At 63.0% G+C, this 56,810-nt stretch carries 50 protein-coding genes (1 of these 50 cut by a window edge); 32 read left to right on the top strand and 18 right to left on the bottom strand.

Going from position 1 to position 56,810, the window contains the following annotated elements; all coding sequences use genetic code 11:
- The first annotated feature begins 491 nt into the window (after positions 1–491).
- Together PPN31114_RS08050 and PPN31114_RS08045 are read left to right on the top strand one after the other, a co-directional pair.
- Positions 492–1,775 (top strand): efflux RND transporter periplasmic adaptor subunit, encoded by a 1,284-nt coding sequence (locus PPN31114_RS08050; protein ID WP_150678872.1) that lies wholly within the window; start codon positions 492–494, stop codon positions 1,773–1,775.
- A 3-nt stretch (positions 1,776–1,778) separates the two neighbouring features.
- On the top strand, positions 1,779–4,913 hold the full coding sequence (locus PPN31114_RS08045; protein ID WP_150678871.1) for an efflux RND transporter permease subunit: 3,135 nt from the start codon (positions 1,779–1,781) through the stop codon (positions 4,911–4,913).
- A gap of 118 nt (positions 4,914–5,031) precedes the next feature.
- On the opposite strand, the gene ald is transcribed toward PPN31114_RS08045, so the two are convergent.
- Positions 5,032–6,165 (bottom strand): alanine dehydrogenase, encoded by a 1,134-nt coding sequence (gene ald / locus PPN31114_RS08040; RefSeq protein ID WP_150678870.1) that lies wholly within the window; start codon positions 6,163–6,165, stop codon positions 5,032–5,034.
- 163 nt (positions 6,166–6,328) lie between these two features.
- On the bottom strand, positions 6,329–7,615 hold the full coding sequence (locus tag PPN31114_RS08035; protein WP_150678869.1) for a D-amino acid dehydrogenase: 1,287 nt from the start codon (positions 7,613–7,615) through the stop codon (positions 6,329–6,331).
- 104 nt (positions 7,616–7,719) lie between these two features.
- On the opposite strand from PPN31114_RS08035, the gene PPN31114_RS08030 reads away from it, so the two are divergent.
- Positions 7,720–8,208 (top strand): Lrp/AsnC ligand binding domain-containing protein, encoded by a 489-nt coding sequence (locus PPN31114_RS08030; RefSeq protein WP_150678868.1) that lies wholly within the window; start codon positions 7,720–7,722, stop codon positions 8,206–8,208.
- 19 nt (positions 8,209–8,227) lie between these two features.
- Here the strand turns inward: PPN31114_RS08030 and PPN31114_RS08025 are convergent, their stop codons facing one another.
- The 5 genes from PPN31114_RS08025 to PPN31114_RS08005 all read right to left on the bottom strand — a co-directional run bounded on the left by PPN31114_RS08025 (position 8,228) and on the right by PPN31114_RS08005 (position 13,269).
- Positions 8,228–9,409 carry a PA0069 family radical SAM protein gene (locus PPN31114_RS08025; protein WP_246182430.1) on the bottom strand — a complete coding sequence of 394 codons (1,182 nt, stop codon included), beginning with the start codon at positions 9,407–9,409 and terminating at the stop codon, positions 8,228–8,230.
- Positions 9,410–9,627: 218 nt separating this feature from the next.
- Positions 9,628–10,569 (bottom strand): Rossmann-like and DUF2520 domain-containing protein, encoded by a 942-nt coding sequence (locus PPN31114_RS08020; protein ID WP_150678867.1) that lies wholly within the window; start codon positions 10,567–10,569, stop codon positions 9,628–9,630.
- A 27-nt stretch (positions 10,570–10,596) separates the two neighbouring features.
- The gene (locus PPN31114_RS08015; protein ID WP_150678866.1) at positions 10,597–11,046 is read right to left on the bottom strand and encodes a TM2 domain-containing protein; all 450 of its coding nucleotides are present in this window, start codon (positions 11,044–11,046) and stop codon (positions 10,597–10,599) included.
- A gap of 9 nt (positions 11,047–11,055) precedes the next feature.
- Positions 11,056–11,868, bottom strand: a complete 813-nt coding sequence (locus PPN31114_RS08010; protein WP_150678865.1) for an META and DUF4377 domain-containing protein — start codon at positions 11,866–11,868, stop codon at positions 11,056–11,058.
- A 195-nt stretch (positions 11,869–12,063) separates the two neighbouring features.
- Complete coding sequence (locus PPN31114_RS08005; RefSeq protein ID WP_150679215.1) at positions 12,064–13,269, bottom strand: PQQ-dependent sugar dehydrogenase; 1,206 nt, start codon at positions 13,267–13,269, stop codon at positions 12,064–12,066.
- Between the two features lie 198 nt (positions 13,270–13,467).
- On the opposite strand from PPN31114_RS08005, the gene rpsP reads away from it, so the two are divergent.
- The 6 genes from rpsP to PPN31114_RS07975 all read left to right on the top strand — a co-directional run bounded on the left by rpsP (position 13,468) and on the right by PPN31114_RS07975 (position 17,789).
- Entirely contained in the window at positions 13,468–13,719 is a 252-nt protein-coding gene (gene rpsP, locus PPN31114_RS08000) for a 30S ribosomal protein S16 (RefSeq protein ID WP_058379480.1), read from the top strand.
- Between the two features lie 127 nt (positions 13,720–13,846).
- Positions 13,847–14,497, top strand: a complete 651-nt coding sequence (gene rimM, locus PPN31114_RS07995) for a ribosome maturation factor RimM (RefSeq protein WP_150678864.1) — start codon at positions 13,847–13,849, stop codon at positions 14,495–14,497.
- 61 nt (positions 14,498–14,558) lie between these two features.
- A complete protein-coding gene (trmD, locus tag PPN31114_RS07990) occupies positions 14,559–15,329 on the top strand; it encodes a tRNA (guanosine(37)-N1)-methyltransferase TrmD (protein ID WP_150678863.1) in 771 nt (256 codons plus the stop codon).
- A gap of 101 nt (positions 15,330–15,430) precedes the next feature.
- The gene (gene rplS / locus PPN31114_RS07985) at positions 15,431–15,817 is read left to right on the top strand and encodes a 50S ribosomal protein L19 (RefSeq protein ID WP_150678862.1); all 387 of its coding nucleotides are present in this window, start codon (positions 15,431–15,433) and stop codon (positions 15,815–15,817) included.
- A gap of 281 nt (positions 15,818–16,098) precedes the next feature.
- Complete coding sequence (locus PPN31114_RS07980) at positions 16,099–16,716, top strand: CoA pyrophosphatase (RefSeq protein ID WP_150679214.1); 618 nt, start codon at positions 16,099–16,101, stop codon at positions 16,714–16,716.
- A 134-nt stretch (positions 16,717–16,850) separates the two neighbouring features.
- Positions 16,851–17,789 (top strand): CobD/CbiB family protein, encoded by a 939-nt coding sequence (locus PPN31114_RS07975; RefSeq protein ID WP_150679213.1) that lies wholly within the window; start codon positions 16,851–16,853, stop codon positions 17,787–17,789.
- A gap of 76 nt (positions 17,790–17,865) precedes the next feature.
- Here the strand turns inward: PPN31114_RS07975 and rsgA are convergent, their stop codons facing one another.
- Together rsgA and PPN31114_RS07965 are read right to left on the bottom strand one after the other, a co-directional pair.
- Positions 17,866–18,807 carry a ribosome small subunit-dependent GTPase A gene (gene rsgA / locus PPN31114_RS07970; protein WP_150678861.1) on the bottom strand — a complete coding sequence of 314 codons (942 nt, stop codon included), beginning with the start codon at positions 18,805–18,807 and terminating at the stop codon, positions 17,866–17,868.
- On the bottom strand, positions 18,804–20,051 hold the full coding sequence (locus PPN31114_RS07965) for a M48 family metallopeptidase (protein WP_150678860.1): 1,248 nt from the start codon (positions 20,049–20,051) through the stop codon (positions 18,804–18,806). The genes rsgA and PPN31114_RS07965 overlap by 4 nt, the downstream gene beginning before the upstream one ends.
- 102 nt (positions 20,052–20,153) lie before the next feature.
- Between PPN31114_RS07965 and orn the strand changes: the two genes are divergently transcribed.
- Positions 20,154–20,777 carry an oligoribonuclease gene (orn, locus tag PPN31114_RS07960; RefSeq protein WP_150678859.1) on the top strand — a complete coding sequence of 208 codons (624 nt, stop codon included), beginning with the start codon at positions 20,154–20,156 and terminating at the stop codon, positions 20,775–20,777.
- A 132-nt stretch (positions 20,778–20,909) separates the two neighbouring features.
- On the opposite strand, the gene mog is transcribed toward orn, so the two are convergent.
- Both mog and yjgA read right to left on the bottom strand, forming a co-directional pair.
- Positions 20,910–21,530: a molybdopterin adenylyltransferase gene (mog, locus tag PPN31114_RS07955; protein WP_150678858.1), complete on the bottom strand. Its 621-nt coding sequence runs from the start codon at positions 21,528–21,530 to the stop codon at positions 20,910–20,912.
- Positions 21,527–22,132: a ribosome biogenesis factor YjgA gene (gene yjgA / locus PPN31114_RS07950; protein WP_150678857.1), complete on the bottom strand. Its 606-nt coding sequence runs from the start codon at positions 22,130–22,132 to the stop codon at positions 21,527–21,529. Before yjgA ends, mog begins: the two co-directional genes overlap by 4 nt.
- A gap of 115 nt (positions 22,133–22,247) precedes the next feature.
- On the opposite strand from yjgA, the gene pmbA reads away from it, so the two are divergent.
- From pmbA to PPN31114_RS07915, 7 genes are all read left to right on the top strand, one after another.
- Complete coding sequence (pmbA, locus tag PPN31114_RS07945) at positions 22,248–23,606, top strand: metalloprotease PmbA (RefSeq protein WP_150678856.1); 1,359 nt, start codon at positions 22,248–22,250, stop codon at positions 23,604–23,606.
- A gap of 218 nt (positions 23,607–23,824) precedes the next feature.
- Positions 23,825–24,976, top strand: a complete 1,152-nt coding sequence (locus PPN31114_RS07940; protein WP_150678855.1) for an ABC transporter substrate-binding protein — start codon at positions 23,825–23,827, stop codon at positions 24,974–24,976.
- A 130-nt stretch (positions 24,977–25,106) separates the two neighbouring features.
- Positions 25,107–25,988 carry a branched-chain amino acid ABC transporter permease gene (locus tag PPN31114_RS07935; RefSeq protein ID WP_150678854.1) on the top strand — a complete coding sequence of 294 codons (882 nt, stop codon included), beginning with the start codon at positions 25,107–25,109 and terminating at the stop codon, positions 25,986–25,988.
- 13 nt (positions 25,989–26,001) lie between these two features.
- On the top strand, positions 26,002–26,877 hold the full coding sequence (locus PPN31114_RS07930) for a branched-chain amino acid ABC transporter permease (RefSeq protein ID WP_150678853.1): 876 nt from the start codon (positions 26,002–26,004) through the stop codon (positions 26,875–26,877).
- Between the two features lie 18 nt (positions 26,878–26,895).
- A complete protein-coding gene (locus tag PPN31114_RS07925) occupies positions 26,896–27,696 on the top strand; it encodes an ABC transporter ATP-binding protein (RefSeq protein WP_150678852.1) in 801 nt (266 codons plus the stop codon).
- Positions 27,693–28,406, top strand: coding sequence for an ABC transporter ATP-binding protein (locus tag PPN31114_RS07920; protein WP_150678851.1), 714 nt, complete (start codon positions 27,693–27,695; stop codon positions 28,404–28,406). Before PPN31114_RS07925 ends, PPN31114_RS07920 begins: the two co-directional genes overlap by 4 nt.
- A gap of 330 nt (positions 28,407–28,736) precedes the next feature.
- Positions 28,737–30,182 (top strand): sensor domain-containing diguanylate cyclase, encoded by a 1,446-nt coding sequence (locus PPN31114_RS07915; RefSeq protein ID WP_150678850.1) that lies wholly within the window; start codon positions 28,737–28,739, stop codon positions 30,180–30,182.
- 27 nt (positions 30,183–30,209) lie between these two features.
- Here the strand turns inward: PPN31114_RS07915 and PPN31114_RS07910 are convergent, their stop codons facing one another.
- Genes PPN31114_RS07910 through PPN31114_RS07900 form a run of 3 tightly spaced genes read right to left on the bottom strand, consistent with a single transcriptional unit; the run spans position 30,210 to position 32,721 of the window.
- Positions 30,210–30,698, bottom strand: coding sequence for a dihydrofolate reductase (locus PPN31114_RS07910; protein WP_150678849.1), 489 nt, complete (start codon positions 30,696–30,698; stop codon positions 30,210–30,212).
- Entirely contained in the window at positions 30,695–31,489 is a 795-nt protein-coding gene (locus PPN31114_RS07905; RefSeq protein WP_150678848.1) for a thymidylate synthase, read from the bottom strand. The genes PPN31114_RS07910 and PPN31114_RS07905 overlap by 4 nt, the downstream gene beginning before the upstream one ends.
- A gap of 23 nt (positions 31,490–31,512) precedes the next feature.
- A complete protein-coding gene (locus PPN31114_RS07900; protein WP_150678847.1) occupies positions 31,513–32,721 on the bottom strand; it encodes an ABC transporter ATP-binding protein in 1,209 nt (402 codons plus the stop codon).
- Between the two features lie 245 nt (positions 32,722–32,966).
- Here PPN31114_RS07900 and PPN31114_RS07895 point away from each other — a divergent pair, with 245 nt between their 5' ends.
- The 9 genes from PPN31114_RS07895 to PPN31114_RS07855 all read left to right on the top strand — a co-directional run bounded on the left by PPN31114_RS07895 (position 32,967) and on the right by PPN31114_RS07855 (position 44,759).
- Positions 32,967–34,679, top strand: a complete 1,713-nt coding sequence (locus PPN31114_RS07895) for an ABC transporter permease (RefSeq protein WP_150678846.1) — start codon at positions 32,967–32,969, stop codon at positions 34,677–34,679.
- A 513-nt stretch (positions 34,680–35,192) separates the two neighbouring features.
- Positions 35,193–36,113 (top strand): LysR family transcriptional regulator, encoded by a 921-nt coding sequence (locus tag PPN31114_RS07890; RefSeq protein WP_150678845.1) that lies wholly within the window; start codon positions 35,193–35,195, stop codon positions 36,111–36,113.
- 133 nt (positions 36,114–36,246) lie between these two features.
- Complete coding sequence (locus PPN31114_RS07885) at positions 36,247–37,323, top strand: ABC transporter substrate-binding protein (RefSeq protein ID WP_150678844.1); 1,077 nt, start codon at positions 36,247–36,249, stop codon at positions 37,321–37,323.
- 139 nt (positions 37,324–37,462) lie between these two features.
- Positions 37,463–39,520, top strand: coding sequence for an aconitase family protein (locus tag PPN31114_RS07880; RefSeq protein ID WP_150678843.1), 2,058 nt, complete (start codon positions 37,463–37,465; stop codon positions 39,518–39,520).
- 53 nt (positions 39,521–39,573) lie between these two features.
- The gene (locus tag PPN31114_RS07875) at positions 39,574–40,914 is read left to right on the top strand and encodes a CaiB/BaiF CoA transferase family protein (RefSeq protein ID WP_150678842.1); all 1,341 of its coding nucleotides are present in this window, start codon (positions 39,574–39,576) and stop codon (positions 40,912–40,914) included.
- 83 nt (positions 40,915–40,997) lie between these two features.
- Complete coding sequence (locus PPN31114_RS07870; protein WP_150678841.1) at positions 40,998–42,035, top strand: CaiB/BaiF CoA transferase family protein; 1,038 nt, start codon at positions 40,998–41,000, stop codon at positions 42,033–42,035.
- A 211-nt stretch (positions 42,036–42,246) separates the two neighbouring features.
- Complete coding sequence (locus PPN31114_RS07865; RefSeq protein WP_150678840.1) at positions 42,247–42,945, top strand: hypothetical protein; 699 nt, start codon at positions 42,247–42,249, stop codon at positions 42,943–42,945.
- Between the two features lie 147 nt (positions 42,946–43,092).
- Entirely contained in the window at positions 43,093–44,190 is a 1,098-nt protein-coding gene (gene dinB, locus PPN31114_RS07860; protein ID WP_150678839.1) for a DNA polymerase IV, read from the top strand.
- Positions 44,191–44,249: 59 nt separating this feature from the next.
- Positions 44,250–44,759, top strand: a complete 510-nt coding sequence (locus PPN31114_RS07855; RefSeq protein ID WP_150678838.1) for an MgtC/SapB family protein — start codon at positions 44,250–44,252, stop codon at positions 44,757–44,759.
- Between the two features lie 257 nt (positions 44,760–45,016).
- Here the strand turns inward: PPN31114_RS07855 and PPN31114_RS07850 are convergent, their stop codons facing one another.
- Complete coding sequence (locus PPN31114_RS07850) at positions 45,017–45,508, bottom strand: hypothetical protein (protein WP_150678837.1); 492 nt, start codon at positions 45,506–45,508, stop codon at positions 45,017–45,019.
- Between the two features lie 101 nt (positions 45,509–45,609).
- Between PPN31114_RS07850 and PPN31114_RS07845 the strand changes: the two genes are divergently transcribed.
- Positions 45,610–47,100 carry a cryptochrome/photolyase family protein gene (locus PPN31114_RS07845; RefSeq protein WP_150678836.1) on the top strand — a complete coding sequence of 497 codons (1,491 nt, stop codon included), beginning with the start codon at positions 45,610–45,612 and terminating at the stop codon, positions 47,098–47,100.
- A gap of 372 nt (positions 47,101–47,472) precedes the next feature.
- Here PPN31114_RS07845 and PPN31114_RS07840 read toward each other — a convergent pair whose 3' ends face one another.
- The 3 genes from PPN31114_RS07840 to PPN31114_RS07830 all read right to left on the bottom strand — a co-directional run bounded on the left by PPN31114_RS07840 (position 47,473) and on the right by PPN31114_RS07830 (position 50,782).
- Positions 47,473–48,378, bottom strand: a complete 906-nt coding sequence (locus PPN31114_RS07840; RefSeq protein WP_174987776.1) for an urea transporter — start codon at positions 48,376–48,378, stop codon at positions 47,473–47,475.
- Positions 48,379–48,696: 318 nt separating this feature from the next.
- On the bottom strand, positions 48,697–50,415 hold the full coding sequence (locus tag PPN31114_RS07835; protein WP_150678834.1) for a glutamine--tRNA ligase/YqeY domain fusion protein: 1,719 nt from the start codon (positions 50,413–50,415) through the stop codon (positions 48,697–48,699).
- Positions 50,416–50,602: 187 nt separating this feature from the next.
- A complete protein-coding gene (locus PPN31114_RS07830) occupies positions 50,603–50,782 on the bottom strand; it encodes a hypothetical protein (protein WP_150678833.1) in 180 nt (59 codons plus the stop codon).
- 136 nt (positions 50,783–50,918) lie between these two features.
- On the opposite strand from PPN31114_RS07830, the gene PPN31114_RS07825 reads away from it, so the two are divergent.
- The 5 genes from PPN31114_RS07825 to PPN31114_RS07805 all read left to right on the top strand — a co-directional run.
- A complete protein-coding gene (locus tag PPN31114_RS07825; protein ID WP_150678832.1) occupies positions 50,919–51,434 on the top strand; it encodes a hypothetical protein in 516 nt (171 codons plus the stop codon).
- A gap of 495 nt (positions 51,435–51,929) precedes the next feature.
- Positions 51,930–52,163 carry a hypothetical protein gene (locus PPN31114_RS07820; protein WP_150678831.1) on the top strand — a complete coding sequence of 78 codons (234 nt, stop codon included), beginning with the start codon at positions 51,930–51,932 and terminating at the stop codon, positions 52,161–52,163.
- A gap of 91 nt (positions 52,164–52,254) precedes the next feature.
- The gene (locus PPN31114_RS07815; protein WP_150678830.1) at positions 52,255–52,725 is read left to right on the top strand and encodes a GNAT family N-acetyltransferase; all 471 of its coding nucleotides are present in this window, start codon (positions 52,255–52,257) and stop codon (positions 52,723–52,725) included.
- Between the two features lie 93 nt (positions 52,726–52,818).
- Entirely contained in the window at positions 52,819–54,750 is a 1,932-nt protein-coding gene (locus PPN31114_RS07810; protein ID WP_150678829.1) for an ATP-binding cassette domain-containing protein, read from the top strand.
- A 252-nt stretch (positions 54,751–55,002) separates the two neighbouring features.
- Positions 55,003–56,810: the 5' portion of a DNA topoisomerase IV subunit B gene (locus PPN31114_RS07805; protein ID WP_150678828.1), read on the top strand. Its footprint extends 172 nt past the window's final position; only the first 1,808 of its 1,980 coding nucleotides appear in the window; it begins with the start codon at positions 55,003–55,005; its stop codon lies off the right edge, out of view.

Here is a 56,810-nt window from a genome sequence, read left to right as displayed (position 1 = left end):
GATGCCGGGCGGCGGCGCGTGCCCATCGACCGGGCAGGGGCCGGCGGGTGCCGTCGAGATGGGGCAAGTATAACGAAGTGAGTGCGCCCATGTCCAAAGCGCCAAGCGTGGCGCGACTTTGCAGCGCACCAATGGCCGATCGGCAGGCAGGGGACGCTGGGCTGGGTCGGCAGGCCGTCGATACCCTTTGAATCCGGTCCCGAGTGGTGTGAAACGGGCGTTTTGACGCATTGCCGCTCGCCGTCGGCCTTGGATGACGGCACCATGGCGCGATGCTGTCCGTGAGGTGGCGGCTATCTGGCAAGCCGGTCCGGGCAGGGAAAACGCCGACTGCGAGCCCCCGGCAGATACGCCACACTCGGGGGCACGTCTCTCCGTGTACCCGGTGGGACGATTCGTGTTTGCCGTCTAGGCTGTGGGGCCGGCAAGGCGCCCGGCCCAATGACGGCAGACGCCCGGCCGTTTTGGATCGGACTCCGCACGGAGGCGCCATGACGCACACCACGGCGCAAGACAGCGCCGCTGCCGCTCCGCCCCCCGGACCGCACCGGCGGTCTCGCCATTGGCGCTGGCTGGTGCTGGTGCTGCTGGCGATCGTCGCGCTCCTCGTCTGGCGATGGATCGCCAATCGCAAGCCACCCCCTGCGCCCCCACCGCCGCCTGTCGCTGTGATTACGGCCATTGCGTCGGCGCGCGATCTGCCGCGCTACGTATTAGGTATCGGTACGGTGCAGGCCACCACTTCGGTGACCGTACGGGTGCGGGTCGATGGCCAGATCGAGCGCATCGCTTTCCAGGAAGGGCAGGACGTGAAGGCTGGCGATTTGCTCGTGCAAATCGATCCGCGACCCTACCGCGCCCAACTGGAGCAAGCACGCGCGACCAAGGCCCGCGACCAGGCCCAACTGGTCAACGCACGCGTCGATCTCAAGCGCTACCAAACATTGGCCGCCCAAGGCGCGTCGCCACAGCAGCAGGCGGATACACAGGCCGCACTCGTCAAGCAGTTGGAAGCGGCGGTGATGACCGACCAAGCGCAGATCGACTATGCCGCCGTGCAACTCGACTACACGACGATTCGCTCGCCAGTGACAGGACGCACCGGCGTGCGGCTGGTCGACGTCGGGAACATCGTGCACGCCGCCGACGCCAACGGCATCGTTATCGTCAATCAGATCGATCCGATTACCGTCTTATTCACGCTGCCGGAAGAAGCCGTCGGGCGCGTGAATGCCGCCATGCAGGCCGCCGGGAGTCAGGGGCTGGCAGTCGATGTCTTCCCGCGCACGGGCACTGAGCAATTGGCCTCGGGGAAACTCACGCTGATCAATAACCAGATCGACAACACCAGCGGCACGGTGCAATTGAAAGCGACCTTCGCCAATGCCGATCACCGCCTCTGGCCGGGGCAGTATGTCAATGCGCGGCTCACGCTGGGCGTGATGGCGCAGGCGATAGCGCTCGATAACTCGGTCATTCAAAGCGGGCCGAACGGGACTTATGTGTATGTGGTGGGCAGCGATGGCCGCGCGGCCGTGCAGCCGGTGAAGGTGGGCATCACACAGGGCAATCGCACCATCATCGAAAGCGGTTTGGCACCGGGCGCCCGTGTAGTCGTGGAAGGGCAGCTCAAGCTGCGGCCCGGTGTGGCCGTGGTGGAGGCGCGCGGGGCCGCTGGCGGTGCGACTGGCGGTGCGGGCAGCGGAGCGAGTGCAAGCGCAGCAACGTCAGCCGCCCCGGCCACGCCTGCCAGCGGGACACCGGCGGCCAAATAGCCCATGTCCATTTCCGCCGCCTTTATCAAACGACCGATCGGCACCTCGCTGCTGGCGGCGGCGCTCTTTCTCGTGGGCGTGGCCGCGTGGCCGCTTCTGCCGGTCGCGCCGCTGCCCCAGGTCGATTTCCCGACCATTCAGGTCTCCGTCACATTGCCAGGGGCCGACCCATCGACCATGGCGTCGAATGTGGCGACTCCGCTGGAGCGGCAGTTCTCGCTGATTGCGGGACTCACGCAGATGACCTCGACGAGCGCCCTCGGCGCCACATCGATCACGCTGCAATTCGATCTGAACCGTAATATCGACGCCGCCGCAGTCGACGTGCAGGCGGCCATCAATGCGGCCGGTGGCCAGTTGCCGAGCAATTTGCCCAGCCCGCCGACCTACCGCAAGGTGAATCCGGCCGACTCGCCGATCATGCTGATGTCGGTCAAGTCGGATACCTTGCCGCTCACGGTCGTGAACGACTACGCCGACAACATCCTCGCGCAGCAAATTTCGCAAATTGACGGCGTTGGGCTGGTGAACATCGGCGGTACGCAAAAACCGGCAATCCGGGTGCAGCTCGATCCCGACAAGGTGGCGGCGCTCGGGCTGGATCTCGAAACCGTGCGCGCCGCGCTGGGCAGCGCAACGGTCAACACACCGAAAGGCAGTTTCGACGGCCCTCGGCAGAGCGTGACGGTCTACGACAACGGCCAGTTGCTCGATCCGGTGCGTTGGAACGATGTGATCGTCGCGTATCGAAATGGCGCTCCGGTTCGCGTGCGCGATTTAGGACAGGCGGTGGCCGGACCGGAAAATGCCCGCTTCGCTGGCTGGGCCTATCGCGGCGCGGCTATGCCGGAGAGCGAGCCGCTCAAGAGCGGGCGCTCGGTGTTTCTCGCGGTGACCAAGCAGCCGGGCGCGAACGTGATCGCGACCGTCGAGCGCATCAAGGCGGCACTGCCGCGTTTGCAGGCATCGATTCCCCCCGCAGTCGAGGTCAACGTGCTGACCGACCGCACGCAAACCATCCGGGCGTCGGTCGAGGACGTGGAGTTCACGCTGGTGCTCACCGGTGTGCTCGTGGTGCTGGTGATCTTCCTCTTCCTGCGGAATTTGCCCGCCACACTCATTCCGGCCGTGACGGTGCCGCTCGCGATGATGGGGACCGCCGCCGTGATGTACGGCATCGGCTTCAGCCTCGATAACCTGTCGCTAATGGCGCTCACGATCTCGGTCGGGTTCGTCGTGGACGATGCCATCGTGATGCTCGAGAACATCTATCGCCACGTCGAAGACGGCATGGCACCGATGGAAGCGGCATATCGCGGGGCGGCCGAAATTGGGTTCACCATCGTGTCGATTTCGGTGTCGCTGGTCGCCGTGTTCATCCCGTTGCTGCTGATGGGCGGCATTGTGGGGCGGCTGTTCCGGGAGTTCGCCATTACGGTGACGCTGACCATTGCGATTTCGGTCATCGTCTCGCTCACGCTCACGCCGATGCTGTGTTCGCGGTTCTTGCGCGACGCGTCGAAAGTGCAGCACGGCCGTCTGTATCGATGGTTCGAGACCGGTTTCACGCATATGCAGGAGAGCTATCGGCGCGGGCTGCACGTCGTGCTCGAGCACCAGTTCATCACGCTGCTCGTGTTCATCGCCACGGTTGCGCTGACCGCGTTGTTGTACGTGGTGATTCCGAAGGGCTTCTTCCCGCAGCAGGACACGGGGTTTGTGTTCGGCTTCGCGGAGTCGTCGCAGGACACCTCGTTCCAACTGATGAGCCAGCGCGTGGTGCGCGTGGCCGATGTGGTGCGTCAAGACCCGGACGTGCTGAGCTTCGTGGCCAACACCGGGAACAACACGGCGAACACGGCAAATTTCTACATCAACCTCAAACCGAAATCGGCCGGACGCACGCTTTCCGCCGACCAGGTGATCGCGCGCCTGCGGCCTAAACTCGCGCAACTCGAAGGGATCAATTTGTTCCTGCAAGCGGGGCAGGACATCAATGTCGGCGGGCGTTTGGCGCGCACGCAGTATCAATACACGCTGACCGACGCCGATATCAACGAACTGAATATCTACGCGCCGAGGCTGTTGGAGCGTTTGCGCAAGCTGCCGCAACTCACTGATCTCGCGACCGATCAGCAAAGCAATGCGCCCACGGCGACGCTGACCATCGATCGGGATCGCGCGTCGAGCTTCGGTATCTCGCCTGCGGTCATCGAAGCGACGCTTTACGACGCGATCGGACAGCGGCAGATCGCGCAGTACTTCACGCAGATCAACAGCTATCACGTCATCATGGAAGTCACGCCCGCGTTGCAGGCTGACCCGTCGCTACTCGATAAGCTTTATCTCAACTCACCGATCACCGGGCAACGTGTGCCGCTCTCGACGTTCGTCTACGTGGATCGCAGCAAGACCAATTACCTGTTGATCAGCCACCAGAGCCAGTTTCCGGCGGTGACGCTGTCGTTCAATCTGGCACCGGGCGTCTCGCTCGGTGAGGCCGTCGACGCGATTCGGCGCACGCAGGCCGAAATGAATTTGCCCCTCTCGCTCAATGGCACGTTTCAAGGCACGGCGCAGGCGTTCCGGGATTCGCTGGCGACGCAGCCGTATTTGATTCTGGCGGCGCTGATTGCGGTCTATATCGTGCTCGGGCTGCTATACGAGAGTTACATTCATCCGCTTACGATCTTGTCCACGCTGCCGTCCGCTGGCGTAGGCGCGTTGCTGATTCTGATGATCGGCGGGCACGATCTGAGCGTGATTGCGCTGATCGGCATCATTTTGCTGATCGGGATCGTCAAGAAGAACGGGATCATGATGGTCGACTTCGCGTTGACTGCGGAGCGCGAGAAGGGGCTCTCGCCGGAGGAGTCGATTTATCAGGCGTGTCTGCTGCGCTTTCGTCCGATCATGATGACCACGATGTGTGCGTTGCTTGCGGGCTTGCCGTTGATGCTGGGTACGGGGGCGGGGTCGGAGTTGCGGCGTCCGCTGGGGTACGCGATGGTCGGCGGCTTGCTGCTCTCGCAAGCGCTCACGTTGTTTACGACGCCAGTGGTGTATCTGTATCTCGACCGGGCAAGTCAGTGGTATCGGCGGCGCAAGGAGGCGAAAGGTGAGGGCGGTGCGCCGTGAGGCGGGAGGGGGAGGTGGGTCCGGATGGTGATATCCGGACCCTTGGTGTTGGCCTATGGGGCTTGGCCGGTTGGTGACGGCTGATTAGTCGGTCTACTAGTGCCGGACTTTTGGTGCTTTAGGCCGCGGCCGGAAGGTTGGCCAATACGGCGTGCGGGTCGTGATAGGGCAGGCCGAGTGCTTCGGCGACGCCGCGATTCGTCACCATGCCGCGTGCCACGTTCAGCCCCGCGAGGAGATGCGCGTCGGCCCGCATCGCGGCTACCGGACCGTGTTCAGCCAATTGCAGGATGAACGGCAGCGTGACGTTGTTGAGCGCGAAGGTCGACGTTCGCGGCACGCCACCCGGCATGTTCGCGACGCAGTAATGCACGACGCCATCGACGACGTAGACGGGGTCGGCATGCGTCGTCGGACGCGATGTCTCGCAACAGCCGCCCTGATCGATCGCCACGTCCACAATGACGGCGCCTTTGCGCATGATGCCGAGCATCTCGCGGGTGATCAGCTTCGGTGCAGCCGCCCCAGGAATCAGCACGCCGCCGATGACGAGATCGGCCTCGCGCAGATGTTGCTCGATGGCGTGCTGTGTTGAGTACACGGTCTGCACGCGGCCGCCAAACTGCGCGCTCAGGCGGCGCAGGGCATCGACCGATTTGTCGATGATCGTCACCTGTGCACCGATGCCGACAGCGACCGTTGCCGCGTTGGTCCCGACGACCCCGCCGCCGAGAATCAAGACCTTACCGGCTTCTACGCCGGGCACCCCAGAGAGCAGCAAGCCAAGCCCGCCATGCGCCTTTTCAAGCGCCGTTGCACCGGCCTGAATCGACATCCGCCCGGCGACTTCGGACATCGGGGCGAGCAGCGGCAGTCCGCCAGTGGCAGACGTTACGGTTTCATAGGCGATGCAGGTGGCACCGCTCTTGAGGAGATCGCGCGTTTGTTCAGGATCGGGCGCGAGGTGCAGATAAGTGAAGAGTGTGTGATGCGCGCGCAGACGGGCGCGTTCGACCGCCTGGGGCTCTTTGACCTTGACGATCAGCTCGGCACGGTCGAAGACTTCGGCGGCACTGGCGGCGATACGTGCTCCGGCAGCGGTGTAGACCGTATCGTCCATGCCGATGCCCGCACCTGCCTGCGTTTCGATCCATACCTCGTGCCCGCGTGCCACCACTTCGCGTACGGCTGCGGGCGTCATGCCTACGCGGTATTCGTGGTTCTTGATCTCCTTCGGTACGCCGATTTTCATGATGTGTCTCCTGTTGTGATGTGACGGCAAATAAACGCTATCGAACCAGTCATCAGGCGGGGCGGGCGCGGCATTCGTGTGTCGCGTCTCATCGTTGTTCACACCGTGCTTGTCGATGTGAATCCCCAAACAAAAACGGCACCCGAAGGTGCCGTTCGATGCATCAGGCGAAGGCCGGTTGGGCCTGCGCGTCAGGGGCGCCACTGTAGCGCGCCACCGACAGATCGTCGGACAGAATGGCGGGCCGGCGGCCCGACATCAGGTCGGCCAGCAACTGGCCGGAGCCGCAGGACATCGTCCAGCCCAGTGTGCCGTGGCCCGTATTCAGGAAGAGATTGCGCAAGGCCGTGGCACCGACGATCGGCGTGCCGTCCGGCGTCATCGGGCGCAGGCCCGTCCAGAACGACGCTTCGGCCGTATTGCCCGCACCGGGGTACAGGTCGTTGACGACCATTTCGAGCGTGGCGCGGCGTGCCGGGTTGAGAGTCTTGTTGTAGCCGACGACTTCCGCCATGCCGCCAACGCGGATACGGTCGTCGAAACGCGTGACGGCAATCTTGTACGTTTCGTCGAGCACGGTCGAGACCGGGGCGCGTTCGGCGTCGACGATCGGTACTGTGATCGAGTAACCCTTGAGCGGGTAGACCGGGATGTCGACGATGCCGCGCAGGAACGGCGTCGAGAAGGAGCCGAGGGCCACCACATAGGCGTCGGCGCGCTGCATCATGCCAGCGCAGACCACGCCTTCAATCTTGTCACCGACCACTTGCAGGCCGTCGATCGGCATGTCGTAGCGGAACTTCACGCCCAGCGCTTCGGCCATCGCAGCCAAACGCGTCGTGAAGAGCTGGCAGTCGCCAGTCTCGTCGTTCGGCAGGCGCAGGCCGCCCGTGAGCTTATGCGCAACAGCCGCCAGGGCCGGTTCAGCGCTGGCGAGCGCAGTGCGGTCCAGCAGTTCGAACGGCACGCCCGCTTCTTCGAGCACGGCGATGTCACGTGCTGCGTTGGCCAGTTGCTCTTCGGTACGGAACAGTTGCAGCGTGCCGGCCTGACGGCCCTCATAGGCGATGCCCGTCTCGGCGCGCAGGGCTCGGAAGCAATCGCGGCTGTATTCCGCAATGCGCACCATACGTTCCTTGTTGACGGTGTAGCGCTCCGGCGTGCAGTTGCGCAGCATTTGATAGAGCCACTTGAGCTGCGTGAGCGAGCCGTCCGGACGAATGGCGAGCGGCGCATGCTTCTGGAACAGCCACTTGATGGCCTTGGTCGGAATGCCCGGCGCGGCCCACGGCGACGCGTAGCCCGGCGAAATCTGGCCGGCGTTGCCGAAGCTGGTCTCAAGCGCCGGACCTGCCTGGCGGTCGAGCACCGTGACGTCGTGCCCGGCCTTTGCCAGGTAGTAGGCGCTAGTAACGCCGATGACGCCGCTGCCGAGAACGATGACCTTCATTGCGTGGACTCCTGTAAATCCGTAGTTATGCAGTATTTATTCGCATGCTATTCTCGGATTGCTAGGTTTAGTTAATGAATATCAGTCGAATTCAGGAAAAAATCATGAGAGTGCAGCAGCAATCGATTCGGACGCTCGATCGGCTCGACCGGCGCATCCTCACGTTGCTTCAGCAAGACGGTCGAATGTCGATGAAAGACCTGTCGGAGCAGGTGGGGTTGTCGATCACGCCGTGCATCGAGCGCGTGAAACGCATGGAACGCGACGGCGTGATCATGGGTTACTTCGCGCGCGTAAATCCGGCGGCATTGGGGGCGGCGCTGCTCGTGTTTGTCGAGATCACGCTCGATCACAAGTCGGGGAACATGTTCGATCAGTTCCGTCGCGAAGTGCTGCGAATTCCCGAGGTGATGGAGTGCCATCTCATCTCGGGCGACTTCGACTACCTAATCAAGGCGCGTATTCGCGAGATGTCGGAATACCGGAAGCTGTTGGGCGACATCTTGTTGCAGCTGCCGGGCGCCGTGCAGTCCAAGAGTTACGTCGTGATGGAAGAGATCAAAGAGACGCTGACGGTCTACGTCGAAGAGTGAGTTTGAGGGTGTTGTTTGCTTAAAAAAGTGGCATCTGCGGATCGACTTTGCCATTTATGGTGTCGGCTGCGTCTGCCCCGGTCTGCCGTGCGCGGTTTTGTTGGTGCGAGCCGCCGGGGGAGCCCTGCGGCGTTTCCGGGCGATCGGGCACCCTGAAATGGTCGTTGCGAAGCGGTGGGCGAGCCTGATTCAACCCCAGCTTGCGGGCCGCTAGCAAAAAGCGCTGCCGGATGAGTTCGGCATGCAGCCCCGTCCCGCGCATTCTCGTGCCGAACTCGGCGCTGTTGTGTTTGCCGTCGCGAACCTGTTCGATCAGGCTCATGACGTGACGCGCACGCATTGGGTAATGCGTTTCCAGCCATTCGACGAATACGTCGTGCACCTCGCGCGGCAAACGCAGCATCGTATAGGACGCATACGTTGCACCGGCCTGGGCTGCGGTCGTCAATACCCGTTCGATATCGAAATCGGTCAGCGCCGGCACGATCGGCGCGACGATAACGCCCGTCGGAATGCCCGCCTGTGTGAGTTTGTGAATGGCTTCGATGCGCTTTGGCGGCGTGTTGGCGCGGGGTTCCATCTTGCGGGCAATTTCCGCGTCGAGCGTTCCCACTGAAATGAATACGCGCGCGAGGCCGCGTTGCGCCATGCGCGACAGGATGTCGATGTCGCGCGTCACCAGCGCCGATTTTGTCGTGATCCCCACGGGGTGACCGAACCGTTCAAGCACCTCAAGCACGCTGCGCGTAATGCCGTACTCACGCTCGATCGGCTGATAGGGATCGGTGTTCGCGCCTAAGGCCAGCAACGCGGGCTGATACCCCCGTTTGCGTAGCTCGGCATCGAGTCGCTCGGCGGCGTTGGTCTTGGCATACAGACGCGTTTCGAAGTCGAGCCCCGGCGAAAGCCCAAGATAAGCATGCGTGGGGCGCGCGAAACAATACGTACAGCCATGCTCGCAGCCGCGATACGGGTTGATGGAGCGGTCGAAAGGAATGTCGGACGATGTGTTCCGCGAAATGATCGTGCGCGCCGTTTCCAACGCCACCTGCGTAACGAATTTGACCTCGGTTTCGTGGGCCATGTCCGATTCATGGCGGGTCTCGTCGACTTCGCGGCGAAACTCGGAAAAGCGTGATTCTAGGTTGGCAACAGCGCCTCGGCCACGGCGGGACGGGGGCGGCGCGAATGACGAAGCCATAGCCAGTCTCCTTGCTTGCAGTCCGGACGCCTGCCGAAGGGCATCCACGGGGAATGCTTGTCATTATACTGTGTTTTTATACAGTATTTGAGCGAGAGGCAAAGATGACTGGCAGCGGATACGGCGGGGCGCTATCTAGTGCTTGGCGCGCTTGGGCGGCTTGGAATGCTTGGGCTGACGTGTGGGGCAATTGGCTCACCCGTTGCCCGGGTGCATGGCTACGGCGCGTCTTTAGGCGCGACCGGCGGCACGTAGGGGGCGATGGCGCGGGCGATGGCATCGAGTGCCGCATCGTCCGCATTGGGGCGTTGCCGGGCGAGGCGAATCGCGCGCAGCGTCAGCAACGCGTACAGCGTGGCGTGATTCCCCCCCATGTTGGCAAGGGCTTCGGTGTGACGGGTGACGATACCGGCGTCGCCGCGCGACACGGGACCTGCCAATGCGCCCGAGAGCCCACGCTCGCGTGCAGCAGTGAGCGTGCCCATCACGAGCGGCCACATGGCGGCTTGGGCATCGTCCTCGGGCATGCCGATGGCGCGCCAAAGTTCAGTGGCTTCTTCCAGCGCGCAGAGCAGAAAGCTCGCGGCGTAATTGGCGCCGGCGTGATATCGCATGCGCTCTCCTGCCGGAATCTCGAGCGGTCGGCAGCCAATGTCGTCGGCCAGCGTGCGAAGGGTCAGTGCGAGCGAAGGCTCGGCTTCTATCGTGATGGCGCTGCCTGCCATGCGGGTAGCGTCATCGGCGAGTCCGGCAAACAAGAAGAGCGGATGGAAGCCGCCAATCTGCGCGCCGCGTTTTGCCGCGGGACGAAGCAACTCGACTTCGGAAGCGCCGCTGCAATGCACCAGCGCCTGCGAGGCCGACGGCGAGAGATTGTCCGCGCACATCGCGAGGGCGTCGTCGGGCACCGTCAAGAAGACCAGGTCGGCGTGGTCGAAAACGGCGTTCGCATCGCCTGCTCCTGCGACCGCAATCGTGTGGCACTGCGGGAGTTGGGCGGCGAGGGCTTTGGCAGTGTTTGCGCTTCGGCTGGCGACCGCTGTGACGTTGTATCCGGCACGCGTGGCCGCGAGCGACAGGGCTGTGGCAACGCGCCCAGCGCCGATAAAGCCCAGTGTCGGGCGTTGATCGTTCTGGGCCTTGGTGTTTACTGGGTTCACAGCGGTATCGTGCCGATGGGGATGGGCTTACTGCGACAAGCGATTCGGCGTGTCGTGCGTCTCGAAGTACGTCTGAAACGCGACGGCGAAACCGACCATCATGAGCATGGCGCCGACGAAGAGCGACACGCTCACGATGATCACCGCGGTCCAACCCGAGCGCGAGCGGCCCGTCGCGCCGGGGTTGAACTGCTGGTCCCAACGCTCATCAGGGCGAAGGCCATAGACGATGGCTGCGAGAAACGCCGAGAACAGCGAAATCGCACCCAGAATCGTGAGCACCCAGCCCGCGGTGGAACTGAGGTCGCTCGTCACCAACAACCCCCAACCGGCGACGCCGCAGGCCGAGCCTACGATGTGCGCCCAACCGAACGGGTCGCGCAAGCCGTAGAGATAGAAGCGATGCAGGCCGAGCGTGCCGAACAACATCGCCAGGCCGGCGGTCAGGGTCTTGGATTTGTGGGTGAGAGCGCTCATCAGGAACGGTTATCGGGTGGGCGTTTGACGAATGACTTCGACCAGCGTCCACCGCATGCTCGAAGCGTCGGCGGGCGGGTTGTCGACAGGCTCGCCGTGAATTTTCACGCGGTATTCTACGCCGGGCTTCCAGTCGAAGCCATCGATGTGCGCGTACCAGAGTTCCCACGGGGCTTTGCCCGAATCGTCGGCGTTACGTACGCGCAGACACTTACGCGGACCCACGCCCACGCAGTCGGCCATTTGCGAGTCGACATCCAGCACGCGATCTTCCGTTTTGCTCGTACCGACAGCGCCACTGGTGCCAGCGATCGGTCGATTGAGCAGCGTTTGCGACGCATACGTGAGCGTCTCGCCGCCCGGGGCACTCAGAATCAGTTGCGTGTCGCGACGCTCGAAGCGCGAGACGCGCGGCAGTGTCTTGAGATAGCGATCTTCGAACGCCATCGAGTCGGGGCAGGCCATGCGTGTCGAGGCAGGCGCTTGCAGCGTGACTTGCCCGTTCGCCGGGCCGACCGTGTACTGACCAAAAATGCGGTTGCATCCGCCGGTGCCCGAGAAGGCGCCCTTGTCGTTGAAGGTCAGATTGATCACGCGTCCTTCGGGCAGGCTCGGAATATCGCCGGCGCCTTCCCAGCGGACCAACTGCCAGGTGCCGATAATGTCGGCGGGCGCAGTCGCCGCGGCGGGTGCGTTGCTATCGGTGGTCGCCGAAGGGTTGGCACCGCCTCCGGACGGTGCAGCACAACCGGCAAGCAGGGCGGCGGGCACGAGCAACATCGCGAGATACGAGGCAAACGAGGAGGGTAGACGTTGGGTCATGATCTTGTGTCAGCGGAGTGAGGGAGAGGGCAGGGACGGCGCAAATGTCACGCGGGGCAGGTGGTGATACGCCCGGGCGTAGCCGTGAATACCGTGGGATGTTGACCGATAGGAGGTCAAGTCAGTTCCTTTCTTGACGCTGCGGCGCACGCTGAATGGGGGCGCCAGTGGTTGTCGAGTCGGCATCGCAGGCCCCTACGGTTTGCGGTATGTGATGCGGTAGATGGCACCGGCGTAATCGTCGCTGATGAGTAGCGAGCCATCGGGCAGTGTCAGGAGATCGACGGGGCGGCCCCAGACCGATTCGTCGGCGCCGAGCCAGCCCTGTGCGAAGACGTCTTGCTTGACCACGTTGTTTTTGGCATCGAGTACGACGCGCACGACGCGATATCCGACTTTGCGGGATCGGTTCCAGGAGCCGTGTTCTGCAATGAAAATGTTGCCGCGATACTCCTCGGGGAATTGCTTGCCTGTATAGAAGCGCATGCCGAGGGCGGCAACGTGAGCGCCAAGCTTCGCCATCGGTGGTGTGAATGAAGTGCAGGATTTTTCGCGGCCGAAGTCGGGGTCGGGAACGTCGCCTGCATGGCAATAAGGGAAGCCGAAGTGCTCACCGGCGCGTGTGAGACGGTTAAGTTTGTCGTCCGGGACGTCGTCACCCATCATGTCGCGGCCGTTGTCGGTAAACCACAACGTATTGGTGCCCGGCTGCCAGTCGAAACCGACGGTGTTGCGCACTCCGCGGGCTACGACGCGCCAGTCACTGCCGTCCGGTTTCATGCTGCCGATCATGGCGTAGCGGTTTTCATCGCGTTTGCATACGTTGCACGGCGCGCCGACACCGACGTACAAGCGCTGATCGGGGCCGAATGCGATGTAACGCCAGCCATGGTGGGTTTCCGCCGGGAGTTTGGCGTAGACGACCGTGGGCTGGCCTGGGTTGTCCAGCCGGTCTTCGATGTTGTCGAGCCGCAGGATGCGCGAGACCGCTGATATATATAGGGCGCCATCGCGCATGGCGACACCGACCGGCATATTCAGGCCCGATGCGATAGTTCGCACTTTCGCTGCATAGGCGCGCGACGGGTCGAGTGTGATCGCATAGACGTTACCTTCGCCGCGACTGCCGACAAACAGTGTCCCCTTAGGGCCAAGGACCATGCCGCGTGCGCCGGGAAGCTGATCGGAGAGGACTTCGACGTAGAAGCCCGGGGGGAGTACGAGCCGCTCGATAGGGAGCGCGTCGCGCGCCCGGGCCAAGGTGGGGGCGAGTGCCAGGAGGCCGGTGAGCAGGTAGAGCAAGCGCCGTGCGAGCGGGCTGAATCGGGAGAGCGCCTGGGCGGGCCTTGTTGGCCGGTATCGCCAGGGCGCGTACTGCCATCCATCGGAAAATCGTCGCATGCCGGACTCGCTTCTCGCACAGGATGCGAGCATTGTAGACCAGCGGCGAGGTGCGTCGGCGGTGTCGTGCGCCCGGCGCAATGGGGGCGGGGCACGGCGCGATCTCGACGGCTTCACGGGATGTGTTTGTTTTGACGAGGTTTTTGCGCTATAATCACGCGTTTTCTGTCCGAACACTTCTGGATTCAAGGATTTATTATGGTCGTTATCCGCCTGGCTCGCGGCGGCGCGAAGAAGCGCCCGTTCTACAACATCGTTGCTACCGATTCGCGTAATCGCCGCGATGGCCGCTTTATCGAGCGTATTGGCTTCTACAACCCGGTCGCCGCTGAAGGCACGGAAGGTCTGCGCATCGCTCAAGACCGTCTGACCTACTGGCAAGGCGTTGGCGCACAACTGTCGCCGACCGTGGCTCGCCTGATCAAGCAAGCTCCGAAGGCTGCTGCCTAAGCTTTTGCTGATCAAGCAGTACGCATTGCTGTCGGGTTTCCGATGGCATAAGAATTGAACGGCGCTGCCTGTTCCGGAGTGATCTGGAGCAGGCAGCGCCGTGTGTTCGTCTCAACGTTGGATTGGCATGGTTCGTAACGCTCGACCCGCACGTGCGCGGGTACCGCTGAAAATCGGTGCTGACGCGCGAGGTGCCGCTGGCACGAGCGCGGCGCAGGTGCTCGCACCTGTCACCGAAGTGCCCGACGATCTCGTCGAACTTGGCTATATCGGTGACGCGTACGGCATTCGCGGCTGGATCAAGGTGCAGCCGCACGGGGGCGACGGCGGAGGTTTGCTGTCTGCCGATAGCTGGTATCTCCAGCGTCCCGGCGACTCGACTTATACCAAGGCGAAAGTGCTGCAAAGCCGGGGACACTCCGGCACCGTCGTCGCGCAATTGCGCGGCAGCGACAGCCGCACGGCCGCCGAAGCGCTCAAAGGGTTGCAAGTTTGGGTGCCGCGCAGTGCGTTTCCAACGGCTGACGAAGACGAGTTTTACTGGGTCGACCTCATCGGCGCTCAGGTAACGAATCTCCAGGACGAATCGCTCGGTACGGTCGTCGGTTTGCTCGACAACGGGGTGCATACCGTGTTGCGAGTGGCCTATGAGGTACCGGCGGCTGATGGCAAACCGGCGAAGACCGCCGAGCGCCTGATTCCCTTCGTTGGCCAGTATGTGCAGACCGTCGATACCGAGGCGGGGCGCATTGTGGCTGATTGGGGTCTCGATTACTGAGATGACCGAATGACCGCCCCGGACAAATTTGGCCTGGGCACCTCTGGACGGAACCGGCCTGATGCAGTTTGACGTCGTCACGCTATTTCCCGAGATGTTTCGGGCACTGACCGACTGGGGCGTTACCAGCCGGGCACTCAAGCAGTCGCGTTACGACCTGCGGTTTTGGAATCCGCGTGATTTCACGCACAACAACTACCGTACGGTCGACGATCGTCCGTATGGCGGTGGGCCGGGCATGGTCATGCTCGCCAAGCCGCTAGAAGACGCGATCGCTGCCGCGAAAGCCGCACAGGCGCAAGCCGGTGTTGCACGTGGGCGTGTGCTGTTGATGTCTCCGCAAGGCAAGCCGCTGACCCATCGCCGGGTGACGGAATTGCGTGAGCAGGAGCAGGGTCTGATTCTGCTGTGCGGACGTTACGAGGCCATCGACCAGCGTCTGGTTGATCGTGTCGTGGACGAGGAAGTCAGCGTCGGCGATTTTGTGTTGTCGGGGGGCGAATTGCCCGCGATGGCGCTGATGGACTCGCTGATTCGACTGCTGCCTGGCGTGTTGAATGACTCGCAGTCGGCCGAGCAAGACAGCTTCGTGAATGGCTTGCTCGACTGCCCGCACTACACGCGGCCTGAAGAATACGAAGGTGTGCGCGTGCCCGACGTACTGCTGGGTGGGCACCACGCCGAGATTGAAAAGTGGCGGCGCCGCGAGGCGTTGACCAATACCTGGCGCAAGCGTCCCGATATGATCGAGAGCGCGCGTGCCAACGGATTGCTCAGTCGTGCCGATGAGGCATGGCTGGCAAGCCTCGCCGCCGATTCGTCGGCGAAGTAGGCAAAGGGTGTCGCCATGGGGGCGGCATTCGGTTTGAACCCATCCTCTGTCGGGGCCGGCATGCCGGTAGAACGCCGATACGATGGCACAAGGAGTTGTAAATGAATCTGATCGCACAGATCGAGCAAGAAGAAATCGCGCGTTTGACCACGAGCAAGACGATCCCCGAATTCGCCCCGGGCGATACCGTGATCGTTAACGTGAACGTGGTTGAAGGTACCCGCAAGCGTGTGCAGGCTTACGAAGGCGTCGTGATCGCCAAGCGTAACCGTGGCCTGAACTCGGCGTTCATCGTGCGCAAGATTTCGTCGGGTGAAGGCGTTGAGCGTACGTTCCAGACGTACTCGCCGCTGATCGCCAGCATCGAAGTCAAGCGTCGTGGTGACGTTCGTCGCGCCAAGCTGTACTACCTGCGTGAGCGTTCGGGCAAGTCGGCACGTATCAAGGAAAAGCTCACGTACAAGAGCAAGACCGTCGCTGCCGAGTAAGTCGGACGCTGCCATACCCGGCGACCTCGTGGCCGGGCATAGCAAAAGCCGCATGGAAAAAGCACCCCTTCGGGGTGCTTTTTTCGTATGTGGCGGTGCCGCACCAACGTCGCATCGCGTGAATTACCCCCTGAAGCAGCTTTTTCTTCCCGGATACGAAGTCGACGCTTCCCCGGTAAAATAGCGAAGTTATTCATCGTGCAAAGGCCTACGTGGCGCCACCTCTGATCCTGCATCCCGAAGCGTTACCCATCGTCTCGACGGGCGAGGGTGAGCCCGCGGTGCCGGCAGATCGGCTGACCCCGATGGCGCTGCGCGATCGCCTCGCCCGTCCACCTATCTGGACCCCCGATGCGGGTGCCATCGAAGTTGTCTCACCGCCGCTTTTCACCCCACGTGCTGCTGCTGTGCTGGTTCCCTTGGTCATGCGGCCGCACGGCACGACGGTGCTGCTGACGCAACGCACCCAGCATCTGAGCACGCACGCCGGACAAGTGAGTTTCCCGGGCGGCAGTCGTGAGCCCGACGATCCGACACCCATCGCGACGGCGTTGCGCGAATCGCGTGAGGAGATTGGGCTCGACTCCGGCGCGGTCGAAGTGATCGGGCGGCTACCCGACTATGTCACCGGCACCGGTTTCCGAGTCGCGCCGGTGGTGGGCTTGGTCAGGCCACCTGTCGAGCTCGTCGCCGATGCGGGCGAAGTCGACGAGATCTTTGAAGTCCCACTCGACTTCCTGATGAACCCGGCGCACCACCAGATTCGTGTCTTCAACTATCAAGTTGGGGAACGGCGCTTCTATGCCATGCCGTATCCGCGACCGGCCGGCGGCGAGTATTTCATCTGGGGGGCGACGGCCGGTATGCTGCGCAACTTCTATCAACTGCTGCGAGCCTGACGCGTCAGCCACAAGGTCGCGCAATTTGTGTGCGCGAAATTGGCATTGCACGCGTCGCGAAGGCGCGTGGCACGGGCATTCGCGAGAAGCTGTGCTATCGTTACGTCATTCCGTCCGGTGACCCGATCGCACGCATGACATTCTTTTCGGTACTCCTCGCGCTGATCCTCGAGCAGGTGCGTGCGCTCTCCACGCAAAACCCGATCTACAACCTGATCCGCTCCCACGCGACACACACTTCGCAATCGTTCGATGCCGGGCAACCTCGGCACGGCGTGCTGGCATGGCTGGTCGTTGTGGTGCCGTTCGTGTTGGTGGTCGGGGTGATCTATTACCTGCTCATGCGGGTGAATATCCTGTTGGGCTTTGCGTGGAACGTGTTGATCGTCTATCTGACGATGGGTTTTCGGCAGTTCAGCCACTATTTCACTGACATTCACGTCGCGCTCAACAACGACAACGTCAACGAAGCGCGCGAAATTCTCCGCCAGTGGATCGGTATCGATACGGTCGACATGCCAGTGGACGAGATCGTGCGGCACACGCTGCTGCAAGCGGTCATCGCGTCGCACCGCCACGTTTTCGGCGTGTTCTTCTGGTTCCTGATTCCGATTGGCCCGGCGGGCGCTGTGCTGTACCGTCTCGCAGAATATCTGTCGCGTCGCTGGACCGAGCCCGCACCTGACCGCAGTCCGGCATTTGGTTCGTTTGCGCGTAAGGCGTTCTACGTGATCGACTGGGTGCCCGCACGCATGACGGCCGTGGGCTTCGCCATCGTGGGCAATTTCGAAGACGCCATTTACGCTTGGCGGCACTACGCCAAGCAGTGGCCGAACGAGAACGAAGGCATTTTGCTCGCCGCCGGTAGTGGCGCGTTGGGCGCGCGGCTGACTGGGCCGTTGGCTGAGGTTTCGAGTGTCGATGCCTTGAATCAAGGTGACGATGCGGTGCTGCCGGTCGGTGGCGAATGCACGCCGCGTACGCTTCAGGCGGCAGTCGGGCTGGTATGGCGTGCCGTCTTGCTGTGGATGCTGCTGCTCTTGCTGCTGACGCTGGCTGTCTGGCTCGGTTGATTCCCGGCAGAACGAAACAAAAAAACCCCGCAAAAGCGGGGTTTTTTGTTTCTCACGAGCTAACAGGCCACCCGAATCAGTACGGGATTTCCTGCTCCGACTCGTGCACCAGTTGCGCATAGAGCGCGTGACGCTGTTCGGAGATTCGCCCATCGGCCACGGCTTCGAGAATGGCGCAGCCCGGCTCTTTCAGGTGGTGGCAGTTGTAGAACCGGCAGCCGGTGAGCAGCGGGCGAAACTCCGGGAAGGCACGCTCCAACACGCCTTCCTTGAGGTGGTGAAGACCGAATTCCTGAAACCCCGGTGAGTCGATCAGCAGCCCGCCTTCTGGCAGATGGAAGATACGAGTAAACGTCGTCGTGTGCTTGCCGGAATTCAGCACGGTGGAGATCTCGCGCGTAGCGGCATCTGCATTGGGTACGAGCAGGTTCACAAGGCTCGATTTCCCCATGCCAGACTGTCCCAACAGCAGCGACGCCTTATGTGCCAGGCGCGGCAAGAGCATTGCCTTGGCCGCCTCAGGATCGGCGCGCACCGACAGTTCCAGCACTTCGTAGCCCAACGCCCGATAGGGCGCCAAGCGTTCGCGTGCGGCTGGCAAAGCCGCGACAACGTCCGTCTTGTTGAGCACGACGAGCGGGTGCAGTTCATTCGCCTCGGCAGCGACGAGCGCTCGGCCGAGCAAATCTTCGCTGAAGTACGGTTCGGTCCCGAGCATGATCACCAACTGATCGATGTTCGACGCAAACAGTTTGCTTTTGAACTGGTCCGAGCGATACAGCAGATTACGTCGCGGCAGAATCTCCTCGATCACGCCCTGATCGCCGGTACGCGCCCAAGCCACTTCGTCGCCCACGGCAATTTCGCTTTTCTTGCCGCGGGGGAAACACAGGACGGTTTCCCCGTCATCGGCTTCCACCACGTAGTGACGTCCATGCGCGGCGGCGACTCGGCCGAGGCGACGGGCTTCTGCGGGCGTGGCGGCCGGTGCCGCTTTCACTTTCGAACTGCGCTTCATGCGTGCCCCAGCAGTCGGTCGATGCGCTGCGAGGCGGGCGGGTGCGAGTAGTAGAACGCGGTGTAGACAGGGTCGGGTGTGAGCGTCGAGGCGTTGTCCTGATAAAGCTTAACCAGCGCGTTGACGAGGTCGCTCGCCTGCGTTTGGCTGGCGGCGAAGGCGTCGGCTTCGAACTCGTGCTTGCGCGACGTCAGGCTGCTTAGTGGGCTGGCGAAGAAACCAAAGACCGGCAGTACCAAGAAGAAGAGCACCAGCGCTAACGCATTGTTGCTGCCCGTCATCGACGGGAGGACGCCAAGCTCTGTATAGAACCAAGTGCGCCCGGCAAGCCAGCCGAGCAGGGCGAGGAAGGCGAGCGAGAGTGCGAACGCGACCGCGAGACGCTTGGTGATATGACGGCGTTTGAAGTGACCCAACTCGTGCGCGAGTACCGCCTCGATTTCTTCCGGCGACAGGCGCTCGATCAGCGTGTCGAAGAATACGATGCGCTTTGCACGCCCAAACCCGCTGAAGTAGGCGTTACCGTGCGCGGAGCGCTTCGAGCCGTCCATGACAAACAGCCCGCGTGCTGCGAAGCCGCAGCGCTGCATCAGTCCTTCGATGCGCTGGGCCAGCGAAACATCCGTAAGCGGTTCGAACTTGTTGAACATTGGCGCGATAACGTGCGGGAAGATGAATTGGACGAATAGATTGAACGCCACCCACACCACCCACGTGTACAGCCACCACATCGGCCCGGCGCGCTCCATCAGCCACAAAACCACGAACAGCAGCGGCAGGCCCAGCACGACGCCGATGGCGGTGCCTTTGATCAGATCGACGATAAACAGGCCAATCGACATGCGATTGAACCCGAACCGTTGTTCGATCACAAACTGGCGCACGTACGTGAACGGCAGATCCACGAGGCCGGAGATGAGCAGCACTGCGCCGATCAGCGCGATCTGCGCGACGTAGCCTTCGCCCAGCCATTCGGTGATGCCGATATGTAGCAGGTTCAGGCCGCCGAGCAGGGTGAGGGCGACGAGCAGCACCGCCTGCGCAAAGATTTCGGCCATGCCGAGCCGCGTGCGCGCCACCGTGTAGTCGGCCGCGCGCTGGTGATCGGTCAGTGTGATCGTGCCGGCGAAACGCTCGGGGACAGCGGCACGATGGGCAACCACATGGCGGATCTGGCGGGCCGCCAGCCACAGCTTGGTCATGACCATGGCCAGCAGGAAGATCACGAAGAGATAAGTGAACATGCGCCTAAGAGGAATCTGAAGTATGCGAGAATTATAAGTTCTTTCGACCGGCCAGGCGCCTTACCGGTCGCCTACCGACGCGTTTTACAGAGTCTTCCGATCATGTCTGCCATTCCATCCCAAAATTCCGCATCTGCCGAAGGCGAAACGACGCTCGCGCGTGCCGAGTTCAATCTGGTCTGGCTCGATATGGAAATGACCGGTTTGCAGCCCGATAGCGACCGAATCATCGAAGTTGCCGTCGTGGTCACCGATTCGGCCTTGACGCGTCGCATCGAAGGCCCGGTTTTCGCGATTCACCAGTCCGACGCCGTGCTCGACGGCATGGACGACTGGAACAAGGGCACCCACGGCCGTTCGGGGCTGATCGACCGCGTGAAGGCGTCGACGGTCGACGAAGCCTCGGCCGAGGCGCAACTGATCGAGTTTCTGTCGCAGTACGTCCCGCCCAACAAGTCGCCGATGTGCGGCAATTCGATTTGTCAGGACCGCCGCTTCATGGCGCGTTACATGCCGAAGCTCGAAGCGTTTTTCCACTACCGCAATCTCGACGTCAGCACGCTCAAAGAGTTGTGCCGCCGCTGGGAGCCCACGGTCTACAAGGGTTTCAGCAAGCGCGCCGCGCATACGGCGCTGGCCGACATTCACGAATCGATCGACGAGCTCGTGTATTACCGCGAGCACTTCCTGAAGACGACGGTGCCGGGTAGCGACGCCGCCGCCTAAGTTCGGTCGATCAAGCCCCGTGAGCCAAACGAAAACGCCAGCAAGATGCTGGCGTTTTTCATTGAAGGTTACGACGAAGCGGCAAAGGCGAAGGACGCAAGCCCATCGCCTGCGTTGTCCGTGTGTCTCATCTCACGCAGGCTTCGGCGCACGAATCGCCGATTTCGGACGGAATGCCTTGCACACGGTGTCGTCGGTTTCGATATACGGTCCACCGATCAGATCGATGCAGTAGGGCACAGCGGCGAAAATGCCAGGCACAACAGATTTGCCGTCGGCGTCGCGCAGTCCTTCCAGCGTTTCCTTGATCGACTTGGGCTGCCCCGGCAGATTGATGATCAACGCAGCGTGGGCCGGCGTTTCGCGGATGACGGCCACCTGACGCGACAGAATCGCCGTGGGCACGAAGCGCAGGCTGATCTGGCGCATTTGCTCGCCGAACCCCGGCATTTCCTTCGTGCCGGCCTGCAACGTGGCTTCGGGGGTCACGTCGCGCCGCGACGGGCCGGTGCCCCCAGTGGTGAGCACCAGATCGCACTGCATCGTGTCGACGAGTTCGATCAGCGTGGCCGTGATGCCCTGCGCATCGTCGGGAATCAAGCGGGTTTCGGCCACCCACGGGGACGTCAGGGCGCTGCCGAGCCAGGCCTGCAATGCCGGGATGCCCTGATCCTCATAGGTCCCTTGGCTGGCACGGTCGCTGATCGAGACCAACCCGACGCGCAATTCGTCCGGATGCGCGCGCGCGATCATCGATCGTCCTCACGCACTGGGAATTCCGGCAGGTCGTCTTCGGCGTCGTCCGAGTTTTCGTTGCTAGCGCCGGTGCCCAGCAGATCCTTGAGCGCCTGAAACAGCTCGCGGAATGCCTTTGGCGGCTTCTGAGCGGCTTGCTCGCGGCGCGCGTTACGAATGAGGGTGCGAAGGTGCTGGCCGTCGACGTCCGGGTGCTGCGCGAGCAGTTCCGTCAGGGCCTCGTCCTTGGCGATCAGGCGGTCGCGCCAGCGCTCCAGGGCGTGGAGCTTGGCGGTTTCGGCCTTCGAGACCCCCTTGATCACGTCGAGCGCGCGTTGAATCGCCTCGACTTCCGACTCATCGAGCGAGCGCATGACCTTCCCGACGTACTGCATCTGGCGGCGGCGGCCCTCGTGGGCGGTGATCTTGCGGCAGTCACGCACGGCTTGATCGAGTTTTTCGGACATCGGCACGCGCGCCAGCGCGTCCTTGGACAGGTTGACCAGTTCAGCGCCTAGATCCTGCAACGCATGCGATTCGCGCTTGCGCTGGGATTTGCTCGGGCCATCGTAGAGAGACTCGGGTTCGGCGGTGTGGTTGTTGCGGGGATTTTGCGTCATGGGCGCTATTGTAACGCGGCGAACGCCGTCCAAATAGTTGCAGCCACCGCATACGACGGCGCGCAAGTCGCGCTAAGATGGCGGTTCCTATTTAGCCACTGACCCAATCGCGCCGATGTCCCAAGCGACCCAGCACTTCACGCATACCCAGGACCAACTCAAGGAAATCGTCAGCGACGTACTGCAATACGCCCGTTCGCTCGGCGCTACCGACGCGGCTGCCGAAATTTCCGAGGGCGACGGCCTGTCGGTCTCGGTGCGGCGCGGCAAGGTCGAGACCATCGAGCGCAACCGCGACAAGCTCGTCGGCGTCTCGGTGTTCATCGGCCAGCGCCGTGGCAACGCCAGCACGTCGGATTTCTCCCGCAAGGCGCTGCACGACACGGTCGACGCCGCTTTCAACATTGCCCGCTTCACCGCCGAGGACGACTGCGCCGGTCTCGCCGAAACGGAACTGCTCGAGACGAACCCGCAGGATCTGTCGCTGTTCCACCCGTGGCGTATCACCGCCGACGACGCGGTCGAACTGGCCCGCCGCGCGGAGAAGAGCGCGCTGGACGTCAGCCCGCTCATCAAGAACTCCGAAGGCGCGAGCGTCTCCGCCCAGCATTCGCAATTCATGCTCGGCACGACGCGCGGCTTCCTGTCCGGTTACCCGTATTCGCGCCATTACCTGTCGGTCTCGCCCATCGCGGGCTCGGGCAGCCATATGCAACGCGACGATTGGTACACCTCCAAGCGTGCCGCCGAAGATCTGGCCTCGCCGGAAGCCGTGGGTCGCTATGCCGCCGAACGCGCTTTGGCGCGCCTGCACGCCCGCAAGCTCTCGACGCGCAAGTGCGCGGTGCTGTTCGAGGCACCGCTCGCCGCCGGTCTGCTGGGCGCTTTCGTACAAGGCGTGAGCGGCGGTGCGCTGTATCGCAAAGCCACGTTCCTTGTGGATACGCTCGGCAAGCCGGTATTTGCCGATCACGTGGGTATTCATGAAGACCCACACGTGCCGCGTGCCATGGGCAGCGCCCCGTACGACGAGGAAGGCGTGAAGACCCGCGCCCGCGATGTGGTGACCGACGGCGTGGTGCAGGGCTACTTCCTCTCGACGTACTCGGCCCGCAAGCTCGGCATGCAGACGACCGGTAACGCCGGTGGCTCGCACAACCTGCGCATGTACAGCAAGCTCACCGCGCCGACCGACGATTTCCGCGCCATGCTGCGCAAGCTCGGCACGGGCCTCCTCGTCACGGAACTGATGGGGCAGGGCGTGAACTACGTGACCGGCGATTACTCGCGCGGTGCGTCGGGTTTCTGGGTCGAAAATGGCGAAATTCAGTATCCGGTCGAGGAAATCACGCTGGCGGGCAACCTGAACGACATGTTCCGTCAGATTGTCGCCATCGGCGCCGACACGCTCGTGCGCGGCACGAAAGAGGTCGGGTCAATCCTGATTGAACAAATGACCATTGCTGGTCATTGATGCTGCGAAATCTCAATCTGGCGCCACAAACGCGTTGCATTTATGCGCCAGAGCGGGGCAAAAGCCCAATTGCCATGCCCGTTCGCGATAGTTTGCGTTATCCTTAGGGGTTTTCTTAAACCACGGTTTAAGAACGGATACGGTAGTTAGGGTAATGGGCGCGCTCACAAGGCGCGCCTTCTCATAACTAGAGACTAGGTATTGGAGGAAGAGCACTCATGAAAAGCACCATGACCAAGTTGCTGGCCGCACTCGTCGCCACGGGGATGGTGGCTGCGGCCCACGCAGCCGATCTGAAAATCGGCGTGGCCGAGGCGCTGTCGGGCGGCGCTGCGCAGTATGGCGCAGCCATCAAGAACGGTTTCCAGCTCGCGGCTGACGAGATCAATGCCGCTGGCGGCGTGAACGGCAACAAGCTTGTGCTGCAAGTCGAAGACGAGCAGGGCAAGAAGGAAGAAGCGATCAACGTTTTCAAGAAGTTGATCTTCCAGGACAAGGTGCTGATGGTGTTCGGCCCCACGCTGTCGAATTCGGCACAGGCTGCCGACCCGATCGCGCAGCAGGGCAAGACGGTGGCCTTCGGCACGTCGAATACGGCTGACGGCATTACGTCGATCGGCGACTACGTCTTCCGTAACTCGGTGACCGAAGCCGACGTGCTGCCGGAGACCATCAAGGTCGCGGCCAAGCACGCGGGCATCAAGAAGGTCGCAGTGCTTTACGGCAATGACGACGTGTTCACCAAGAGCGGCTACGACAACTTCAAGAAGGCGCTGGAAGACCTGAAGATTCCGGTCACGACGACCGAGACGTTCGCCAAGGGCGACGTGGACTTCAAGGCCCAGCTCACGAAGATCAAGGCCAGCAACCCGGACGCCATTGTGCTGTCGGCGTTGATCGCCGAAGGCGCACCGATCATGGTGCAAGCCCGTCAACTGGGTATCAACGTGCCGTTTATCGGCGGCAACGGTATGAACTCGGTCAAGGTGTTCGATCTGGCCAAGGGCAGCTCGGACGGCCTGTGGGTGGGTAGCCCGTGGTCGATCGAGAACAACACGTCGGCCAATACCAAGTTCATCGCCGCTTACAAGGCGAAGTACTCGGTGTCGCCGGACCAGTTCGCGGCACAAGCGTACGACGCGATGTACATCGCCGCTGGCGCGCTCAAGAACGTGAAGATTTCGGGCAATCTGGAAGCGGATCGTAAGGCACTGCGCGATGCGCTGCCGAGCGTGACGCACGACGGCGCGACCGGCGCTTTCGCGTTCCGTCAGGCCATGGGCAAGAACGGCAAGCCGGCCGGCTATGACGCCAAGCAAGCGCCGATCGTCAGCGTGACGAAGGGCGGCAAGTACGTCATCGAGAAGTAAGCAGCCCGGCAGTACTTGAAGAAGTCCGCATGGGCGTAGGGCCGAAAGGCGCTACGCCCATCGGCGTTTCTGGCGCATGCCGCGCCCCCTCACGGCACGCGTCTTCGTCCCTCAGGCTGGAATACACACCATGCTGGAACAGCAACTCGTCAACGCGCTCTCCCTCGGGTGCGTGTACGCCTTGTTCGCGCTCGGGTTCACACTCGTGTTCGGCATTCTCGGCGTCATCAATCTCTCGCACGGCGCGGTCTTCATGGTCGGCGCGTACGCCGCCCTTCAGGCTGTCGCACGTCTGCATTTGCCGCTGTGGGCGGCCATCATCACGGCGGTGATCGTCAGCGGTTTGCTCGGGCTGCTCATCGACGTGCTCGTGCTCAAACCGTTGCGCAAACGCGGCGCGCCTCACCTGATTCCGATGATCGCCACCATCGGCGTGGGCATTCTGCTCAACAACGGTATTCAGGGCATTTTCGGTGCAGAGAACCTGCGCTTCCCGTACGAATTGGTCCCGCAAGACACCCTCACAGTGGCTGGCGTGCACATGACCGTGCTGGAACTGGTGATCATCTTCGTCTCGTTCGCCCTGATGGCGCTGCTCATCGCCACCATCAAGAAGACGCAACTGGGCCGCGCATTGCGCGCGATCGCCGAGTCGCCGAAGGCCGCTTACCTGCTGGGTATCAACGTCGAGGGCTTGTTTCTGGCCACGTCGTTTGCCGCTGCCGGGTTGGGCGGGATGGCGGGCGTGCTGATCGGTTTGTACTCGAACGCCGTGTTCCCGTTGATGGGCCAGCCGATGCTGCATAAGGGCATCGCGGTGATCATTCTGGGCGGCATGGGCGACATTCGCGGTGCCATGATCGGCGGCCTGTTCCTCGGCTTCGCCGAAGTGATGTCGGTGGCATACATCGGCTCGAACATGCGCGACGCCGTGGCGTTCGGCTTGTTGTTCCTGATCCTGCTGGTGCGTCCGCAGGGGTTGTTCGGCAAAGTGCTCGAACGCAAAGCGTAATTACGGGGGCGCAATGGACTGGTTCAATAATTTCTGGGCGGTGTACAGCAATTTGGTGCTGACGTTGGGCACCAATGCGCTGCTGGCGCTGTCGATTTACCTCACGCTCTCGTGCGGCATGCTCGCGATGGCCAACGCCGCATTCATGGGCATTGGCGCTTACACGGCGGCACTGCTGACGATGAACTACGAGATGCCGTTCGCGGTGTCGCTCGCTGGCGGCATGGCGGCACCGGCGTTGATCGCGTTCATCATCGGCAAGCCGACGCTGCGTCTGTCGGGCGTGTATCTGGCGATGGCCACGCTTGGCTTCGGCGAAGTGGTGCGCGTGCTGATCCTCAATACCGAAGACCTCACCGGTGGTGCGCTGGGCCTGAACGGCATTCCGCAACTCACGCAGTGGTGGCACGTGGCCGCGGCCGTGGTGATCACGCTGGTCGTGCTGTGGCGCCTGCGCCGCTCGAAGATCGGCCGTGCGTTCGAAGCCATCAAGGAAGATGAGACGGCAGCGGGCCTCATGGGCATCAACGTCACTGGCTACAAGATGCTGGCGTTCGTGCTGGGCGCGGTGCTGGCCGGTCTGGCCGGGGCGCTCAATGCCCATCTGACGTTCTTCATCGGCCCGAACGAGTACGGCTTCGACCGTGGCGTCGAGATTTTGACGATGGCCATTCTCGGCGGTATCAACGGTCTGGTGGGCCCGGTGCTCGGCAGCACGATTCTGACGCTGTTGCCGGAGATGCTGCGCGCGTTCAACGATTTCCGTCTGGTGGTCAACGGCCTGATTCTGGTGCTGATCGTGTTGTTCCTGCCCAAGGGCATTTGGGACCCCGCACGTTTTCGCCGGTGGTTCCGTTCCGGCAAGACGCGTTCGGCCTCTTCCACGTAACCGGACAGGGGACACGACATGCTCAAGCTGACTAATATTTCCAAGCGATTCGGCGGTCTGCACGTGTTGCAGGACGTCAATATCGAGGTGCCGCAGGGCACCATCTTCGGGCTGATCGGCCCGAACGGCGCCGGCAAGACGACGGTGTTCAACCTGATCACCGGTCTGCTGGCCCCCACGGGCGGCAGCATCACGTTCGATGGCGTGAGTCTGGTGGGCGAGAAGCCGCACAAGATTACGCAACGCGGCATTGCCCGCACGTTCCAGAACATCCGCATCTTCAAGGAGATGACGCTGATCGAGAACGTGGTGGTGGGGATGCATCGCCATCTCACGTATGGGCCGGCCGGTTTGCTGCTCTCTCTGCCGGGCTTTCGCGACATGGAGAAGCGCTCGCGTGAACGTGCGCACGAGTTGCTCTCGTGGGTGAAGCTCGATCACAAGGCGTACGACATTGCCGACAACCTCTCGTACGGCGATCAGCGCAAGCTCGAACTGGCGCGCGCGCTGGCGACCGAGCCGAAGCTGTTGCTGCTCGACGAGCCGGTGGCTGGTATGAACACGGGCGAGAAGGTCGATCTCATGAGCGAGATCGAGAACATCAAGGCGCGCGGTTACACGATCTTCATGATCGAGCACGACATGCGCTTCGTGATGGGCCTGTGCGAGCGCATCGCCGTGCTGAACTTCGGCCGCATCATCGCCGAAGGGAACCCGGACGAGATTAAAAACAACCCGCAGGTGATCGAGGCCTATCTGGGCCGCGATGACGATGAGGACATCGCCGCGCTGGCGGCCAGCGGGGAGGACAAGGTATGAGCGCATTGCTCGAAGTGAAGGGCCTGAAAGTGGCCTATGGGCATATCGAAGCTGTTAAGGGCGTCGATTTTGCGTTGCGCGAGCACGAGATTACGTCGCTCGTGGGTGCTAACGGTGCCGGTAAATCGACCACGCTGCTGGCGTTGTCCGGCCTCATCAAGAAGCAGTCGGGCACGATTCTGTTCGAAGGCGAGGACATTGGCGGTCTCGCCCCGAACAAGATCGTGCAGCGCGGGCTGGTGCAGGTGGCCGAAGGGCGCGCCACGCTCACGACGATGTCGGTGCGCGAGAACCTCGAACTCGGGGCCTACACACGCCGCGACCGGCAGAACATCAAGGCGGACCTCGACAAGGTACTGGAGCGATTCCCGCGACTGTCCGAGCGTCTCGATCAGATGGCCGGTAACTTGTCGGGCGGCGAGCAGCAGATGCTGGCGATTGGCCGTGCGTTGATGGCGCGTCCGCGTTTGCTGTTGCTCGACGAGCCGTCGATGGGCTTGGCACCGATCATCGTGCAGGGCATTTTCAACACGCTCAAGGAAATCAATGCCGATGGGCTGACGATCTTCCTCGTGGAGCAGAACGTGCGTCAGGCACTGAAGATTGCGCAGCACGGCTACGTGCTCGAGACCGGCAAGGTCGTGCTCGACGATACCGGCCGCAATCTGCTCAACAACCCGCGTGTGTTGGAGGCGTATCTGGGCGGTTGATGCCAGCGCCTAGCGATTGCCCGGCGGCCTCAAGCAGCCATCAAGCATTCATTAGGCAGCCAACAAGCGGCACTGACCCGATCACCGGGCAGTGCCGTTTTTTTGCGCGGACGGTTGCCAGCGCGCGTGGTCGCGCTTCGCCCCTGCGCGCCGACTCGCGCCACACCGCCTAACCGCCCGTAAGCTTGACCAATTGGCAGCCAGCGGGAATTGGTGCATGCTGCGTAGATTCGGTCTTGCCCGGCGAGACGGGATCTCTCGAACACGGCGTCGCAGCGGTCGTTCCCACGCGATTCGCAAACGACGCATGCAAGGGCGGAAGGGAAACTCATGGACGGCTTCCTTATGGAGCGCGCGTCGCGTACGCAACTAGCGTTCGCTGGCTGCCTGGCGCTCCTCATACTCTGTGCACTTGTGCTGGCGGCCCCGCAGGCGACTTCGCCCTTGCCGCCGGTCGCCCCGTTCCTGCCGATGTGCGGCCTGACCGTATTCACCACCGCGACCATCGTCGCGTTTCTTCTCGCGGGCCAATTTCAAGTCAGCCGATTGCCGGTCTACGGACTGCTCGCCGGTGCCTATGCATTTGCCGCGCTGACGGTGGCCATGCAACTGCTCACCTATCCGGGGCTGTTTTCGCCAGAGGGCTTGTTCGGGGCGCGACCGAGTACGGCTGGCTGGATTTGGGTGTTCTGGCATGCCGGGTTCCCGATTTTGGTACTCGTCGCCATGATCGCGCGGCGTCTGTTCACGCCGCAGTCGATTACGCAATTGCCGTCGCCAGGGCGGGCGACGTGGATGTTCGTCGGCCTGCCGCTCATCGTCGCGGCACTGCTGTGTCTGACGGCGCTGGCCGTGCCGCTGCCGCCCGCGCTGGCCCCGGCTACAGCCCCCGGCGACTTCTCCGACAGCGGTGCCGCGCTCGTCTTGCTATTGCTCAATCTCGTGGCGCTCGGGGGCGTGTTGTCGCTGGGCCGCCTGCGCACCGCGCTCGACGTCTGGGTCGCGTTGGCGGTGCTGGCGTGCGTCACCGATACGCTGCTCAGCCTGATGAGCACGGTGCGGTTCTCGCTCGGCTGGTATCTGGCGCGCCTGTTCAGCATGTCGGCACCGGGGCTGCTGGTGTGCGTGCTGGTGTGGGAGGTGACACGGCTGTATCGCGAGCTCACGCGCGCCCACTTGCGCCTGATCGAATACAGCAATCGCGATGCGCTGACCGGCATCTTCAACCGGCGTTATTTCAACGAGCGCTTTCCCCACGATTTCGAACTGGCTCGCCGCACGGCACGGCCGTTGTCGCTGCTGATGATCGACGTCGATCACTTCAAGAAATACAACGATCTCTACGGTCACCCGGTGGGTGACGAGTGTTTGGAGAGTGTGGCCGTAGCGCTGATGCGGGCGACGCATCGTCCGACCGATCTGGTGGCGCGCTATGGCGGCGAGGAGTTCGTGATTGTGCTGCCGGACACCAATGTGAACGGCGCCCAGTTCGTCGCGACACGCGTGACGGAAAGCGTGCGGGCGCTGGCACGGCCGGGACCGGGGCCGATGGGCTACGTGACGGTGAGTGTCGGGTGCGCGACGCACGTGCCGACAGCGGGAGACGCCAGCGACACGGCGGAGCGGCTGATTGCCTTAGCCGATGAAGCGCTCTACGCGGCCAAGCGTCTGGGGCGCGACCGCATTCATGTGGCGGCGACCGAGGTTAGTGGCGCTGGGAGTGATGGGAGACAGAGCGAAGCCATCGACACGCCGCGTAGCAACCTTAGCGCGTGATGGCTTGCTTAGAGGAAATAAGCGGATTCAGACCCGCTCGTAAGTCACGAACGCGTAATTGAAGTCGTTCGGTGCGGGCGAGTGGTGCGTTTCGCGTGCGGTCTCGCGCCACTGTCCGGCGGGCAATGCCGGGAAATGCGCATCGCCTTCGAACGCCTTCGCGATTTCCGTGACGATGACCTTGTCTGCGCTCGGCAACGCTTCGGCATACAACTGCGCACCGCCAATCAGGCAAATCTCGTCGACGCCGACACACAACCGCATTGCGTCGATCAGCGAACCTGCGACTTCACATCCCTCGATCTTCAAATCGGCATTGCGCGAGACAACGATGTTGCGGCGTCCCGGCAGCGGACGGCCGATGGAATCGTACGTCTTACGGCCCATCACGACCGGCTTGCCGAGCGTGGTGCGTTTGAAGTGCGCCAGGTCTTCCGGCAGACGCCACGGCAATTGATTGTCACGCCCGATCACGCCGTTTTCGGCGAGGGCAACCACGAGAGTCAACAGGGTCATACGGCGACGGGGGCCTTGATATGCGGATGCGCTTCGTACCCGACGATGTGGAAATCTTCGTAGCGGTAATCGAAGATGGAGTCCGGCTTGCGCGAGATTTCGAGCTTCGGCAGCGGGAACGGCTCGCGGGCGAGTTGCGTTTGCACCTGTTCGAGGTGGTTGTTGTACAGATGGCAGTCGCCGCCGGTCCAGATGAAGTCGCCTACTTCCAGCCCGGTTTGCTGCGCCATCATGTGCGTGAGCAACGCGTAGCTCGCAATGTTGAACGGCACGCCGAGGAAGATATCGGCGCTGCGCTGATACAACTGGCACGAGAGCTTGCCATCGGCCACATAGAACTGGAAGAACGCGTGGCAGGGCGGCAGGGCCATGCGCGGAATCTCGCTCACGTTCCACGCCGAGACGATCAGGCGGCGCGAGTCCGGGTTCTTGCGAATTTGGTCGACGAGCTGCGAAATCTGGTCGATATGGCTACCGTCCGGCGTGGGCCACGAGCGCCATTGCGCGCCGTAGACCGGGCCGAGTTCGCCGTCCGCGTCGGCCCATTCATTCCAGATCGACACGCCGTTTTCCTGAAGGTAGCGCACGTTCGTGCTGCCCTGAAGGAACCACAGCAGTTCGTGCACGATGGACTTGGTGTGCACCTTTTTAGTCGTGACGAGCGGGAAACCGGCTTGCAGGTCGAAGCGCATCTGATAGCCGAAGACCGAGCGCGTGCCCGTACCGGTGCGGTCAGTCTTTTCGGTGCCATGGTCGAGCACATGGCGCATGAAGTCGAGGTACTGTTTCATAAGTCCATCCGTTTTGGCGGATTTTACCAGCCTCCGGGTGACGGCGTCCGAGAAGTGGCCGCCGCGAAGGCGACAGGGTGCCGAACCGTCAGCCGCAGGCCGACCCGCTCACCCGCTTCATGGGTCAATTCGCCGTCGACACGGGCGATGACTTCGTGGCCCGAGGCGAGGCGCAGCGTGTAGAGCTGATCGCTGCCTCGAAACGCGCGCCGCACGAGCGTGGCCTCGAACGGACTCGCCGGATCGTGCGTGATGTCGTCGGCCCGCAGCAGTACGTCGACACTGGTGGGTGTCTCGCCGGACGCCGCGCGCAGCAATTGGGTGGCCAGCGCTGGCGACGCCGCGATTTCTCCTAGCTCGAGGGCGATACTGCCGCCGTGGCTGTCTGCCCCGTCACGTGCACCGTCATGCGCACCATCACGCACGCCATCCCCCCCAACGTCGCTGTTCTTATCCGCTTTCGGGCCATGCGAACGAAAGGTGCCCGGCACCAGCGCGCCACGTCCGATGAAGTCGGCGACGACGCGGTTGGCCGGTGCCTGCCACAAGTCGCGGGCGGGCGACCATTGGGCGATGGCACCCGCATGCATCACGCCGATCCTGTCGGCCATGGCGAAGGCTTCGTGTTGATCGTGCGTAACGAGGATGGCGGTAGCGCCGCTCGCACGGATGATCTCGCGCACTTCCACGGCGAGTCGCTCGCGCAGGTCGAGATCCAGATTTGAGAACGGTTCGTCGAGCAGCAACAGTGCGGGCGACGGTGCCAGCGCCCGCGCCAGTGCCACGCGTTGCTGCTGTCCGCCCGAGAGTTCATGCGGATACTTGCGCAGCGCCCCCGCTAAGCCGACACGCTCGGCGAGGTCTTCCACACGAGCCTCCCGTTCGCCGCGCGGCATGCGCGAGATGCCGAAGCCGATGTTCTGCGCCACATTCAGATGCGGGAACAACGCGTAATCCTGAAACACCACGCCGACATGACGCCGCTCAGGCGGTTCGCTGCTTTGGGCGTTGGCGACTTCATGGCCGTCGAGCACGATGCGCCCGCCGCCCAGGGGCTCGAAGCCGCAAACCGCTCGCAGTACCGTCGTCTTGCCGCAACCCGACGGCCCGAGCAGACAACCGATTTCGCCGCGCGCGAGCGACAGCGACAGATCGCGCACCGCTGTGTGAGCGTGTCCGGCGGTGTCGTACGTGACGGTGATGTGGTCGAGCAGAAGGTAGGGCAGGGACATGAGGGGGCAGGAAGGTTACTTGCGGTCGGTGCAGGCGTTGATGGAAAAGTCGGCAGGAAAATAGGCGCGCCGGGCACTTTCCGAACCACCGCGCGTCAGAGACGCGATTGCGAATGCGTATAATTTACAACACGTTTAGACCGGAGAACGTCTTCCGGTTCCCTCGCGGGGTGTCTGCCGGGTGTTTCCGAGACGCGCCGCCTGCCGATTGACCCGTCTGCCGACCACCGATTCCGATTCCCTCGATGCCTTCGACGCCCCCGCCGAGCGCCGCTACCGATCTTGTTCCGACGGACAAAGGGCGGGCACCTATCGCCGCCCCCACCGCCCGCTTCCGCCATCGCCATCGGGCATGGCTGTGGCGGCTGGCCGCCTGGTTACCGGCGCTGATCGTGCTGGTGCCGATGTTCGGCATCGTGGCCGCGCTGGGGGCCGGGGATGCCGACACGCGCGCCATTCTCGTGCACATGCTCGACACGGTCTTGCCTGAGTACGCGTTGAATTCGCTACGTATCTCGCTCGCGGTGGCCGTCGGCGTGCTGGTCATGGGCGTGGCAAGCGCCTGGCTCGTCGTGAATTACGCCTTCCCGGGGCGTCGCGTACTGGCATGGGCGCTGATTTTGCCGCTCGCCATGCCCGCCTACGTGACCGCTTACGCCTATACCGACTTCCTTCAGTTCTCCGGCCCCGTGCAAAGCGCGTTGCGACGGCTGCTGGGTGTCGACCGCCTGACCGCGTTCCCGGAAATTCGCTCGTGGTATGGCGCGGCATGGGTTTTCGCCGGGGCGTTCTATCCGTATGTCTATTTGCTCGCCCGCACCGCTTTCCTCGAACACAGCCAACGGTTCTTCGAGGCGGCGCGCACGCTGGGCTGCTCGCCGTGGCAGGCGTTCTGGCGCGTGGCGCTGCCGTTGGCACGTCCGGCACTGGTGGCAGCCGTCGCCCTCGTGTTGATGGAGACGCTCGCCGATTACGGTGCCGTCGCCTACTTCGGCGTGCCGACGTTCACGACGGGGATCTACCGCGCGTGGCTGTCGATGGGTGATCGTGTCGCCGCCGCGCAGCTTTCGGTCTGTCTGCTGGCCGCCGTGCTGGTGCTGCTGACGCTCGAAGCGCGCGGGCGCGCTCGCCTGCGCTACTACGGTGCACCGGGCCGCGCACCTGCCACCACGCGCCGCACGGCGCTCAAAGGCAGCCGAGCATGGCTGGCGACGCTCGTCTGCGCGGTGCCGCTCGTCATCGGCTTTGTGTTGCCTGCGCTCATCATGCTGCGGCTGGCCGTTGCCGAACTCGATCAAGTGCCGTGGTCGCGCTACGGCGAATGGGTCTACAACACGGTGCGGCTCGCCGGGGCGGCGGCGCTCGTGGCTAGCGTGTTCGCGGTCGTGCTGGGCTACGCGCAGCGGCAGGCACCGGGGCGCGCCACGCGCGCCGCCGTACGCCTCGTCGGCGTGGGCTACGCGATTCCGGGCGCTGTGATCGCGCTGGGCATTCTGACCCCCGTGCTGCGGCTCGATACCTGGCTCGGCGGCCTCTTCGGTGCCGATGGCCTCGTGCTGGCGGGAACGGCGGGCGTGCTGATCTATGCCTACCTCGTGCGATTCCTGCCAGCGGCGCTGCAAAGCGTCGAGGCGGGGTTCGCCAGAATCTCGCCCAACCTCGATGCCAGTTCGCGCAGTCTCGGGGTGGGGGGCTGGGCGATGCTGCGGCGGGTGCATCTGCCGCTGTTGCGCGGCAGCGTGATGACGGCGGCACTGCTCGTCTTCGTCGACGTGATGAAAGAGCTACCAGCGACCCTCGCGCTGCGCCCCTTCAATATGGACACGCTCGCCGTGGTCACCAGCCACCTGGCGGCCGATGAGCGTCTAGCCGAGGCGGCCGTGCCCGCACTCACCCTCGTCGCCGTCGGTTTGCTGCCAGTGCTGGTGCTGGCGCGTGCGATCGCCCGACGCACTTGAAAAATTCTGAAACGTTTATCGGTTGCCCCTGCGATAGCGCCGCACTATAGTCGAATCAGACCCGGCAACGTTACCGGGGATATTGAGCGTCAACAAAATGATTGCGATCGTCATTTGCAAATGTTGGCTGTTCATGGCCATGGCGTCGGCACCGCCGCCTGAGGCATCGTTCAATAGCGCAGACGGCGGCTGGAGTGCCGTACTGGTGGCGGGGGCGATGCGGTAGCGGCACCTGGGAGGGACCGACACCGGCTTGTCGAGACGGACGCAAGACGTCCGGCGGACTGTCGCAACCTATCGCAACCGTTGTCAGTTTCGCGCCATGTCGGTGCGCCTTCCTTCCCCCTGGCTGACCCGCCGTTCGCCTTCGACGTGTGAGCGGCGTCGGGCGCTGTTGTCTCGTTACAGTGTTGTTTTCATGTGCCGTCGAAGCGGGGGACCGGGTGCCGAAGTGGCATTTTTACCCCTCGCGTCGCACAATCGCTGTCAATGCAGTGCCTTCGGGAGACTGGCATGGCGCTTTGGCGGATCGATCTGGTATCGCTGCGTCTGTTCGTTGCCGTTTGCGAGGAAAGCAGCATTGCGCGCGCCGCAGAGCGCGAATTCATTGCCCCGTCGGCAGTCAGCAAGCGTATCAACGACCTCGAGTCGCTGGTGGGCTCCGCGCTGCTGCAACGCCATAAGTGGGGCGTGCGCGCCACCCCGGCCGGTGAAGCGCTGCTCCATCACGCCCGCAACGTCCTGCGCAGTCTAGAGAAGATGCAGGGCGACCTCTCGGAATACACGAGTGGTGTGCGCGGCCACATCCGCATTTTTGCCAACGTGTCGTCGATCGTCGAAACCCTGCCCGACGAACTTGGCGCGTTCCTGCGCCGCCACGAAGGCGTGAAGGTCGATCTCGAAGAACACACCAGTGCGCAAGTGGTGCGCGGGGTGGCCGAAGGGGCGACCGATATCGGCATCTGCTGGGACGCGGTGGACACCCGCGACGTCGAAGTCTTCCCCTATCGTCACGATCAGATCGTGGCGGTGCTGCACCGCGAACACTGTCTCGCCGGTGCCACCGAATTGGCCTTCACCGACACGCTCGATTTCGACCATATCGGCGTGCATCCCGACAGCGCCATGTACACCGTGTTGCGCCGCCTCGCCGCCGAGCAGGGCAAGACGGTCAAATTCCGCATTCACGTTTCAACCTTCGAAGCCGTGTGCCGCATGGTGCGCGCCAATCTCGGTTTGGCCGTGGCGCCGCGCGAAGCCGTGGGTATCTACTCGCAGGTGACCGACGGCGAGGCGCTGCGCGTCGTGCCGCTGACCGACAGTTGGGCGCAGCGGCGGCTCATCGTTTGTGTGCGGCGTTACGACGCGCTACCAGTGGCGTCGCGCATGCTGGTGGACCATTTGTGCGCGCGCGGGAACAACGAAGCATCGTGAACCGCGATGTCTGGCATGCCGAAACACAACTTGTCGCCGTCCCTGCGGCGGCGGATGCTCTGGGAGCCGATAGCGATTCTGGCCGACGAGCCGGAGCGCGCCTGCATCCCGACCCCACGGGAGGAGACCCGCGATGACACAGAGTGAAGCGCGCCGCGTGCGCGATGTATTGGGCCGTCTGATCCTCGTACTTGCGCTGATGGCGCTCGGTTTTGTGGCCTTGAGCCTAAGTGGCCCGGCCCGCGCCGCCCCTGCCCAGCCGCTGGAAAAACCCAAAATCACCATCGCCGTGGGCGGCAAGCCCGGGCTGTATTACTTGCCGCTGACCATTGCCGAACAACTCGGCTACTTCAAGGACGAAGGGCTAGACGTCACCATCGACGACTTCGCGGGCGGCTCGAAAGCGCTGCAAGCCGTGGTCGGTGGCAGTGCCGATATCGGCACCGGCGCGTTCGAACACACGTTGTTGATGCAAACCAAAGGGCTGACGTACCAATCGTTCGTTGTCCTTGGTGCCGCGCCGCAGCTAGTGCTCGGCGTGGTGAAGAGTCATAGCAACGACGTGAAGGCGGTCAAGGACTTGAAAGGCATGCGTATCGGCGTGAGTGCGCCCGGTTCCAGCACCCACATGCTGGTGAACGTGGCCCTCGCGAAAGCGGGTCTCAAACCGTCGGATGTCTCGATCGTCGGGGTCGGCACCAACGCCACGGTGGTGGCGGCTGCGCGCGGCGGGCAGGTCGACGCGGTGTCCAACGTCGACCCGATGATGACGCTGCTTCAGGAGTCGGGCGACATCAAGGTGCTTATCGATACGCGCACGCAAGCAGGCACGCGCGCCATGTTCGGCGGCCCCATGCCAGCGGCGGTGATGTACGCGCCGCAGAGCTTTATTCAGAAGAACCCGCGTACTGTGCAGGCACTCGCCAATGCGATCGTGCGCGCCGACAAGTGGCTGCAACACGCCTCCGCCGCCGAACTGCTCAAGACGGTGCCGGAACCGTATTTGCTGGGCGACAAGACGCTGTATCTGAAGGCGTTTGCCAACTGCCGTGAAGCGTTTTCGCCCGACGGCATGATGCCAGCCGATGGCCCGGCCACGGCGCTGCGTGCGCTGGCGTCGTTCACGCCGGAGGTGAAGCCTGCACAGATTCGTTTGGGCGACACGTGGACGAATACCTTCGCCACGCAGGCTAATCGCCAGTACCCCTGAACCAGCCCTCTCACAAACGCGTGTTTAGACGTGAAGCCCTCGAAATTCAGCCGCCGCTACGTTGCCGTGCGCCAACTTGGGCACGGAACTTGCGATCCGAACGGGTGACCCGATGCGGGACCATTCCAGGAGCGATCACATGCAAACCACTGTGCGACTGAACGGACGTGTGCTTTGGTTGAGCGACAGCGCCGAGGCCATGACGCGGCAACTGGCTGGCGAGAATCTCGTGCGCGCCGACGCAGGCACACTGCGCGATCAGATATCCACCGACGAGATGACGCCCGCATGGGCTTGCCTCACGTTCGACGAGACGTTGGGCGACTACGTTTATGTTGGATTGCGATGCAGTGCCATCGACGGCGATCCGGCGGGCGTGTTTCCCGTCACGCCGAAAGCGGTGCGCTCGGGCGGCTTCGCGTTGTCGGTATCGGGCATGCGGCGGGGCAAGGGGTCGTCGCGCGAGGCGAGCCCGTTTGCCGAATGGTGCGCGGGCATCCGCATCGTCGTGGCCGATAGTTTCGAACGGATCTACGCGCAGAACTGCCAGAACCTCGGCCTGCTGATGTCGACCGATCAACATGTGGTCGAGCGTCTGCTCGCAGGCGAGGATGTTCCGGTCGAAGCATTCCTGGAAGACTGCGATTCGCTTGGCGAAGCCATCGTGCGCAGCGGCGGGTTGTTCGGTTACACGCGCCGTAGGCTGGCAGCGGAAGTGGTGCCGCCGCGTCCCGCGCATGCACCCGGCCCGATGACTTATGGCGAGAAGATCATCGCGCGTGCGCTTGGCGTGCCCCGCGTACGGGCGGGCGACGCCGTGTTCGTGCCAGCCGACTGGCGCTTTTCCCACGAATACGTCACGCCGATGGCGGTGAGTTTTCTGCATCACGCGTTCGACACGGTGGGCGAAACAGCGGGTGACACGAATGATGTGGCCGACGCCATGCCGCCATTGCACGACCCGGCGTCGATTCTCTGCTTTGAAGATCATTTGACGCATCTCGATGCCACAACCGGCAGCGGCCGTCCGCCCGCGTTGATCGAGGCCGCGCATCAGCTCGGCGCGGTGCAGCGTGAGTTCTGCGCCCGTCACGGATTGCGTTTGCACGGTCGCATTCCGGGCGGCGGCTCGGAAGGCATCTGCCATGCGGTCATGCTCGAACGCTATGCACTACCGGGACAAGTCGTCGTCGGCACCGATTCGCACACCCCGCACTGCGGTGCGATCGGCGCGTTTGCGTTCGGCGTCGGCGCGACCGAGATGGCTAACGCGTGGCTGACCGGCGATGCACGTCTGGCCATGCCGGGCACGTGCCTCGTGCAGTTGCGCGCGAAATTACCGGCAGGCGTGAGTGCAAAGGACCTCGCACTACACGTTTTGCATCTGCCCTACATTCGCGACGGCCGTGCCATCGGTCAAATCATCGAATTCGCCGGTGAAGCGGTGGCGCATCTGTCGACCGACGAGCGCGCCACACTGACCAACATGGTGGCCGAGATCGGCGGCCTGACCGGCATTGTGGTGCCCGATGCCGAAACCGTGCGCTATTTACAAGAGCGTCGTGGCGTGCAAATGACGCTGGAGCCTTGGATGACGAACGATGCCCAGGCGTCGTATGCCCATGTGATCGAGATCGACTGCACGCGCGTTGGCGCGATGGTGGCGAGCCCCGGAGACCCGGGCAATGGCGTGGCGCTCGCCTCGTTGGCTGCGCCTGTGCGCATCGACATTGCTTACGGGGGCTCTTGCACGGGCAGCAAACGCGACGACCTGCGGGCTTGTCACGACGTGCTCGCGTGGGGGCTCTCGCGCGGCATGCATGTGGCCGATGGCGTGCGCTTCTACTTGCAGTACGGCAGCGAGGACGTGCGTGCGTGGTGCGAGTCGCAGGGCTACACCCGCGTGTTCGAAGCGGCAGGTGTCACGCTGCTGGCGCCGGGGTGCGGTGCCTGCGTGAACGCAGGGCCGGGCGCGTCGAGTTGCGCGAGCGATGTGGTGATTAGCGCGCAGAACCGGAATTTCCCGGGGCGTTCCGGCCCGGGGCAGATGTGGCTCGGCAGTCCCGCGACCGTGGCGGCGAGCGCGCTGGCCGGCTACATCGTCAGTTTCGATCAATTACAACGCGACGCGCGCGGCGTTCCGCCGTCACGCCTCGCATCGAACCATGCGGCGGGCGGGCACTTACCAGCGCGCTAGCCATTGCGTCGCACACCGTGAGCGATGTGCGAGGCAGCAGAGGAGGGCAGCACATGCAGGACGCAGTTCGCGCGACGCCAATGCCGTTGCAGGGCATCCGCGTGGTGGAGTTCTCTCATATGGTGATGGGGCCGACGTGCGGCATGGTGCTGGGCGATCTCGGGGCCGATGTCATCAAAGTCGAGCCGGTGGGCGGCGACGCTACGCGGCGATTGCTCGGCACCGGTGCGGGGTTCTTCCGCACGTTCAATCGAAATAAGCGCAGTTTGGCCGTGGATGTCACGCGCCCGGAAGGGCGGGAGTTGCTGCTTCGGCTGGTCGGTACGGCCGACGTGCTGACCGAAAACTTCAAGCCGGGACGCATGCGTCAGATCGGCCTCGACTACGCAACGCTCGCGCGGCTTAACCCGGCACTCGTCTATGTCTCGCTCAAGGGGTTTTTGCCGGGGCCGTATGCCACGCGTACGGCGCTCGACGAAGTGGTGCAGATGATGGCCGGGCTGGCGTATATGACGGGGCCACCGGGGCAGCCGTTGCGCGCGGGGACGTCGGTCAACGACATCATGGGCGGCGTATTCGGCGCACTGGCCGCGATGGCGGCGCTGTACGAGCGCAAGACGACGGGACGCGGGCAGGAGGTGCAGGGTGCGCTCTTCGAGAATTGCGTGTTGCTCGCAGCCCAGCATATGCAGCAGTACGCCGTGACCGGCGTGGCGCCCGCGCCGATGCCCGCACGTGTGTCGGCATGGGGCATCTACGATGTGTTCACGGCGCGCGACGGCGTACAGATATTTCTTGCCGTCGTGAGCGATACGCAGTGGCGCATCTTCTGCGACGTGTTCGGGCGGCAGGATTTGGCCGACGACGCGCGGCTTGCGACCAACAACGATCGTGTGCTCGCGCGCGACTGGCTGATGCCGCTGCTTCGTGAAATGGTGCAAGGCTACGACGCCGATTATCTGTCGGCGGCGTTCGAGCGCCACGGTCTGCCGTTCGCCCCGATCGTCACGCCCCAGTCGCTGTTTGACGACCCGCACTTGCAGGCGAGCGGGGGGCTGGGCGATCTGGTCACGGACGAGGGCGAACACACCGCTGTGCCACTGCTGCCCATCACGCTGGGCGGTCAGCGCCTGCCCGCGCGTATGCCGCTGCCGACGGTGGGCGAGCATACCGGCGAGATTCTGCGTGAGATCGGCTATCGCGATGTGCAGATTGCGCGGTTGCTGGCGGAAGGCGTGATTGCCTGGCCGTCAGGGGTGCCCGGCACACCGGACGACGGGGCGGCCGCTCAGACGTCGACGGCCTCGGGCATGAGTGGCACAGGCGGCACTAACGACGCGCCGTCGACCGTGGGCAGCGGCACCTCTGATTCAGAGCGATCTGAGGGCGAATGAGGGTTCGTCTGGTTGCGGGCAAGGGGGCAGGCGCGATACGGTAGCAGGCAGTTGCATTTCGATAACCCTACCGTCGCTACCTCATGACTGCATCGCAAGACGCGCCGCTTGCCGGCGTCACCGTACTGGATCTCACCCGTTTGCTCCCCGGCCCTTTGGCCGGTCTGCGTCTCGCAGAGATGGGAGCGCATGTCATCAAGATTGAAGACACCGGCGCTGGCGACTATGCGCGCGAGATGATGCTGCGCGACGGGGAGGCGCCGCCGAGCGCGTTCTGGCGCCTGCTCAATCGCGGGAAATCGGTGGAGCGGCTCGATTTTAAGCAGGCGTCCGATCGCGACGTGTTTCTCGCTTACGTGGCGCGCGCCGATGTGCTGCTCGAAGGCTTTCGCCCGGGCGTGATGGATCGGCTCGGTTTCGGCTTCGAAGCACTCGTGCAGCATCGGCCATCGCTCGTGATGGCCTCGATCAGCGGCTACGGACAGCAGGGGCCATTGGCGCAAGCGGCGGGGCACGACATCAACTACATCGGTTACGCGGGCGTGCTCGATCAGCTTTGCGATGCGGCAGACGCACCGATCGTGCCGAATTTTCAGATTGGCGATTTGTTTGGCGGCGCGCAGGCGTGCGTCGAGGCCGTGCTTGCGGCGCTGTTTGCCGCACTGCGCACGGGACGGGGGCGGTGGCTCGACGTGTCGATGACGCATGAAGTCTTTCGCGCCAATCTGGTCCCGGCTGTGGCGTTGCATCGGCAGGGGCGTGTCGCGCGTGCTGGCGAAGATTTGCTCAACGGCGGCGTGCCTTGCTATCAGGTGTATCGCACGCAGGATGGCCGATACATGGCCGTGGGGGCGCTTGAGCTCAAGTTTTGGCAGACGTTATGCGACGTGCTGGCGCGGCCCGACTGGAAGGACCGGCACTGGATGCTCGGGCAACCGGTCGGGGGCGACGATGCCCGCGCGTTACAGGCGGAGTTGCAGGCGGTGTTTGCGAGCGCATCGCAGGCCGATTGGACGGCACGGTTCGCAAACGCCGATTGCTGCGTCACACCGGTGCTGCGATTGGAAGAGGCGATGGCGCATCCGCTGTTCGAGGGGAGGTGCGAGGTGTTGCGGGTGTGAGGCACGTGGGCATGACGCTGCGTGCCTCGTTTGGCGTTTGGCATCTGGCAGCGGCAATGGCGTTACCGAATGTCACAAAATTCCGTCGCGTCGTTTCGCAACAATGCGCGTTCATCACGTAGAGTCGTCGGTTGCCGATATCCGCCCGCCTATGACCCGATCTGCACGGAAGCCCGTACCGAAGTCAGCACGCCTGATCGGAATTCTCTCGATGACCCTGATGTGCGGCGCTTGCGCGTCGTATCAGGACGCGCCGGTCGATCACGGCAAAGTGCGCTCCACGTCGATGACGACGGCCGATCTGGCGCAGACCGACATCAATCGTATGGCCACGCTCGGTATGCGGGCCAATCTCGAAAGTCTCTATCTGCTGGCCGATAAGCTCTACAAACGCAATCCGCGCGAGTGGCGCAAGAGCGGCGCGACAACGCAGGCGCAGGCGATGGCGCAACTGCGTGCGGCGGTGGAAGGGCGTCGAACGTTGCCGGAGTTGAAAGATCTGCGTGACGTCAGAGCGCTCTCGCGTTCGCTCGATCCGGCGTTCGACGGCGATCGTGTGGCGGCCTTCGTCTTCAGCTTGTCGGACACGATCATCACCGCACATGGCGGCACCACGGTGTTCTATCTCAGCGATGGGCTCGATGCACAGCGCATCTACAATGCCGCTCGCAATGTCGAGATAGCGGCATGGCTGCTCGCGAGCCGCCGCGATCTCGCCGGGCGTCCGCTGCTGCTCGCCAACGAAATAGCCGACGTGCGCAACGTGAGCTTCGAGCGCGAGTTCGGCAAAATTGTCGGGCGGCTCGATCTGCTCGCCGAGATGCTCGACGAGAAATACCGGCGGGCTGGCATTGGATACATGCAGAACCTGCTTGGCGCGCAGTTTCTTCAGTTTTTGCCGGTGAAGTAGGCGTTTTGCCGTTGGTTGGCACCGGGCGACTCGCCTGGACGCGGAGGTCGGCACGAGGTGCCTCATAGGCTGCGATTTTCGAGTGAATGCTGTATATTTGCACAGTGTTTTTCGCCGCCACCTATGCAACCGCTTACGCCACCGCTCATGCGCAAGATCATCCACTGCGACGCCGATTGCTTCTACGCTTCGGTCGAGATGCGTGACGATCCGTCGTTGCGCGGCATTCCATTGGCGGTGGGCGGACAACCCGATCAACGGGGTGTTATCGCGACCTGTAACTACGAAGCGCGCGCATTCGGTGTGCGCTCGGCCATGCCCTCGGGACAGGCCGTCAAACTCTGTCCCGATCTGCGCATCATCCCGCCCAAGATGGAGCGATATCGCGAAGCGTCGCAGCGCATCATGGCGATTTATCGCGACTACACCGATCTTGTCGAACCGCTCTCGCTCGACGAAGCGTATCTGGATGTCTCTCATAGCGAGCGCTGTGGGGGATCCGCGACATTGATCGCCCGCGAGATCCGGGCGCGTATTGCGGCGGACGTTGGGCTGACGGTGTCCGCTGGGGTCGCACCTAACAAGTTCATTGCGAAGATCGCGAGCGACTGGCGCAAACCGGACGGCATGTTTGTCGTGCGCCCGGCAGAAGTCGACGCGTTCGTCGCCGTCCTACCGGTCGAGCGATTGTTCGGCGTGGGCAAAGTCACGGCCGAAAAACTGCGCGCGCTGGGTGTCGACTCGTGCGGCGATTTACGCGGCCATTCACTCACCGAATTGACCGAGCGCTTCGGCGTGTTCGGGCAACGCCTTTACGAACGTTGTCGAGGGATCGACACGCGCGAAGTCACACCGGACCGCGAGCGTAAATCGATTAGCGTGGAGACCACCTATACGCGCGATCTCCGTACCCTGGCCGATTGCGAGGCGGCACTCGAACCGCTCATCAGTCAGTTGCACGAGCGCATTGCACGCGCGCGACGAGGGGAGCCGGTCGCCATCGCCAAAGTGTTTGTCAAAGTGCGCTTCGCAGACTTCTCTCGTACGACGGCAGAGGCCGGGGCGCTGGGCGTTGACCCGGAGCAATGCCGCGAACTATTGGCCGAAGCCGTGGGTCGGCGAAGCCGCCCAGTGCGGTTGATGGGCGTGGGCGTGCGAATGCTCGAAGCGCAGGCGGCGCGGCAGTTGCGGTTGTTCGACGATTGGGACGACTTTCCCGCCGAATCTCACCCAAGCACGCGATAATGCGGCATCACGCATCGCGGATGCGCATAGTGGGCAAAGGCAGCATAGGGAGGTAAGCGATGACGGAGATCGTCGAAGTGACACTGCGGCTCACCGCGGCATTGCTGTTGGGCGGGCTGGTCGGACTCAACCGTAACTTGCATCACAAATCGGTCGGGTTACGCACGCTCGCCATTGTCTCGTTCGGCTCGGCACTGTTCGTACTGGCCGTCGTGCCGTTCCCCGGTTCGGATATCGCCACCGACGCGTCGTCGATTGGGCGCGTCGTGCAGGGCATTGTGGCGGGCATCGGCTTTCTTGGCGCAGGCTGTATCGTGCGCTCGGGGCGCAGTGCCAACGTCCATGGCTTCACCACCGCAGCGGCGCTCTGGAGTACGACGGGCATCGGCATCATCTGCGGGCTAGGCCGCTGGCACATTGCGCTCGTCGCGATGGTGCTGCTGCTTATCGTGCTGGCGGTCGGCGGGCGTATCGAAGCCCTCGCACACCGCTGGCTGGGCCACGACGATCGGTCGCCGGACGCAACTGCCGGGGACGCGTCGGCGCCGCGTGGGCCCGACGACAAGTGACATCGACCTGCGGTACGCTGAAGAGGCACATCGCACCCTCCTTGCCCCGGATACAGCGGGCAAATTCCTGCGGATACCGAAGAAAAATGCCCGCCGAAGCGGGCAAATGACGTTGTCGCAGTACCCCCAAAAGGACGTAAGAGGGCGATTTCATTTTGGTCAACCGAGTACCTTTCGCCAATCGGGGCTTGCCCGATTAGGGAAAGCACGCTCGGGAGAACGCTTAAGCGCCCACCCCCCTCCCTGCGTAATTCTTATTACTGAAGCGCGCGTAACTCGGTGGCCCGCGCCCGCGCGACACGCTGGCCGTCGGCCTGTAGCGTGGCCGTGGCGGCGTCGGCTTGCTGCGCGGCATCGGCTGCACTCGTGTAAGTCACGATGGCGGCTTGCCGTTCACGCCGGAATCGGTCGGTGATGGGCGCACATTCGGTGGCGGCTTCGTCGGCAAGCCGTGCCGGATCGGGCACGAGATTGACGTAGCGCGCGACGTGTCCGTACAGGCAGGTCCGGTACTGATCGGCGGCCGCGTTGGCGGCGGCGAGATGCCGATCGCGCAACGTGGCGGCATCCGGTGCCGTCTGGGTAGCTTTCTGGGCCGCTGGCGGCGACTTTGACGGCCCAGCGCAGCCGGTAACGAGTACGGCGACTGTCACGGCGAGGGTCAGCTTGAGGGTTCGAGAGAGCGAATGCGGCAAGGCAGTAAATCGGCCTGCGTATGCGCTGGCCAAAGTCGGAAACGTCCGAGTCATGAGGTAATCGACGCCGATGGCATAAAGTCCGCGATGCCGCTATGGTACGGGATTTGACGGACCAATCCGATACCGGCACGAGAGTGTCGCGCCGATCTGACATGAGCGAATTTCAAAAGGGACTAGTGTGGCTGCGGCGCGATCTGCGCTGCACCGACAATGCGGCGCTGGCGCAAGCCTTGGCGACGTGCGAACAGGTGTACGTCGTGTTTGTGTTCGATACGACGATTCTTTCCGCACTACCGCGCGACGACCGCCGGGTCGCATTTATTCACGAGAGCGTCACGGCATTGGCGCACGACCTAAAGGCGGCGGGCGGGGCGTTGATCGTGCGTCATGGCGATCCGGTCGAACTGATCCCGTCGCTCGCGCAATCGCTGGGGGTGCAGGCTGTCTTCGCCGGGCGCGACTACGAGCCGGATGCCGTGGTGCGTGACCGTAAGGTTGCCCGTTTGCTGGACGACGCGGACATTGCGTTCGAACCGGTTAAAGATCAGGTCATCTTCGAAATGAGCGAGGTGCTGACGGCGCAGGGCGAGCCGTACAGCGTCTTTACGCCATACCAGCGCGCGTGGCTCAAGCAGGTGCGGCCGGTCGATTTGGCACCACATGGCCGCCCGGGCGACATGAAGCGTTTGGCGGTGCCCGCGGGCGTCGAGATGTCGGTGCCGTCGCTGGCTGCGTTGGGGTTCGACGTGCCAGCCGAGCGGCGCATGGCCATTCCGGCAGGGGAGGCGGGGGCGCGGCAATTACTCGACGACTTCCTGCCGCGCATGGCGCATTACCACGAGCGTCGCGACTACCCAGCGGTGCGCGGGCCGAGTTATCTCTCCGTGCATCTGCGCTTCGGCACGATCTCCATCCGCACGCTCGCACGCGAAGCCCACGCCGCCATGCTTCGGGGCGGCGATGCGGGGGCTGGCGCGCAGACATGGCTAAGCGAGCTGATCTGGCGCGAGTTCTATTTCATGATCCTGCATCACCATCCACAGGTTGTCGGGCAGGCGTTCAAACCCGCTTACGACGCGATTCAGTGGGCCAGCGGTGCCGCTTCCGATGCCGACTTCAAGGCGTGGTGCGAGGGCCGCACGGGCTACCCGCTAGTCGACGCCGCGATGCGCCAGATCAATCAGACGGGATACATGCACAACCGCTTGCGGATGGTGACGGCCAGCTTTCTGGTGAAGGATTTGGGCATCGACTGGCGCCGCGGCGAGGCGTATTTCGCCATGGCGCTCAACGATTTCGATTTGGCCGCGAACAATGGCGGCTGGCAGTGGGCGGCTTCGACCGGCTGTGATGCACAGCCGTACTTCCGCATCTTCAATCCGGTGACCCAGTCGGAGAAGTTCGACCCGCAGGGGCGCTTCATCCGGAAATACGTGCCGGAGTTGGCCGATTTGCCGGACAAGGCATTGCATGCGCCTTGGCGCGCCGATGCACAGGTGCTTGCGCAAGCCGGTGTCGAGTTGGGCCGCGATTACCCGCAGCCGCTGGTGGCGCACGATATCGCCCGCAAGGAGACGCTGGCCCGTTACGCGGTGGTGAAGACGCCTGCCACGTCAGCAGGGGCAGACGACGTGCCGGACTGAAATTGCGTCGAATTGGCGATACGCGCGGCTAACCTGCGGAAAACCTGTCGAAAAACGCGGCGGCAAACCTGCATATATATCGGTGTATACCCCGGTCAACTTTCTTCTCCGTCATCCGTTGATAGAGGTAAGACACGAAAGAGGTCTGGGCAACGGTAGCGGAGGTCACGTCGGGGGGCGTAGGTCATCGCCGCCGGTGTCAGGGAGGAAGCAGAGCAAGACCGATGGAAGTGCTCGACATACGAGCGAGGGCAGGCCAAAACCACACTACGGGGAAGCTAAACACCTTTGCCGCTCAGACGGCAGCTTCGAATCACGGGGTTAGCGACAAGCGAGTGCCCGAAACCGAGAGGTTTCGGGCTTTTTTTTGGTTCATCGCGGATTGACGTTGCGCGTGAGCACGAGCAGCGTCCAGACCGCGAGGTTGAACGGCAGCGTGAAGTACGGCCAGCCAATCGGTGCGAGCAGGCTGCCCAGCGCCACGCAAATCAGCCCGGCGAGCACCGCACCGGCTAATCGCACCGCAGGGCTGCGGTGAAACACGCCAAGACCGAGGGCGGCCAAAAAACCATTCACACCGATGCCGCCCGCTTGTACCGCCAGCGCGGGCCAGTGTTGCGCCAGCAAAGCGATGCCAAGCCATGTCGCGATGCCTGCTGCCAGTGCCCAGACGGTTGCGCGAGCGTTCCACAGCGCCAGCACGTACCACGTGAGCAAACCGAGCACGAGCGGCCCCACGAAGACGACCTGACCCACCGAGCAGAATACGAAGCCCGGCGTGCCCGTATCGCACGCGAACGCACTGGCACGCGGCAACAAGCCAAGCCAAGGCTGCATGGCCCAGGAAAGTGCCATGACGCCGACGAAGGGGCCCGTGAGCGCTGGAAGCTGGCGGCGGGCGAGTTCCGCCGACGCGATGACCGTTAAGCCAACACACACGGAAAGCCAAACGGCGAGCGCGATATCGGGCTGCCATAGCGCGCCGAAGGCGATGCCGGTCAATGCGCCGTTGTAGCCGAACAGGCCGTTGCGCCGGGCATCGCGTGGCAGGCGCAGCACTAGCGCTATAAATGTAGCGCCGACGCTCGCAGCCAGCCCCATGAGGGCCGCCGGGCGATCGGCGAGCCACAGTACGGCGAATAACAGCATGCCGATACCGGCCGATGGAATGAAATAGATCTGCGCGAAATGCGCCGTCACACTGCCTAGTTCGCCCTTCAACCAGCGGTGCAGTGCGAAGGCAGGCGCGGCCGATGCCGACAGTGGGGGCGTAGGCATCGGGGGCGGAAGTGGTGGATGTGGCGACGAATGGGGCGGGGGCATGAGGCGGCGGTTCGAGCGATCAGGAGCCAGACGGTCTGGACGATATCCGCTGCCGATCAATGTTCGATGCCATAGGCAATGGACGATTGGCGCGAGCTTACGCTGAACCCACGCGTATGGGCGTGCGCGCTCGTTATAGTCCGTATCAGGCGTGCTGCGCAGGAGATATGGGCGACGACAATGCCGCCTCCCCAAGACGCCCAAAAACACAAAACCCGCGCACAGTGACGCGGGTTTTGCTTGCAACGAGAGCCCGGGAGGCCTCGGGCGAACTTACTTGCCGCCGCCCTTGGCTGGCTTGGCTGCCCAGTTGTCCTTGAGCGACACGATACGGTTGAACACCGGCTTGCCCGGGACCGAGTCGTGACGATCCGCCACGAAATAGCCGTGGCGCTCGAATTGCACGCGGTCTTCGGGAGCGAAATTGAGCAGGCCCGGTTCGACATAGGCTTGCGTCACGCGCTTGGCGTTCGGGTTCAACGCGTCGAGGAAATTCTTCTCGCCAGCATCCGGGTGCGGATCGAGGAACAGACGATCGTAGATACGCACTTCAGCCGCCAGCGCATGCAGCGCGCTCACCCAGTGGATGTTGCCCTTGACCTTGTAGTTGTCAGCCCCCGGCGTGCCCGAGCGGCTGTCTTCAAAGTAGTTGCAATGCACCGCCGTCACGTTGCCGTCTGCGTCGGTATCGAAGCCCGTGCACTCCACGACATAGCCATAGCGCAGACGCACCTTATTGCCCGGGAACAGGCGGAAGAAGCCCTTGACCGGTTCGGCCTGGAAGTCTTCACGTTCGATCCACAGCTCGCGCGAGATCGGGAACGTGCGCATGCCGCGCTCCGGGAAGTGCGGGTGCACCGGGGCGTGGCAGTCTTCCTGCTGGCCCACCGGATAGTTGTCGATGATCAACTTGAGCGGATCGAGCACGGCGGTTGCACGCGGTGCCTTCGGGTCGAGGTCGTCACGCAGGGCGCCCTCGAGAATGCTCATATCGATCCACGAGGCCGACTTGGCCACGCCGATGCGATCGCAGAACAGTTGCAGGCTTTCCGGCGAGAAGCCGCGACGGCGCAGGCCGACGAGGGTCGGCATACGCGGATCGTCCCAGCCGTCGACGTGCTTTTCATCGACCAGTTGACGCAGCTTGCGCTTGCTGGTGATCGCATACGTCAGTTGCAGACGCGCGAATTCGATCTGTTGCGGCATCGGACGCGTGAACAGGCCTGCATCGGCCAGCTCGGCAAGCACCCAGTCGTAGAACGGACGCTGATCTTCGAACTCGAGCGTGCACAGGCTGTGCGTGATGTTCTCGATGGCGTCTTCGAGCGGGTGCGCATACGTGTACATCGGATAGATGCACCAGGCGTCGCCCGTACGATGGTGATGCGCATGACGAATACGATAGATCGCCGGATCGCGCAGATTGATGTTCGGCGACGACATATCGATCTTGGCGCGCAGCACGTGCGTGCCGTCGGCGAACTCGCCCGCGCGCATGCGGCGGAACAGGTCGAGGTTCTCTTCGACAGTGCGATTGCGGAACGGCGAATCTTTGCCCGGCTCGGTCAGCGAGCCGCGATTGGCGCGCATGTCTTCGAAGCTCTGGCTGTCGACGTAGGCCTTGCCGCGCTGGATCAGCATCTCGGCGCCTTGATACAGCGTCTCGAAGTAGTCGCTGGCGAAATAAAGGTGTTCCTTGCCCGGCGTGTCGTAGCTGAAGCCGAGCCACTTCACCATCTCGATGATGGAGTCGACGTATTCGGTTTCTTCCTTCTCGGGGTTGGTGTCGTCAAAGCGCAGATGGCACACGCCACCGTAGTCGCGCGCCATGCCGAAGTTCACGCAGATCGCCTTGGCGTGACCGATGTGAAGGTAGCCGTTGGGCTCCGGCGGGAAGCGCGTCTCGACGCGCTGGCCCCATTTGCCCGAGCGGTTGTCTTCGTCAATGATGTTGCGGATGAAATTGGATGCCGCGGTCAGCTCTGTGCTCATGCCAGTCCAGTGTTCGGAATTTGCCGAATATTCTACCGTACCGCACTGCACCACGGGCGAGCGTCGACTCACGTGATACGCGCTATTCGCCAGCGCGGTGCAGCAATTTGTAAAAAGAACTGCCGCAGGCGCGGCAGTCCGGACACGATCGGGCCGGGTTCAGCGTGCCGAACCCGGCGAACGTGCTTCAGGGCGACGAGCGCTGGCCGGGCCAGTTGGCGTAAGAGAGCAACCAGAGGGAAATGATGTTGACGACCGGAATGAAGGCCAGCACCGTGAGCCATGGTGAGAAGCCAAGCCGGGTCAGAATGCGCCAGATGGGAATGCCGAGCAGCACGAGTCCGACAAGCAGGCCGATAAGGGACATACGATATCTCCCCGAAAGTCCCCGCCGGTGGCGGGTGTGGGGTCAAGTATATAGTGGCTGGCCCCGCCATTGCGCCGAGATTGTCCTATCCTGAAAACACTGCCGGCCCCGCTGGCGGTCCTTCTGGGAGGACATCATGGAACTGCACCTCCACTCGCACCGCTATACGCACCGGTCGCCCGATTGGGCCGCCGCAGCGGTCGCCGGCTTCGTGGCCTGCGCTTTCTTCTCCGCCGTCGAAATGCTCATGGTATTGCTGGTCACCGGCCAGAGCCCTTGGGTGCCGCCGCGCATGGTGGCTGCCATCGTGCTCGGCCCGGGCATCTTGTCGTTGCCGCCGACGTTCGATGTCTCCATCGTCGCCATGGCGCTGATGGTGCATGCGGCCATCGGTGTCGTGCTTGGCGTGGTGCTCGGCGCCATCATCGCGCCGTTCCGGCTCGACTCCGACGTGCCCACGGTGGCCATTGCCGGGGGCGTGTTCGGTCTGGTGGTGTACGTCGTCAATTTCTACGTGATGACACAGTTGTTCCCGTGGTTCATCGAGTCGCGTACCTGGATGATGGTGGTGGGGCACGTGGTCTTCGGGGCGTTCGCGGGCTACATGTATTGGGTGCTGGCGAAAATCGACGACCGGGAAGCCACGCCGTAGCGCTCACTAACTTTTGTGCGCTGCCACAAAAAACCTGCTATCATTCGCCATCTGCATTTATCCGTCCGTCAATTTTGGACGTCTCGATGCAGTCTCCAGTGGCATGAGATGCCGGGCGACGCCCGGCAACAGCAGGTCCGCGACACGATAATCACTACACAGATGTGTCGGGCGTTCCCAGCTCGTTACATGCCAACTTGAACGTCAGGTGTGTCAGATTTGACGTTTCAGCCGCTGTCCCTGGAGGGATAGCAGGCTTCGACCCCCGAAATAGGAAGTGCTACAGGTTGCTTCGTCCGCAGGACGCTGGAACCGGTCTATCTGTATCTTCAGTGACATGTCAGTCACGGAAATGTCGCGTGTTTGTCACATTCGACCATTAGGCTGCGTGCACTTCACGGAAACATTTGTGCGAGTTTGCACTCTCATCACCGTAAGCCGATTCGAGAGGGATTAGTTATCAGTCATATTTTTTGCAGTAAGAAGGAAACCAAAATGAAAACAACGCAATACCAAGAATTCCAGTACAGCATCCGTGCCGTGGAGCGTGACAACGCCCGCTGGGACGCGTTCTACGAGATTCACCGCCCGACCGGGCATGGCATGGAGAAAGTGGGCGCCTATCAAGTGCAGACCGCCTACGGCTTCGCCACGCAAGGCAACGCCCTCGACGACGCAGAGCGCAATGCGCGCGCCGACATCGAGCAGGGCATCGTCTACTATCAGTAAAACTCCCCACCCCCTGTGTGATCGACGGCATCGCCGCGCTGCGACGGTGCTATAGTCCCGGCTTTCGCAAAGCAAGGCTGGAGAGTCGGCAATGGAATGGATGTGCAAGTCGTTCGATGAACTGGGCAGCACACTGCTTTACCGCGTGTTGGCCGCACGGAACGCGGTATTCGTGGTCGAGCAGAACTGCCCGTATCAGGACATCGACGGACGTGACATCCACAGCCTGCACCTGCTGGCGCAAGTGCGCGACGCCGACGATCAGCCTCAGATCGCTGCCTATTTGCGCTTGCTACCGCCGGGACTTGCCTACGACGAAGCGTCGATCGGCCGTGTGATCACGGCGGCGTCGCATCGTGGCACAGGGCTTGGGCGTGTCTTGCTTGCCCGGGCCATCGCCGTTGCCGAAGTGCAATGGCCCGAGGCGCCGCTGCGCATTGGCGCGCAGGCGCATCTGGAAAAGTTTTACGGCGAATTCGGCTTCGTGAAGTCGAGTGAGCCCTACGACGAAGACGGTATTTTGCATATCGAGATGCTGCGCGCACCGGCGCGTGCCTCTTAGTAAGCTGCCGTTGCCGTCGAACCCACACCGGGGCCGGGCGTTCGCGCCCGGCACTACAATATCCTCCATCGCAGTTCACCCGTTTCCCGACACATGGCTTTGTATTCCATTACCGGCGCCCAATTGGCGTTCGGTCACGTCGCATTGCTCGACAATGCCGATTTCTCGCTCGAAGCGGGGGAGCGCGTTGGTCTGATCGGCCGTAACGGCGCCGGTAAGTCGTCGTTGCTCAAAATTGTGGCCGGACTCACCGCGCCCGACGACGGCCTGGTTGCCCGCCAAGGCACGCTGCACACGGTCTACGTGCCGCAGGAACCCGAATTCGACGCGCAACAGTCGGTGTTCGACGCCGTGGCACTCGGTCTGGGCGACATGCATAGCCTTCTCTCGGACTACGAGCGCACCGCCGAAGCACTCGCAGATGTCCCGGAAGGGGACGAGCACGATGCACTGCTCGCACATTTGATGGCGCTGCAATCGTCGCTCGATGCCGCCGATGCGTGGCAACTCAAGACGCGTGTGGAGACGACTATTGCCCAGCTCGGACTCGATGCGCATGCGCGTGTCGGCGCGCTCTCGGGCGGGATGCAAAAGCGCGTGTCGCTGGCGCAGGCATGGGTTGCCAAGCCCGACGTGCTGCTGCTCGACGAGCCGACCAACCACCTCGACTTCGATGCGATTCGCTGGCTGGAAGAGTTGCTGATCGGCTTTCGCGGCGCGCTGCTGTTCATTACCCACGATCGAAGCTTTTTGGATCGCGTCGCCACGCGCATCGTCGAACTCGATCGCGGCCGTTTGCTCTCCTATCCGGGCAACTTCACGCAATATCAGGAACGCAAAGCCGCACAACTCGAAGTCGAGCGCGTGGAGAACGACAAGTTCGACAAGCTGCTCGCGCAAGAAGAAGTCTGGATTCGAAAGGGCGTGGAAGCCCGCCGCACGCGTAGCGTGTCGCGTATCGAGCGTCTGAAAGCAATGCGTACGGAACGTGCGGGGCGTCGCGAGACGCAAGGCAACGTGCGCATGGAAGTCGGTCAGGCCGACAAGTCCGGCAAGATCGTGGCGGAACTGACCAACGTGTCGAAGTCGTACGGCGGCCGCGCGATCGTGCGCGACTTCACGGCGACGCTCATGCGCGGTGACAAGGTCGGGTTGGTGGGACCGAACGGCGCGGGCAAGACGACGATGCTCAAGCTGATTCTTGGCGAGATCACGCCGGACAGCGGCGAGATTCGCGTCGGCACGAACCTTCAAGTTGCGTACTTCGATCAGATGCGCGCGCAACTCGATCAGGAAAAGAGCCTGCTCGATACGATCAGCCCGGGCAGCGAGTGGATCGAAATCAACGGCGCGCGCAAGCATGTGATGAGCTACTTGGGCGACTTCTTGTTCTCGCCCGAGCGTGCCCGCTCGCCGGTGAAATCGCTCTCCGGCGGCGAGCGCAATCGTCTGTTGCTCGCGCGTCTGTTTGCGCGTCCGGCCAACGTGCTGGTGCTCGACGAGCCGACCAACGACCTCGACATCCCGACGCTCGAACTGCTCGAAGAATTGCTTGAGGAATACAGCGGCACGGTGTTCCTCGTGAGCCACGACCGGACCTTCCTCGACAACGTCGTGACGTCCGTGATCGCAGCGGAAGGCGATGGCAACTGGCGCGAATACGTCGGCGGCTTCACCGACTGGCAGGTGCAGCGCGAGCGCTCGCTGGCGCTGGCCGCGCAACGCTCGCCGGTGGAAGATGCGTCGAAAGATGCCGCGGCCGCCGCCAAGCGCAGCACCAATCGCAAGGTGAAGCTGAGCTACAAGGAACAGCGTGAGCTCGACGGTCTGCCCGAGCGTATTGCTGCGCTCGAAGCGGAACAGAAAGACGCGACGGCCAAGCTCGAAGACGGCTCGGTCTTTGTGAAAGATCCGGCGGCTGGGGCGGCGCTGTCCGAACGTTGCGAAGCGATTGAACTGGAGTTGCTCGAGGCGCTCGAACGCTGGGAAGTGCTTGAAGCCAAGCAGCGAGGCGAGGGCGCCTGAGCGTTCGTATCATCCGCCAAGTCACTCGTCACGCTGGCGCGTTACGAGTGACAGTACAATAGGCCGCGATCCATTGGACGCGGCCCTGTACTTTTGAGGCGCGCCTCACCGGTTGGCTGCCTAATAAGTGGGCGCGGCAATGCAAGTCGTTGATCCGGCGTCACTTTTCTCATGTGTTAATGGGTTTTCCCCGTGGTTGTCCACAGCTTGTGTGGATAAGCACCGGGCGTCGTACCCCAATTCAGTCACGCTATGTCGAAAAAAAACACGCCTGCCCAATACAGCGAAGCTTCCATCAAGGTTCTGAAAGGACTTGAGCCGGTCAAGCAGCGCCCGGGCATGTACACCCGCACCGAGAATCCGCTGCACGTTATTCAGGAAGTCATCGACAACGCGTCGGACGAGGCGTTGGGTGGCTTCGGTAAACAAATTCTCGTCACGCTGCACAAGGATGGCTCGGTCAGCGTCGAAGACGACGGCCGTGGCATTCCCGTCGGTATTCACCCGGAAGAGGGTGTGCCGGTCGTTGAAATCGTCTTCACGCGCCTGCATGCCGGCGGCAAGTTCGATAAGGCTGCCGGTGGCGCCTACACGTTCTCGGGCGGCTTGCACGGTGTGGGCGTGTCGGTGACGAACGCGTTGGCGACGCGGCTCGCGGTCACCGTGTGGCGCGACGGTCAGGTCTCCGATCTCGAATTCGCCGACGGCGGTAACGTCAGCGTCGCATTGCATTCGCGCCCGTCGCAGCGCGGCGAAAAGAAGAGCGGCACGCGCGTCACCGTGTGGCCGGACACCAAATACTTCGATAGCCCGACGCTGCCGCTCAGCGAACTGCAACGCCTGCTGCGCTCGAAGGCCGTGCTGCTGCCGGGCGTGCGCGTGACGCTGCGTCAGGAAAAGAACGGCGACGAACAGACGTGGTTCTACGAGCAGGGCCTGCGCGGCTATCTCGTCGAATCGCTCAACGGTGCCGAGCCGCTGATTCCGCTGTTCGAGGGCGAACGCTTTGCCGACGGCAGCGAAGACAGCTTTGCCGAAGGCGAAGGCGCGGCGTGGGTGGTCGCATGGACCGAAGACGGCGCACCCGTTCGCGAGTCGTACGTCAACCTGATTCCGACCCCCGCTGGCGGCACGCACGAATCCGGCCTTCGCGAAGGTCTGTTTCAAGCGGTGCGCGGCTTCATCGAATTGCATAACCTTCAGCCCAAGGGCGTGAAGCTGCTGCCTGAAGACGTCTTCTCGCGCGTCTCGTTCGTCCTCTCGGCGAAGGTGCTCGATCCGCAATTCCAAGGCCAGATCAAGGAGCGCCTGAACAGCCGCGACGCGGTACGTCTGGTGTCGTCGTTCACGCGCCCCGCATTGGAGTTGTGGCTCAACCATCACGTCGAGCACGGCAAGAAGCTCGCCGAGTTGGTGATTCGTCAGGCGCAGGCGCGTACGCGCGCCGGTCAGAAGATCGAGAAGAAAAAGAGCTCGGGCGTGGCCGTGCTGCCCGGCAAGCTGACCGATTGCGAAACCGAAGACATCACGCGCAACGAACTGTTTTTGGTCGAGGGCGACTCGGCGGGCGGTTCGGCGAAGATGGGCCGTGACAAAGAATTTCAAGCGATTCTGCCGCTGCGCGGCAAGGTGCTCAACACGTGGGAAACCGAGCGCGACCGTCTCTTCGCGAACAACGAAGTGCACGATATCGCGGTGGCCATCGGTGTCGATCCGCACGGCCCGAACGATACGCCGGACCTCTCGAATTTGCGCTACGGCAAGATTTGTATCTTGTCCGATGCTGACGTCGACGGCTCGCACATTCAAGTGCTGCTGCTCACGTTGTTCTTCCGTCACTTCCCGCAACTGATTGCGACGGGGCATGTGTATGTGGCGCGTCCGCCGTTGTATCGCGTCGACGCCCCGGCCCGTGGCAAGAAGCCGGCGCAGAAGCTTTACGCGCTCGATGAAGGCGAACTCGAAGCCATCCTCGACAAACTGCGCAAGGACGGCGTGAAGGAATCAGCGTGGTCGATCAGCCGCTTCAAGGGGCTGGGCGAGATGAGTGCCGAGCAGTT

Origin of the sequence: Pandoraea pneumonica (genome assembly GCF_902459645.1) — a bacterium.
GTDB lineage: Bacteria > Pseudomonadota > Gammaproteobacteria > Burkholderiales > Burkholderiaceae > Pandoraea > Pandoraea pneumonica.
The sequence above is the reverse complement of the archived record's forward strand: the minus strand, read 5'-3'. Positions and strand labels throughout refer to the sequence as shown.

What these genes read in the sequence shown, in the direction of transcription:
- PPN31114_RS08050 (WP_150678872.1), top strand. Translation starts at nt 492, where the DNA reads ATGACGCACACCACGGCGCAAGACAGCGCCGCTGCCGCTCCGCCCCCC.
- PPN31114_RS08045 (WP_150678871.1), top strand. Translation starts at nt 1,779, where the DNA reads ATGTCCATTTCCGCCGCCTTTATCAAACGACCGATCGGCACCTCGCTG.
- ald (WP_150678870.1), bottom strand. Translation starts at nt 6,165, where the DNA reads ATGAAAATCGGCGTACCGAAGGAGATCAAGAACCACGAATACCGCGTA.
- PPN31114_RS08035 (WP_150678869.1), bottom strand. Translation starts at nt 7,615, where the DNA reads ATGAAGGTCATCGTTCTCGGCAGCGGCGTCATCGGCGTTACTAGCGCC.
- PPN31114_RS08030 (WP_150678868.1), top strand. Translation starts at nt 7,720, where the DNA reads ATGAGAGTGCAGCAGCAATCGATTCGGACGCTCGATCGGCTCGACCGG.
- PPN31114_RS08025 (WP_246182430.1), bottom strand. Translation starts at nt 9,409, where the DNA reads ATGGCTTCGTCATTCGCGCCGCCCCCGTCCCGCCGTGGCCGAGGCGCT.
- PPN31114_RS08015 (WP_150678866.1), bottom strand. Translation starts at nt 11,046, where the DNA reads ATGAGCGCTCTCACCCACAAATCCAAGACCCTGACCGCCGGCCTGGCG.
- PPN31114_RS08010 (WP_150678865.1), bottom strand. Translation starts at nt 11,868, where the DNA reads ATGACCCAACGTCTACCCTCCTCGTTTGCCTCGTATCTCGCGATGTTG.
- PPN31114_RS08005 (WP_150679215.1), bottom strand. Translation starts at nt 13,269, where the DNA reads ATGCGACGATTTTCCGATGGATGGCAGTACGCGCCCTGGCGATACCGG.
- rpsP (WP_058379480.1), top strand. Translation starts at nt 13,468, where the DNA reads ATGGTCGTTATCCGCCTGGCTCGCGGCGGCGCGAAGAAGCGCCCGTTC.
- rimM (WP_150678864.1), top strand. Translation starts at nt 13,847, where the DNA reads ATGGTTCGTAACGCTCGACCCGCACGTGCGCGGGTACCGCTGAAAATC.
- trmD (WP_150678863.1), top strand. Translation starts at nt 14,559, where the DNA reads ATGCAGTTTGACGTCGTCACGCTATTTCCCGAGATGTTTCGGGCACTG.
- rplS (WP_150678862.1), top strand. Translation starts at nt 15,431, where the DNA reads ATGAATCTGATCGCACAGATCGAGCAAGAAGAAATCGCGCGTTTGACC.
- PPN31114_RS07975 (WP_150679213.1), top strand. Translation starts at nt 16,851, where the DNA reads ATGACATTCTTTTCGGTACTCCTCGCGCTGATCCTCGAGCAGGTGCGT.
- rsgA (WP_150678861.1), bottom strand. Translation starts at nt 18,807, where the DNA reads ATGAAGCGCAGTTCGAAAGTGAAAGCGGCACCGGCCGCCACGCCCGCA.
- PPN31114_RS07965 (WP_150678860.1), bottom strand. Translation starts at nt 20,051, where the DNA reads ATGTTCACTTATCTCTTCGTGATCTTCCTGCTGGCCATGGTCATGACC.
- orn (WP_150678859.1), top strand. Translation starts at nt 20,154, where the DNA reads ATGTCTGCCATTCCATCCCAAAATTCCGCATCTGCCGAAGGCGAAACG.
- mog (WP_150678858.1), bottom strand. Translation starts at nt 21,530, where the DNA reads ATGATCGCGCGCGCGCATCCGGACGAATTGCGCGTCGGGTTGGTCTCG.
- yjgA (WP_150678857.1), bottom strand. Translation starts at nt 22,132, where the DNA reads ATGACGCAAAATCCCCGCAACAACCACACCGCCGAACCCGAGTCTCTC.
- pmbA (WP_150678856.1), top strand. Translation starts at nt 22,248, where the DNA reads ATGTCCCAAGCGACCCAGCACTTCACGCATACCCAGGACCAACTCAAG.
- PPN31114_RS07940 (WP_150678855.1), top strand. Translation starts at nt 23,825, where the DNA reads ATGAAAAGCACCATGACCAAGTTGCTGGCCGCACTCGTCGCCACGGGG.
- PPN31114_RS07935 (WP_150678854.1), top strand. Translation starts at nt 25,107, where the DNA reads ATGCTGGAACAGCAACTCGTCAACGCGCTCTCCCTCGGGTGCGTGTAC.
- PPN31114_RS07930 (WP_150678853.1), top strand. Translation starts at nt 26,002, where the DNA reads ATGGACTGGTTCAATAATTTCTGGGCGGTGTACAGCAATTTGGTGCTG.
- PPN31114_RS07925 (WP_150678852.1), top strand. Translation starts at nt 26,896, where the DNA reads ATGCTCAAGCTGACTAATATTTCCAAGCGATTCGGCGGTCTGCACGTG.
- PPN31114_RS07920 (WP_150678851.1), top strand. Translation starts at nt 27,693, where the DNA reads ATGAGCGCATTGCTCGAAGTGAAGGGCCTGAAAGTGGCCTATGGGCAT.
- PPN31114_RS07915 (WP_150678850.1), top strand. Translation starts at nt 28,737, where the DNA reads ATGGACGGCTTCCTTATGGAGCGCGCGTCGCGTACGCAACTAGCGTTC.
- PPN31114_RS07910 (WP_150678849.1), bottom strand. Translation starts at nt 30,698, where the DNA reads ATGACCCTGTTGACTCTCGTGGTTGCCCTCGCCGAAAACGGCGTGATC.
- PPN31114_RS07905 (WP_150678848.1), bottom strand. Translation starts at nt 31,489, where the DNA reads ATGAAACAGTACCTCGACTTCATGCGCCATGTGCTCGACCATGGCACC.
- PPN31114_RS07900 (WP_150678847.1), bottom strand. Translation starts at nt 32,721, where the DNA reads ATGTCCCTGCCCTACCTTCTGCTCGACCACATCACCGTCACGTACGAC.
- PPN31114_RS07895 (WP_150678846.1), top strand. Translation starts at nt 32,967, where the DNA reads ATGCCTTCGACGCCCCCGCCGAGCGCCGCTACCGATCTTGTTCCGACG.
- PPN31114_RS07890 (WP_150678845.1), top strand. Translation starts at nt 35,193, where the DNA reads ATGGCGCTTTGGCGGATCGATCTGGTATCGCTGCGTCTGTTCGTTGCC.
- PPN31114_RS07885 (WP_150678844.1), top strand. Translation starts at nt 36,247, where the DNA reads ATGACACAGAGTGAAGCGCGCCGCGTGCGCGATGTATTGGGCCGTCTG.
- PPN31114_RS07880 (WP_150678843.1), top strand. Translation starts at nt 37,463, where the DNA reads ATGCAAACCACTGTGCGACTGAACGGACGTGTGCTTTGGTTGAGCGAC.
- PPN31114_RS07875 (WP_150678842.1), top strand. Translation starts at nt 39,574, where the DNA reads ATGCAGGACGCAGTTCGCGCGACGCCAATGCCGTTGCAGGGCATCCGC.
- PPN31114_RS07870 (WP_150678841.1), top strand. Translation starts at nt 40,998, where the DNA reads ATGACTGCATCGCAAGACGCGCCGCTTGCCGGCGTCACCGTACTGGAT.
- PPN31114_RS07865 (WP_150678840.1), top strand. Translation starts at nt 42,247, where the DNA reads ATGACCCTGATGTGCGGCGCTTGCGCGTCGTATCAGGACGCGCCGGTC.
- dinB (WP_150678839.1), top strand. Translation starts at nt 43,093, where the DNA reads ATGCGCAAGATCATCCACTGCGACGCCGATTGCTTCTACGCTTCGGTC.
- PPN31114_RS07855 (WP_150678838.1), top strand. Translation starts at nt 44,250, where the DNA reads ATGACGGAGATCGTCGAAGTGACACTGCGGCTCACCGCGGCATTGCTG.
- PPN31114_RS07850 (WP_150678837.1), bottom strand. Translation starts at nt 45,508, where the DNA reads ATGACTCGGACGTTTCCGACTTTGGCCAGCGCATACGCAGGCCGATTT.
- PPN31114_RS07845 (WP_150678836.1), top strand. Translation starts at nt 45,610, where the DNA reads ATGAGCGAATTTCAAAAGGGACTAGTGTGGCTGCGGCGCGATCTGCGC.
- PPN31114_RS07840 (WP_174987776.1), bottom strand. Translation starts at nt 48,378, where the DNA reads ATGCCTACGCCCCCACTGTCGGCATCGGCCGCGCCTGCCTTCGCACTG.
- PPN31114_RS07835 (WP_150678834.1), bottom strand. Translation starts at nt 50,415, where the DNA reads ATGAGCACAGAGCTGACCGCGGCATCCAATTTCATCCGCAACATCATT.
- PPN31114_RS07830 (WP_150678833.1), bottom strand. Translation starts at nt 50,782, where the DNA reads ATGTCCCTTATCGGCCTGCTTGTCGGACTCGTGCTGCTCGGCATTCCC.
- PPN31114_RS07825 (WP_150678832.1), top strand. Translation starts at nt 50,919, where the DNA reads ATGGAACTGCACCTCCACTCGCACCGCTATACGCACCGGTCGCCCGAT.
- PPN31114_RS07820 (WP_150678831.1), top strand. Translation starts at nt 51,930, where the DNA reads ATGAAAACAACGCAATACCAAGAATTCCAGTACAGCATCCGTGCCGTG.
- PPN31114_RS07815 (WP_150678830.1), top strand. Translation starts at nt 52,255, where the DNA reads ATGGAATGGATGTGCAAGTCGTTCGATGAACTGGGCAGCACACTGCTT.
- PPN31114_RS07810 (WP_150678829.1), top strand. Translation starts at nt 52,819, where the DNA reads ATGGCTTTGTATTCCATTACCGGCGCCCAATTGGCGTTCGGTCACGTC.